Raw genomic sequence first — 57,671 nt, forward strand, 5'->3', positions numbered from 1 at the left:
TTGTAAGAACCAAATCTAGGAATATAGTATTAACATTGTGAAAACCAAACCTATATACTTATAACACAAAATGTTCGCTATGAGGATTATTGTTTTCAAAGCTTCAAATAACGTTTATTAACTTGTAAAGTAAATATTTTTTGGTGCACGGGTAGGGCCTGGGGGGCTCGCCCTCCCCCGAATCCGAAATGGGCGTAATGCGGGGGCCAGTAACCCATTATGTGGGTGTGTGGTGTGTGTATAAACCACCCACACTGCTATGAGCTCCGCCCCGTGGGGTCGATGGGGATGGGGCTACCTCTGTAGGGAGGTAGCTACCATCCTTGCAGGGGGATGGTCAGGTCCGGAAGGAAGCAGCCTAACCCCTGACATCGACGTTCACGGGTCTACGGAGTGAGGTTTGGTGTGGGTGGTTTGTACACACACCACACACCCACATAATGGGGGCCGTGCACCGCTTATTTTTGTGTGATGTTTAATGAAGCTGGAGGTATTGGATTATAGAGATGGTGTTTTACGAGTCAGGATTGATGGTCTTGATGATTTATGGATTTTGAGTATGCTTGTGTCTAAGGGGGATGTTATTAAGGCTCGTACTACAAGAGATGTTAGTATTGGTGATGAGAAAAGAAGAATTCCCATGACTTTAGCTATTAGAGTTGAAAAAACAGAGTTTCAGCCTTTTACAAATAGGTTGAGGATTCATGGAATAGTTGTTGAGGGTCCTGATAGATTTGGTGTTAAGGGGTCTCATCACACAATATCTGTTGGTGTTGGTGATGAGATTGTTATTCAGAAGGTTTCTTGGGATCCTAAACTAGTTGAGGAGATTTTGAAAATTGTTAGACCGTTGAATATTTTGCTTGTTGCTGTTGATTTTGATGAATACGCGATTGCCCTTCTTCAGTTACAAGGTATGAAGATTATTGATTCTGAGAATGTGTCTCTACCTCTAAGTGATGAATCTTTTGAAGTTGCTGAGAAGGAGCTTGTTTCTGAGCTTACTAGGAAAATAGTTGATTCTGCTCATAGATATGGTGTGGAAGCTGTTGTTATAGCGTCTCCAGGTAGTTTAAAGAATAAGATTAGGGATGCTGTGGTTTTGCTTGACAGCAAAATAAGGATATTTCTGGATACTGTTGCCAATGGTGGTTATGCTGGTTTACAAGAGCTTCTCAATAGAGATGTGTTAAGCTCGATAATAAGAGATACTGCTATAGCAAAGGCGTCTGAGGTTATCGATGAGTTTGACAGGCTTTTAGTGAAGGACATAAACATGGTTGCTTATGGCATGGACAGTGTCTCGCTTGCAGCTGAATTAGGAGCTGTGAAGAAGCTGGCCATAGTCGACGAGATGTTGAGCAGCTTTGATGAAACTAGATACAAGGTTGAGAAAATGTTGAGAGATGTTGTGAATAAGGGTGGAGACATGGTTATAGTTCCCAGCAACACACCTGTGGGTCAAAGAATAAAGATGCTAGGTGGAGTTATAGCAATTCTTAGATACCCATTAGAACTAGATTTTCTAGGTAATCAGTGAATAATTCCATTACAAAATTGCTTCAACAATTAATGAATTTCAATATTTTAAACAAAATCCTTATCTTAAAACACTCAAGATTTGAAGCATTGTATAAAAACAAAATTCTCAACTTCCACGAAGATTCATATACAATTCATAGCATTATTTTTTGCATCAGCTTCGTAAAGCATTTCCAACGGTATACAAATTCTCCGCAGCTACTCTCATGCACCTTATCATTGAAAAGTCTTAACCAAGGCAATTCATGATTCAAAACGTATCTATAAAAACATATGCTCTAAATAATGATCTTTAGGTATACAATCAACTAGAAACAACTATTAAATTGATACATTAATACATTAACAAGTACATCAACACTGCGATACCCTATGTTGCTAGATTTGTAAGTGTAGCTCAGGGAGAAGATGTATTTAGGTTCTGAAGCATTATATCTATGTATAGAATGACTTGTTTTTCAACACATGTTACTGGGTTTCATTAAGTTCTTAGACTTGTTAAGAGTTTTTGAACTGATGTTGCTGGCTTATGTGGTTTTAACAGGGGGTCGTAAGCTATATGCTATTTAATGGTGTAGTTAAGTGGTGCTTAACTTTCGTGCAGTAAAATTAAGCAGTTTTATGAGTGCTCAAGAAGTCTGATGAAACTCCATAGGGTTTGTTTTACCCAATTGAGTCTATATATGCTTGTTTCCCCCTTCTATATGGATAGAACGTGTCTATAAGGATAATTCAATTCCTTTTAAGCAATAGCTGTAGAAGCACTTGTTGCAGTTCTTAATTTTGTTGTGCTAGATAATGTGGGATTTGGCTCAAGTGGCTAAAGTTCCAAATTTAATCATTTTATAAGCTGTGCTATTTATGCTGTTAAAAAGCATGTTGTTTATACTGCAATGCATTAGTTGATTGACTTACTTGTGTACTGGCTTATCAATTGTTTAAGAGATTTATAGCGTGAAGTGCTTTGCAAATTTCCTATGAAGTCTCAAAATACTTTATCTGCAAGTATATTTGTTTTTCAATTGTATTCGGTATTCTAATCACTTGTGCCATTTAATAAAAGCTCTGAATCTTTTGCTACAAGCTCTAAGGCTACTTGCTATTTTGTTGCAATTGAATGTGTTTTTGTTTAATTAATTGAATGGTTGTGTAAAATCCAACTACTTGTTGAGTCAGTAGTGCATCAATTAGTATACTGATAATGCATCTTCAAAGTGTTTTTAGCGTTACCTCAATTCATTTTCGTTAAAGAGAATTTCCTAGCTAATCTCATATATTTTCAACAGAACTTGATATGAGTTCTCCAGGTTTTCAAAGCTTTAATATCCTCATAAATGTGTAACTTCTTGAGTTTGTGAGGATGTGTGTTGATATGAGTAGGGAAAAGCTTTTGTTGAAAATCTCTGGAAAGATTGTCAATCCTGATAATCCAGAGATTATTGCTAGATATGCTGATACTATTAAGAAACTTGTTGATGAGGGAAAAAGAATTGCTGTTGTTGTTGGTGGGGGTCGGTATTCTAGAGCTTATATAAAATGTGCAAAGGCTTTGGGTTTGAATAATGCGCAAGCTGATATGATAGGCATTGAGATTGCGCGTGTCAATGCGCTTTTGCTTGCTTATGCTCTTGGGGATTATGCCTATACTCCTATACCCAGAAGTGTAGAGGATGTGCAGAGAGCTTGGAGCAGTAACAAAGTGGTTGTTGTTGGTGGTCTTCAACCCGGTCAGTCAACAGCGGCAGTAGCAGCTGTTGTTGCTGAAACTCTTGGAATTGGTAAAATGCTTTATGCTACTGATGTTGATGGTGTTTATGATAAGGATCCGAAGAGGTTTTCCAATGCTAAGAAACTTAGTGTTGTTTCAATAGATGAGCTTGTAAATTTTATGAGCCAGAGATACGAGGCTGGTGGCTATGAGCTTTTGGATCCCATAGCTATTCAAATAATTAGGAGAAGCTGTATAGAGGTTATAGTTTTCAACGGATTTGAGACTAGCAATGTTGAAAAAGTGTTGAGGGGGGAAAGCATAGGCACAAAAATAGTTCCATGTAAGTAAATTCGTAGTATACTTATTAGCCTTGTTAACCAAAAACAGTTTGGATGATGTTAATCCCGACCGCTTCCGATTGATGAGGTTGCGGTGGCTATCTGACAAATGTGTTGGTGAGTTTTTTGAAACTGCTTGTAACATCTGATACTGGTTTTGAAAATGTTTTAGCTGAGGAGCTAAGGGAATTAGCTAATGCTTCCATAGCTCATATGTCAAGTGGTAGAGTGTTTTTGGATGTTGATGAATATGGTCTTGTAAATGTTTTTCGTTCTCGTATTGCTAATAACATTTACTATGTGATTCTTGTCAGAGAAGATGTTTATACACTAGATGATATATACAGAGTTGTTAAGGATGTAGACTTCACATCTTTTATAGAGCCTAGCCAATCATTTGCTGTTAGATCTGAGAGAATAGGTGAACACAGTTTTACTAGTATTGATATTGGAAGAGTTGCTGGACAGGCTGTTATAGATAGTTATATGCAAGCCAAATTCACTAGACTCAAGGTAAATTTGGATGAACCTGATGTTGAGATTTATGTTGAGTTGAACAAAACAAGGCTTGTGGTAGCAGTTTCACTCACAAGAGAATCGCTTCACATGAGAAGATATAGGGTATTTAACCATCCAGCAGCATTGAAAAGCACAATAGCATCTGCAATGCTTAGAATAGCTGGTTGGAAACCTGGAAATGGTTTGTATGATCCAATGTGTGGTGGAGGCACAATAGTTATTGAAGCAGCTTTATGGACAAAGGGAGTAGAAATTCCGTGTATAGCAAAAAGAAGCTTAGATCTTGGAATGATAGGTAAGCTAGCTCCACAAGCTATTAGTAAGTTGGAGAAGCTTTGTAGCAGAATTCCTGTTGAGTGGGAGAGGGTACATATAGGTGTTGACATAAATCCTAGATTTGTTGAAGGTGCTGTAATAAATGCTAAGAATGCTGGTGTAGATGATTCAACGCTGTTCATAGTTGGGGATTTAGTGGATGTCACACCGAAGATTAAGAGCATGGAGCATGAATTTGGAAAAGAAATAGATGTAGCTGTCTTTAATCCGCCATATGGCTATAGAATGAAGCCTGGGGGTGTAGCCAAGCTCTATAGAAGAACCCTTGAAGTTCTCAAGGAAAGCGGCTTCAAAGAGATTGTTTTTATAACATCAGCAATTAGGGTAACTGAAAATGTTTTAGCTGAGATTAAAAATATTAGTGTTGAAAGGCTTAAGGTAATACATGGCACATTACCATCAATTGTTTACAAAGTTAAATTTTAATGAAAATCTTCTTTATCAGATCGTCGCGGGGTCTTCATTTAATCAAGTAAAACTGTTTGGAGCGGCATCATCATCTTTTTATATGCTGCTAAGAGTATAGGGCTTTGACAGGGTAATAAGCCTATTGTTTTTGCTTTATATAGTTCCACAAGTATAATCTCTTTGGCTCTATCTCAATTCCAAGCTCATCAAGCTTCAAGTAGAGGTTTAGCAATGCCTCTTCATCGCTTTTTGCTTGCTTTGGTGGGTACTTGAAGTAGAATGCTGATGCCCATTCAGGACTTCCTCTAACACTTTTGTCTTTCAATGCTTTGGCGAGCCTAATAACATCTACAAGTACTGCAGATGCCATTGCCTTGTCATCAACCACTAGCTTAAGATCTATCGTTACTGGAATACCCATAAACCCAAGAACCTTCATGTATATGTAGGAAACCTTGGTGTTGCCAAGAAATGGTATGTAGCCACTTGGACCTGCGAATAGGTTGCCAACAATTTTTTCTGGATCTGGCTGTGTAGATGCAACAGCCATTGTCTTGCTTATTTTCTTGCTGTGCAACCTGCTGTGATCAAGCATGTTCTTAAAGTCGCTGTTACCACCAACGTTTAGCTGGTAGGACTCAACTATTTCCCCACCTCTCATAGCAGCTAAGCTTGCAAGTGTTCTATGGACTATTGTTGAGCCTAGCTGACCCTTTATATCATCGCCTAGAATAAGGGTATTGTTTTCTTCAAACATTTTGCTGTAAACAGTGTCGCTTGCTATGAACTCTGGTATACAGTTAATGAATGCTGTACCAGCTCTTGCAGCTGCTTCTGCATAGAATCTAGAAGCTTTTGCACTACCAACAGGTAGCAGGTTTACAAGCACATCAACATTTAGTTCTTCAAGCTCTTTCACAATTTCTTGAAGTGTTGGCTCTGGGTAGCTAGCAGGCTCAAAATCTTCTTGCATATGATTAGCTACACCATCTAATACCTTGCCCATTCTAACAACAACACCTGTTCTTGGGATATTGATATACCTTGGGACTTGATTTGGCTTGGCAAATATAGCTTCTGAAAGATCTTTACCAACTTTATTTCTTGAAACATCAACTGCGTAAACAAATCTTATATCATCAACTCTATAACCTCCAATAACATGATGTATTAAACCATCTGTTTTCTCATATCTTTTATAATATTCAACTGCTTGAACAAGCATAGCCGCAATATTGCCAACACCAACAATTCCAACTCTAACCATATTTCTCACTCCAAATATTTCTGGCGAAATATATACACAGAGATATATAAGTCTTTTTGAGCATAGCAAATAAAATGAGAAGGGTTTTAGAATCATGTCATCAAAAGCTTTGAATAGATTGAAAAGAAAGCTAACAGTGGAAACTCTTTGGATATATGTAGCAAAAACCTTGCTTAATAAAGAGCCTTTGAGAGGCTACGATATTGTGAAGGCTTTGAGAAACGACATGGGCATAAAAGCATCGACAATAACCGTGTACAGTGTCATCTATAGAATGGTTAGAGAAGGGCTTTTAGAAACAATTAAAAGTGATGGTGAATCGCTATACAGATTATCTCAAAAGGGTAGAGAAGAGTTTGAGAAGGCTCTAGAGTTTCTAGAGAACATTTTAAACATTTTGAAAAGTCCTTGATTAGATGCAGAAGCTACAACATTTTTCTTAGTCTCGACATAAGCCCTGAGGTTTTTATAGGAACAACTATGCAGCCTTCAAATAATATGTGCTGAATTGATAATGTGATTAAAACTCTCTTTAAGCATCTATAATCCCCTACAACCCTTATTATAGCCCTACTGGAATCTGTTGAAATAGATGCTACTGTTATGCCACAATCAATTTTATCTAGCTCTCCAAGAAGTTTTGTAAACATATTTTCAAGGCTTTTTACAAAACTTTTCAAATCTGTTTTGTCTTTGCATATGAACTTAACGAGGATATACCTCTTCACTTTTCTACTTTTTTTCCTAACAAGCATAGCTATGGATAGCTCGTCTAAAAGCATTGAAATATATTTCCACATTCTATGTGTATATGCAAACACTATTACCAGCGATGCCAGCGCTATGGCTATGGCAACAATGCTTATAAAATCCAAAGTACTAATCACCATGAAGCATTTTCAATAACTCAACAGGATATACCTCTAAAATCATGCGCCTTTCTCTTTTGCTGAAACCAAGAGAAAAAAACACTATATCAATGTGGCTTGTGAAAAGTGTTTTGGGGTAATAGTCAACAGCACCTGAAGCAACGATGCCAATATCATATTTGAGGGCATGCTCAATAACATCTCCAAGACCTCTAAACACCTTCTCCACATAGACATAACCTTTTTTACTATCGGTAAGGAATTTGATGAATTGTCCCAAGGCAATTTCCAAAAACTTTCGTTCATGTGATTGCCTCATAAAGTTAACCTGTGCCTCATCTACATATCTCAGTGTGTTGGGAGATACTAGAACAACAACGGGTTTGCGAAGCTTTGCTAGTATTCTAGCTGATTGTGTATCGAGAGGAATGTAAGATGTTAGGGTCTTTCTCTTAGTGCTAGACTCATGTGGAATAGATTTTCTCTCCACAGATTTTAAATTCCTTGGCACAAAAACAACATTCTCATTTACAGAAGCTATAACATCCATGCATTTGTCGAGAAAACTGCTTTCCAGTCCAATTAAGCCTGCATCGCTATCAGAATAAACATAGTTTTTAACATCATTGCAAGAACTAAACAATACAAACATGTTTGCCTTACTTCTTGAACCCAAAGAATATCTCCTCAAGAACTCTTCTAATACCATCTACAGATCTAAGCATGGAGAATGACAACACAATTCTTATTACATCATCACCTTCAGAAACAAATGGCTTTCCCAAATAAGCACTTTGCTTATCAACTCTAATAAACACCTTGTTGGTTTTAGCATCATATCTAATCTCAAGAGAATTTATCACATATCTCTTGTCATTTTCGCTAAGAAGTTTTGCAACATGGTCTAAAACCTTTAAAGCTTCCTCATCTTTGAATCTGGCCTCGAATCTTGTTATAACATTTCCGTAGAAACCTTTCATAGACTCTACAACTAGTTGTGTTGAAGAGGCTATTTCCTGTGGAACAAGATTTAGCAAAGCTTGCTTAACCTTTTCACAATCCTCAGTAGCGTGGCATGTTGTAGACATTGCTACTTCTGATAAAGTGGTTTTTCTTTTATCGGTTTCCTGCATACTTCTCACTATACTGCTGCAACAATTTTTATCACATCATCATCTTTAAGCTCATATTCTTTACCTACTCTCTGCTTAGTCTTAGCGTTAATTGCATATAGAAACCTTTTGCCAAGATCTGTGTGAACCAGGTATGCAAGATCTATTGCTCTAGACCCTTTCGTTACAAGATATGCATCTGGAAGAATATTTCCTTTGCTATCAGTATACCTATTCTCATCTTCAACAGGATACACAACAATCTTGTTTAGAGCATTGAAAACAACACTATTTAAAGCTTTTTGTACTCCAGTACCTCCAAACTCCTTCATTATCTCCTTCAGAAGTTCTAAACCCTTTAGCTGTTGCTGCGTAAACACACTTCTATCCTTTATTCTAAACTCTGTATCTCCAGGAAGATACTCTACAAAGCCTTTTTCAACAAATCTTCTAAGCATTAACTCGCCAAGTGCTGTAACTGGTACTATTATTCTATTCGGCAATCTCTTGACAAGTTTTTTGAAAAGATCTTTTGCCTCAGGTATATCAATTTTGTTTGCGGCAATGACTATTGGTTTTGAAACTTCTCTAAGCGTTTTGATGAATAGTCTAAGCTCTTCTTCTCTCCATGACGATGGTTTAGAGTTTTCAAGTTTTGTAATGGCAAGAGCTTTAGCCACATGGCTCTTAGTTATTGAGAGTCCAGATAATCTCTGTGCCAGTGCCTCTATAACCTGGCTCTGGTTCATGGTATCTAATCCTCTTGCAAATCGTGGCCAATCTTTTGAGATTATTCCATACATCCACTCATCATATTCATTCTCAATCTCCACAACATCTTCGATTGGATCTCTATAGCCAGGTTTCACAGGTCTGCCATCCTCATCTGTAGAGCCAGAAACATCAATAACATGTATCAAGGCATCTGCTTGCCTAATTGAATCGAGAAACTTGTTGCCCAGGCCTCTACCCTTATGAGCATCTTTAACAAGACCAGGTAGATCAACAAGCACTATCGGAATAAATCTTTCGCCATTAATGCAAAGAGAGGAGACGGGGGTACAACCTGGAAGCCCAAGTTCTTTATGAACACAGGTTTTTCTAACATATGCAATAGCCTCATCAGGTTCCAAAGTTACAAAAGGTCTGTTCTCAATTTTTACAGGTACAAGTGTTGCTGCTGAAAAGAATGTTGATTTACCAACATTGGTCTTGCCCAATAGCCCTACATAAATTTTTGGTGCAGGCATGAGATTCACTTCAAATTACTAATTTTCATTATTGCTTAAAACTTGTTATCGATAACCAGTGTAAAAGCTGTAAAGAAAAAGGTGGTGCTAGTGGCAAATTCAATGTATCACTACATGGCTTTGATGTGGAAGAGGCCATATGAAGGTGAACATGGTTTATTAATGAAGGAGAGACTAGTTGAGTGGAGAAGACAACCATCTATTGTAAGAGTTGAGAAGCCAACGAGAATAGATAGAGCGAGAAGACTTGGTTATAAAGCTAAGCCAGGTTTTGTTGTTGTTAGGGTAAGGGTTAGGAAGGGAGGGCTTAGAAAACCTAGGCCAAGATCTGGTAGAAGACCAAAGAGAATGGGTGTGTATGGGCATTCACCTAGGAAAAGTTTAAGGCTAATAGCAGAAGAGAGGGCTGCTAGAAAGTATAGAAACCTCGAAGTTCTTTCAAGTTATTACGTTGGTGAAGATGGGCTGTATAAATACTATGAGGTTATACTTGTTGATCCACACCACCCAGCAATACTAAGTGATCCTGACATAAATTGGATAGCAAGTCCAAGTCAGCGTGGTAGAGTGTTTAGAGGTAAAACATCTGCTGGTAGAAGGATTAGGGGATTACTTGCTGTTAGAGGTTTGAGAGGAACGCATAAGCATAAGTGGAAGAAGAAGCAAAAGGAGAGAAAGCTTAGGAAGAGGCATGAGGCAAGTCGTGGTGCTAGACTAATAGCACCTAAGGAGATATATGAGGAGCTTGGAATAGAAAAGTAGAGTTAAATACTTAACGGATCCACATAAACATACAGTGGTTTTTCCAAAGGGTAAAGCCTCAAAACACCAGTGCCCTGACCAGAAAACTTCATGGCGTTTTCCACACCTTTTCTACTTAAATTGAGGTACTTAGCAAGTTTAAGCCAATAGCTTTGCGATGCAGATGAAAGTGCCATGAACATTCCACAGTTTTCTACAATAGAATTAGCGTAGGGATTTAAATCATCTATGCTTTGAGTAGCCATTGCAATAGCAATTCCAAAACCTCTACCATATCTTACAAGAACATTGATAAACTCATCAATAGCATAGTGAGTTAAATGCCATAGCTCATCCAATACCACAATTCTATTGATACCGCCTCCGAAAGATGCGGCTGATCTGCGTAATAACTGTTTCATTATATAGAGTATTATTGTTGCTGAAGCCTTCTTATCCAGGAGAAAGATTTTGTGAAGATCTATGATGATGTCCTTGTTCAACATCATTTCTAGAACATCGGCTGTGGTACTATATACTTTAAAAACATTGAGAACAGCATCCAGAGACTCATAATCTTCAAGTAGCCAGTAACTAGGTATAGCCTCTCCCAAAATGGTTTCATCACATTGTCTACAAAGCCTTGTTACAACATCAAGCAGCTGCTCTCTTACATATGCAGGCATCTTAAAAATAGTGTTGATAGTGTTAACAAATAGCTGTGCATCATATTTAGCACCTACCTCATCGCCACAAGTGCATAGAGGTATGTAATTAGCTGTAACATCCCAAACATTAAATGTTCTTCCTAGAAAGAGCTTCATATAGCTTTCATACTCATTTTTTATATCAAAAACTGTTATTGGAGCACCAAATTTTGTGCTAAGTCTCGAAACAATTACTGAAACCGAGACACTTTTTCCAGAGCCTGATGGACCCACAATAAGTATGTGACTTGATGGTGATTTGGTAACACTCCAATGTATTTTTCTCCCAAAGATAAGGTCAATACCTATGTAAACACCATTACTAGTATCTTCAATGTCGAGAGTTTTTGAAGGTGGTAAAAGTAGTGGCATAGCATAGGCAAAAGAATCTAGTAATATCACCCTAGATTTTTCCCCAACGAAAATTGATTATCTGAAGAGCTTTTCCAACATCTCTAACTCTCTTTAATGAAATTCCCAGGACCTGCTTAGCTATTTGAGGTATGTTAATAAGCATATCTTCATATGTTCTAGCATCATCACATATAATGGCTGTTAATATTGATGTTTCTACTGGCATTACCCCACTAAGTACTCTTTTCCTAATCTCTATAAGTCTCTCAACAAGACTCCTAAGTCTAGTATTCGTTCTATCGCTTTCAAGCTCAACAAGCTTCATTTGAAGTTTGCTATTTATTTTTGAAAGATAGCTATCAGGGCTCAACACACCTGTACTGGATACTGTCATTAGAATGCATCCAGGTGGCGCCAACGTGTTGATATACCTCTTTAAATGAGTAAGAAAATCCACATATTCCATTTCCTCAATTCTAACAAAAGAATCTTCAATAGTGTACAAGGCAACAAGTTTTGCATTAGAGTTGTTGTGACATCTATATACACTTTTTCTAATCTCTTCACAAACATAACCACTTTTATGCTCAATAATAGGAAAAAGCCTTATAGTTTTACGAACTAGCTTGCTAACGTGTTTTAATAAGCTTTTGTACCAGTAAAAGCTATCTAAGATCTTTTTACCCATCTTCTTAGCCCAGTTATAGCAGAGATTTTTAAAGCGATTCCATGAATGAAAGCAATAGCCTTACTCAAATCAAAAGGAAACATAACAAGTTTAGCGCCGCAAGGCTCAAGGATTGCAAGATCTTTATGGCCACGGACAATATCATCACCATTAATAGGCTCCTCAACAACTTTTTCAGAATGTGGCATAACTATAAAGGATTGTGTAGGAAGAAGAACGGTTAAAGCAATGTTGTCACATTCATTAGCTATAACCACTTCTAGTAAGAACCCATTTCTGTATATTACCCTTGAAGACTTAACAACACCACAGCTCGTTGGCAATAGCACCTTGTGCGAAAGCCCATGGGAGAAAGTGGCACTGCTTTTTTCATGTAGTTCAATGTTAAGAGAGGTGTTGTGTTGAATGGGTATTTCAATAAGGCATTCATCATTTAAGGGTTTCACAGTTAGAAGTAGCTTTACATATTCACAATCACCTAGTTTTAAACAGCCATTGTCAATGGTATATAGCTTGTTGCTACACAAAATCTTTAGTTTAACATCAGCATGTTTCAGGCTATTAACATTGTCTATGCATATAGTGTCATTTTCAAAGTTTATTGATGGAGCAATATTAACAAAATGAATTCTATTCATAAACACTAGTTGATGAAGTGCTACAAAACCCTTTTCTTTATTTTCATCAATAAGACATGTCATTATCGCATCTAAGCTACTTATTCTCTGCATATCTTCAATACACTTTCTAATGCTATGGCGCAATTTTTCGTTGCATACTATGGGAAAGCCATTTAAAATTAAAACATCTTCGATAATTTTCGGTTTTTGAAAATAAAATTCAAATTTCTCATAATTTATCTTTAAACATTTCTCAATGGAGTCTATAACTCCATGCACAGTTACATTAAGAGTTAACTTCTTTCTTGAATCAGTAAATATAGATGCTTTTGTGGAGATGGTGCTCAGACGTTTGAACCTTATATGAACATTTTCTGATGGGAAAATCTTTATTGGATATCCAGGTGTAAAAGATTTTAATAATATTGCAAGGCCTTGGTCACTTCGCAATTTTAGAAAAGCAGGTTTATAGCTAAATAGATATTTCACATCTATCCTAAGCAATCTTCCCAATAAATCTATACATAATATGTTTTTGCTATCTGCATTAATGCAGTGAACCAGTGTTGTTGGTGCCTCATATAACTTTTCTATATTAATTTTTTTACTAACAGTTTCTATGGTATAAATAGCAACTCTATTATTACTCAATAAAAATAGCTTAGAATCAGAAACAATAGCATCTTTTGCAGATGTTTTCATAGAAATTAAAAAATCATTTTTTAGATCCATCAATTCTATCTTTTCATTGTTTTTCAATATAACATAACCACTTGCTATATCCATGTAAATACTTGTTTCACTGTCAATTTTTCTCAAAATTTTAAATGAATTTCTCTTTGTATTGTATAACACTAAGTTATTGTCTATTGTACCAAGAACAACATTATCATCTATAAATGTTGCATTCCTTAACGGATGGGGAAGCTCATATATATAGGCGCCATTTTTAGAAAAGTTAATTAGCATTGTTCTATTTAAAGAATTTATGGTTATAGTATTTAAGCCCATGTAAACATCTGTTATGGTAAAATCATCTCCTTTATAATCATGAGCATATCCATAGAGGTTATCACTAATAATTAGTAAAACATTATCTGAGGTTATACACTGTAGAATTTTATACCCATTCATTTCTTTATATATAACACGTTTACACTTCATAATCTCCTCAGGTTGTGTAGGATTCTTTACAATGGCAAGACTTCCCTGATTTTTTACGACATAGCTATAAATCCCTTGGGGCAAGATATAATCTGGTTTTTCAATAATGTATTCATCTACAGTTCCATTTACATGAAATTGAAGAATCCTAGCCTCTCTCTGATTTTGTGAAACCAGAATACAGCTGTTGTCGGTATAAGTTAAAATCTCTTCATAGTTTTGCAAATTAAAATGGAAGCTCTTTTCATTTTTTTCAAGTGCAATACTGTAAACCCTGAGTTTTTCACTATGTTTTTGTATGAATGGCGCATTTGAGAATAGAAGAATATTTGAATACAACATTATATGAGGATGAGAAATTAGAGCAGGATCTAATATTCTAAGTAAATTCCATTGATGTGAATATAAAACAAGTTTGCTATTTCTTGTTAAAACTGATTCGCCAAGTTCTATAGCGATGCTATGCTTCATATCCTCCCTTATTTAGCAAAGCCTTATATAATGTACATAGCTATTAGCCTAGCTTCTTATAATACCTTTTCATATGATAATGAGGAAACGGTGAATTATTTTTGACTCCTCGTGAAAAGTTGTTGATGATACTAAATGCATTGAAGGATAGAATAGCATCTCCAAGTGATGTAATCTCTATAACAGGGTTGCCAAGATACGAAGTTTTAGCATCTTTCCATATTTTAGAAGCGTTGAATATAGTTGAAGTAGTTTACATTCGAGGTAATTACAAAATCTATAGGCTTTCTGATGCAGGTAGAAAGCTCTTAGAGATTTTGCTAAATAATAAAGACATTGTATTTACTGTCGAGTCTAGTGAAAAAGTTCAAGATGCAAATTCAGTAAATCACGTAACAACTAATAGTGTAGTTGAAGCTTCTACAGTTGCAACTTAAAACAAAACAATTTATTAACCTTCTTAACTTGGATCATTAATAAAATGAGGATGTAATGACTTCTACACCAATTGATATTGCAGTGCATATACTTAGAAGTCTCGAAGTATATGAGCTATCCATAACCCCTTTATTGTATAAAAGAATAGTTCATAAAAAGAAGTCGAGTAGGGAAATAACTAGTCAGGAGATTTTAAATGAAATCGTGAATGGCATTATAATTGATAAAGTAAAGCTGTGTAGAGATAATGTTATGGGTAAGTTAATAGGTTTTTACAAAGGATTGTGGCTTGCAAAAGCATCAAGGAAGGGAACAATTTTTAACTATAGTGCAAAAGATTCTAGAGAATATTGCCAAGATGATTTCACAAAACATTTCATTGCTAAGTTTGTTAACCATTATCCAAGGAAGCCCATAATAATGTTTGATGCACTTCTATGGGAACTTCATCATGATAAAGAAAAGAAGAAGGCATTGACTCAATTACTGCTGTCTATAAATACCATTAGACAGTATTTAACAGATTTAAATATTGCAGTGCTCTCACCATCTCATGAAGTTATAGCATTATTCAAATCGTTTAGAAATGCTATTGCTTTGTACAACCAATTACCACATGATCTCATAAGAAATCACAAGGTTGTGATTCTAGATCCATATGCTCATGAGAAGCTTACAGAAAGTGATATAATGAGTGGAGAAGTATTCATCATAGGATTACTTGTTGATGACATGTTTCCAAGACCCTTTGCTACATATGCTATGAATATTCTAAGAGGATTAGATGTAGAGAGAAAATCTATTCTTTACAAAGATAGTGTTATTGGTGTGCCTAAAGAGATAAACAAAATTGTTGAAATAGTTCTAAGTGTTAGATTCAATGGCAAGTCACTTAATGATGCAATTAGAGATGCTATGGGGATTGACAACAAAATCTATAGGATAGTCTACGAGGCTTTAAAGATTTGTAAAACACGTGAAGAGCTAAACAAGATTGTGAAAAAGCTTATGGAGGAACTTCATCTAGATGAAAAATACTATAAGAAGGTCTTAGCTAGAATCAGGAACAGCTCTTGTAGGGGGGCGTGAATAAAATGTTATTTTACCATTCAAATAATCTCTTATGACAGTCTTTGCAGCTTCATCTATGTTTGGCTCTTGACTTTTTCTGAAAAACCAGCCTCTTTTAACAGCTATATGCTCTAATAGCTGTAGAGGATCCGAGGACACTACCCCATATGCCATTTCGATGGAACTTGGATTGTTTTGTAGAATCTTTGCTATAATTTCTCTTGCAATACTTACTGGATTAGGTATGTTGTCTGTAGGTAAGCTTCTTATTAGCATCTCTAACTCCTTTACATCAGGTGGTATAAACCCCGGAGTATCAATTACGTATATACCTGGCAAGATCTTGTATATTGTTATACTTTTTGTATATCCCCAGGATCCTGGATAACGACTTGTAGGTGCTGAATTCTTTCCTTTTAAAGCATTTACAAGTGATGATTTACCTACCTTAGGAAGACCAAAAACAGAAACATTCAGAGGCTTTTTAGATTCAGCATAGCTTAGAAGCAACTGCTTTAACTTTTTTACTCCAAAGCCCTTTAATGATGAGGTGCATAGAGCCCTAATATTATTCTCCATAAAATATCTCATCCATTCTATGCAAACATATTTTGGTACAAGATCACATTTATTTAGCACAAGGATATATTCCTTTTCACCTCCCTTAGCAAGGTACTCAATAACATTACTTTTAATTTCCAGAGGATTTCTAGCTTCAACAACCTCTAAAACAACATCAGACCTAGTTACAATACTCCTAATTTCAGAGTACTTAAGAAGGCGCATCACAACCTAAACCTATTTTCACAAAACCTTTATTTTTGAGAAAAATAAAAAAGTTTTAATAGAGAAAAAGATGATGAACATTTAGCGGGGTTGATAGGTGATAGGGGTCTTGAGTGCTGATGACAAAGCATCAAGGTATTTAGATTCTCTTTGGATTTGTTTGTTACTTTGCCAATTCCATAAAATATAGTGTTTGGATTTAGATTGCGATTCAATTGTGTGTATAGGGATTATCTTATCCTTGGATTGTGAAATTTTCTTAATTAAAAATTCTCATATTTCTACATTCATTTTTGTATTTATATTCATTGTTTGTGAAGCAGCTAAGGAGGTGTAAGTAATAGTAGCTAGCATTGTATTAATTGTTAAGCATATATCCTAGTTAAACTAAGAATTCAGTGAGAAACAAGTTTCTCTGGTGATATGCCAATGTATTTCTGTCCAAGGTGTGGAAGCATCATGGTTGTAAAAAGTGTAGATGGAGTTTCAACACTAGTTTGTGTTAAATGTGGCTATAGAAAAACGCTTAGCAAAGATTCTTCTGTTATGTTGAGAAAATCTACTGTGTTCACTCAATACATTGAGAAGAAAGAAGAGGTGGTGCTCGGCATTCCACCTGGAGCTATATTTGAAGAAACCATTGTTTGTCCTCAGTGTGGTAAAAAAGGTGTTTACTATTGGAGAAAACATGCTTCTTCAGCTGAGAGCTCTGACTCTATAGTCAAAACATTTAAGTGTTCTAATTGTGGATATACCTGGATTGAAATGGAATAGACTTAAGAAATTTTAGATTGTATAGCTTCAACTACTTTCAAATTCTCAACAGCATCATACAAACTTGGTGCATAGGTAGCAGGCCTTGTTTTAACAACTTCTATAAACCATTCCAACTCCTTTTTCAATGGCTCATAATACTCTACTTGAATAACATTCTCTTGTGCTTGAACCTTAGCATTTGACGTATCATAGTATAGTATTTTACCTTTGCTTGTGTCAGCTCTTACAAATAGTTTTGGTGTAATCACATCAATTTCACGGATTTTATAAGGTGAAAAACCATCTACATGTAGAATACAGTAAATGTTATTTGTTGTTCTTAGAACTGCTAATACTATTTCGTCATATGGTAGTTTAATTTTCTTTGAATCGATAACCTCAGCTATTTCATTACTTGTTATATATCTACACAAATCTATGTCATGTACTGCTAAATCTAATAGTACAGGGTAAGAAAGCATGTGTTCAGGTCTTTTAGAAAGTCTTTTGAAAATAATATAGGTTATGGCTTCATTTAATAGAATTTCTCTAAGTTTATTAACTGTAGGATCAAACCGCATTATCATTCCAGGTGCTGCTACAAGCTTGTTTGAATGCACTATTTCTAAAAGTTTCATAGCATCATAAACAGATGTTGCAACAGGCTTTTCTATTAATGCATGCTTACCTTCAATTAAAACACCTTCTGCAACTTTAAATAACTCGCTAATAGATGTTGAAATGATTACTGCATCAACATGTTTAAGCATTTCACGATAATCTGTTTTTGCTATTGGCACTTTAAACTCATTTTTAATGGCTAAAACAAGATCCTCTTTGACATCGCATATCGCCTCCAGCTTCACCTTACCCTCATATTCCAATTGTTTTAAAACTCTTACATGATTTTTGCCCCATCGACCTACGCCTATTACACCGATTCTTAACATGATGTTTCACCATACAATGATTTATAATGCAAAATTAATAGCAGCATTAAAAGTATTTGTGCAAGTATGACAAGACCTACAAGACAAATCTTTTTAACATCAATTAACGTTGTAATATAGTTTATTGTTTCTAAAAAATCGCTTGGTGCAACTATTCTAATTGGCAATAAAGAATATTGCTGAAATATGCTAAGCGCATAGATAATGTAATAGTTTATTGATTGCATAAATAGTGTACGAGCATCCCAATAACCAAGATCTTCAGCCATAAATGTTGGTTCTGCGCTTACAGCAGGAGCTAGATAGAGCATTATTCCAGTCATCGGTACCGAAACTAGCAAAACTAGTAGAGTTGTTAGCAAGTAAAACTTTCTTAAAATTTGACAATCAAGTGCTATTATTGATGTTGGTACAATCCAAACTAAGTAATTTGTATTACCAATTTTGCCAAATACTATTGTTAGCAAAAGCAATATTGATGTTGATAAAGCCAAGAATCTTAACGAAACATAGGGTTTTTGCCTCATGATAATGATGAATCCAAGAACTGTGAAAGAAAGTGCAATAACAAAAGGTATTGTCCAGAGGTTATCTATAATGTTGTTATATTTAGTTATATTGGATTCTAGAACAAATGTTGCTATAGCCCAAGGAGAAGCATCTTGAGGAGGTCTTGTAGCATGAAAACTTATCACATTCTCTACAAAGTTTTTGCCAGATGCAACAATGAATGGCGTTGTAATGGCTAATCCAATAACAAGTGCTATGGCAATATACTCAATAACCTTTCTAAACCCACCTCTTCTATATAGAAAAATCATATGAAGTATTGCAATAACAGCAACTATGGGCTTTATCAATGTGGCTATGGCTAGGGATGCTGCAGCTTTAAAATGTTTTCCACTCCAAATATAAAGAGTTGAAAGCAGTACAAACAACGCAACTAAGACATCAAATTGAAGTGCAAATAGTATCTGAAGGAATGGAAGACTTAATAACCAAAGCAAAGCTATTTCAAATCCTCTACTCTTTCTAATAACTTTAAAAATTATGTAAGCAGGAACTACAACTAATATCAGTTTGAGTATTGCGTATCTCAATTGATATGGCATTATCATGGCAAGAGCATAAATAGAAACAAACATTATTACTGCTATAGGGGGATAAGGAACTTTGCATGTTGGTACTCTACATAATCTATATAATGAGAATAAGTATAGAGGTCCATTCTTCTCTAAAATTCTGTACCAAGAAATCCACCACATTATGTCATAGTAATTCCAACCAATAACTAGAGAAGTTGACAATAGCAGTAATATTAATATCAATATATATTTTCTTCGTCGATCATATAAACTTGGAAAAACTTTCCTACAGTCTTCTACATTCTCTGAAAACTCCTTACACGTACTCCACATAGGTACTAGCCTAATATCTAGTAAAAATTATGTATATTTTTAAATAGTTTTCATCATTATGTTACGAACATTTAAGCATTTCTAAGGCTGCTTCTGTAAATGTCTTCCCTTTTTCATTCTCAATTTTTTTAATTTTTTGATAAAGCTCTATATGTGGCTTATCTTTTTGTCTTACAAAATATGTTATGTGATTTACTAGTTGTTTTGCATCTGTAAAGATCTTTCCACAGGCTTCGCAACGCCAACAAGGTTCTTTTACACTCTTCCTTTCTTTAGAAGATGAAGAGGCGGTTAATGTAGCACCTATTTGAGTAATCTTTCCAAGTATTTCATACCAAAGGTCATAAGGGTTTTCATCACATATTCTAGCAATAGACTTAACAACTTCTATAGTAAATGGTGCCCCAGAGTTTTTCGCAATTTCAATGAGTTTTTCACTACAATCTTTCAATTTATTCGCCAGAGAAAAACTATTTTTTATAGCATTTAATAAGCTTGCTACACAAAATGTTGTTATGTGATGAATGTGGTGGCCTTGCTGAATATGTGATGATGCTTAGAAGGGCTGATTGAAGAAGGGTCATAACGATGAATAAGACTTATAAAGTCTAGACAGTAAATGATGTTTTTGAGCCGCCGTAGCTCAGCCTGGTAGAGCGCCGGACTCATATGCTATTTAGGTTGGGAGATCCGGTGGTCGCGGGTTCAAGTCCCGCCGGCGGCATTATTCATCTCTATTATTGGGTTTCAAATTAATAAATATGTTATTCTGGAGAGAGTATTTTTGGTGTTGTACTTGCCGTCTTTAGGTTTTGAACTAGATGATATAATGATATGTATCTATGCATTGAATGATAAAGACATGGACTGTGTTTCAGAATCATTACAGGCTATTTATGAAATATCATCATTTTTAGGAGTTAAAATAAGGTACTCTACATTCTCATCACTAGTAAACTATGTGAGAAGCTGGGCTATGTTAACAGACTTTGAAAAAGAGCAATTGGCTGAGTTAATAAGGCTTCTAATAGAGGAATACAGAAGATATGAATATGAAGAGGTTAAGAAAATAGCGCAAAAAATATTTAAAATTGCTATAGGAGCTCAAATAGAATTTAAATCAGCAAAAGACGCCATAGAACTAGCACTAAATGTTACCTACGCACTTCTAGTAAGCACAGTGGCAGTTGAGTCTTCAGAAAAGGATAGTGGCTTGGTAATGGAGCTGATAAAGCCTCAAGAAGCTAATATAATAGCTTAGAATAAGCTTATTTCCTCATATATGAAGAGAAAATAAAGGCTTGTAATGCATAACCCATTCAAATCATAGTTTTAGGTATATATCGAAAAACTTAAAATTACAACAGCTTAGAATAAACACTGTAGCTTAAAACCTCTAAAAACTAAGAGCTGAAAAACTTGGGGCCGTAGTTTAGCTTGGTAGAATGCGGGGCTTGGGCCCCCGTGGTCCGGGGTTCAAATCCCCGCGGCCCCACCAAGAAATAAACCAATTTTACACATAAGCTTTGGTCTGTATCAATATTACTTTCAGGCGATTTCCAGCTTAGTTATGGTAATTACAGTAAAGTAAATAGATATGATATTTGGAAAACATTATCTTAAGATTTAATCCCAATAACATTCTTGTTCATCTATAGTTATTATTGCTCTGTTTTAGCCAAGTATTTTTAGTAGGTGAGTCTCTTGGAAAATGCCAAATATGTTTATGTTACTACACCCATATACTACCCTAATGATAAGCCTCATTTAGGACATGCCTATACAACTGTTCTTGCAGATATTGTTAGCAGATGGTATAGGTTAATAGGTTATGAAGTGTTCTTTCTAACAGGAACTGACGAACATGGTGCTAAGTTGCAGAAAGAAGCTGAGAAAAGAGGAAGGGATCCTAAGAGTTTTGTTGATGAAATGTCAAGTATTTTCAAAGATTATTGGAGAAAACTGGATATAAGTTTCAACAGATTTATTAGAACAACTGATGAAGATCATGAAGCTCTTGTAAGAAATGTTCTGAATTTGCTTAATGAGCGTGGCTACATTTATCGTGGAATGTACAAGGGATGGTATTGTACAGCATGTGAAAGGTATTACAGCGATAGAGAATATGTTGTTGAGAATAACACACCTTTATGTCCTATTCACAGAAGACCATTGGAACTCGTTGAAGAAGAAACATATTTTTTAAAGCTTTCACAATTCAAAGACGCTGTGTTAAAGATTTTGAAAGAAGCAGATGTTGTGTATCCAAAGCAATATGCAGATGAGGTCATATCCAAAATTGAGTTGGAGGGGTTGCAAGATCTGTCTATCGCTAGACCAAAAGAGAGGGTTAGTTGGGGCATAGAACTGCCATTTGATTCTAGATTCACAGTTTATGTATGGATAGATGCGTTACTCAACTACTTAACTGGAGCAGGTCTTGATAAGAATGAAAAACAGTTCAAAAATCTTTGGAGCAACTCTATACAGTTCATAGGTAAGGACATTCTATGGTTTCACACAGCAATATGGTTCTCACTACTCCTAATGCTAGGTTTGCCACCACCAAAAAAGCTTGTTGTGCATGGCTATTTAACTGTTAAAGGAATTAAAATGGGTAAATCAACAGGAAATGTAACTTCAATTGATGATATGATTGCTAGATATGGAAGTTCTGATGCGGTAAGGTTCATAATAGCTAGAATAGCCAACTTTGAGAAAGATTCTGAGGTTTCGTGGGATATATACGACTCTATATATATGGGGGATCTCGTTAACAACTATGGTAATCTGGTTAGAAGAGTAACAAGTTTGGCTATAAAGATATTTGGTGGTGTTGTAAAAAAAGAAGTGGATTATGAGCATGCAAAGAAAGTTGAAAGCTTAACTCAAAAAGCAATAGAGCATTATAACAATATTAGAATAGCTGAAGCAGTGAAGACAACACTTGATATAGCACATGAAACAAATGCATATCTAAACAAGCAAGAGCCTTGGAACAAGGAAAACCCAGTTGAAACAATATACTCAGCACTAGAATCCATAAGATTAGCATCTCTACTTTTACACCCAATAATGCCAAACATAACAAGTCAAATCATAAATGTGTTAGGAATAAGCACAGAAAAATCGTTAAAACAATTCATGTTTGGTTATATAAATGAGTATAGGGTAAAGGAAGCCCCAATACCATTCAAAAAATTGTCAATGAAATAAAGCCGAGCAAGATACAAAACACTTAAAGCAACACAAAAACACATTACTATTTATTAAAGAGCCGCCGTAGCTCAGCCTGGTAGAGCGCCGGCCTCGTAAGCCGGTGGTCGCGGGTTCAAATCCCGCCGGCGGCTCTACAAAAACTTTGAATTATATTCACCATAATAGTTCTACAATGGTATTACACAACCTTCTCATCAACAACATTCTCAATTCAAATGCTTAGTACATTCCACCAAAATTTTTCTTCTTTCATTGTTTTGATCATGTTACAATACAGTTTATAAAGTCAATATAGTTATTGGAGTGAAAGATGTACAAGGCAAAAAGACCTCGTTGTATAGAAAAGATTAGAAAAGGTTTAAGTGAAGCTGTCGTAATTATGATAGTGATACTAATAGCTGTTGTAGTGGGTTTTGCAATTAAGTCTTGGTATGATGCACAAGTGAGAAAGTTACCAGCTACAGATATGGCTGTTGCTGAGTGGAGTGCCACATTTAGCCAAGGCAAATATATAGTTGCAGTCAATGTTAGAAATAATTTGGATAGAAATTTGCAAGTTATAGGTTACAGAGTAACACTTGCAAATGGCTCAACAGTAAATAACGTAAACATAATACCTGCACTTCCACAAACACTTAATTTGAAAAGTAGTCAAAGCTTTGTAATAACTATACCTGTAAAATCCTCATCAGATTCACCAATATCTGTAGAAGTACAGGTACAAGACACATCAACAGAAACAACAGCATGGATCAAGGCAGTTGGCGGAATACAAATGTAATGGGATTTTAATGCTATTTACTACGAATGAATTTAAAACAAACTTTTATTTTTAATTCTTATCAATTAATAAATTTGGATACTAATTCAAATAATGCAAAATTCTATTCCTTATGCTTATTACCAAGTAATGGCGGTTTAGATAATGAAGTTAAGCATTAAGAATCTCGTAAAGCATTTAATCATTTTTTCACGATTACCTAGAAGAAATACGAAGTATGAACTTGGAAGGGACTCTACTAGGTATATACCTATTGTTGGTAATGTTTTGTTTAGTTATGTTGTTGGTGCTTACAAGATTGATATTACTAATGATAATGGTGAAACGATATATGTAGCAACTCCTCTAATAGACAAACATATTTTTGATTCTATAGAGAGTAGGCTAGATGATATTATTGCGCTTATGAGGAAAGGTAATGATATAGGTGATGTACTTGTTGAAGTAATTGGTATTGATAGAGGTAACGTGGCAGAAGCTATTTATGCCTTAAGATCTGTTACTGGTTATGGAAAGTTACAGATCTTTCTTGATGATCCATACATAACAGATATTTCTATTGTTGGCCCTGGTCATGTGTGGGTTAAGCATTCATGGGTTGAGCAAAAAATTCCAGAGGTGGACTTTATAAGAACTAATATAGTTTTGGAATCATTTGACGAGGTTGTAAAGCTTCAGCAACTCATAGCAACTAAATGTGGTACGTATATATCAACATCGAATCCAATAGTTGATACAGCTTTACCACCTAAAGACGGTGGTCATAGAGTTCACATGGTTGCATATACAATTTCAACATCTAGAAGACCTGAAATAGTGATTAGAAAGAAGATGCCTAATCCACCAAGTATTTATCACATGGTAAACCAGGGTGTTTTGCCTAAAGCTGTTGCAGATTTATTCAAGGTTTTAATACGTGCAAGGGGTTCAATGATAATAGCTGGACCGCCTGGTTCAGGCAAGACAACATTACTTAGAAGCCTGCTCTACTCCTTTGTTCCTCCTGGATGGAAGGTAGCAATAATAGAAGATACTGGTGAAATAGATCCTCCACCAGGCTCGTCATGGGTTAGATATACAACATTTGAACTTGGAGTTGTAAAGATAGATCTTTTTGACTTGGCCAAAGCTGCTTTAAGATCATCGGCAACAAAAATTATTGTTGTTGGTGAAACAAGAGGAGAAGAGGCAAAGGTTTTGGTAAATGCTCTACTTGCTGGACTTGGAGGATATTCAACATTTCATGGATCTAGCCCAGAAGAGGTTATTACAAGGTTTACAGGTCCACCAATTAACTTGTCACCTGTGCAAGTAGCAATGTTTAATTTTATAGCTATTATGGGCTATGGTGAAAAACCTAAGAGGCAGCTAAAAAGGCTTGTGGAACTTATTTATAATGCTGAAAAAGGTTATATGGATTTTAATATTGTGTGGGATAGGGAAAAGGATGGACTAAATATATCATTTGAAGAGCTTGTTAAGAGGATTAGGAGATGGAGTGAGCTAAGAATTAAGACAGAGATACCAATAGAACAAATATTAAATACTGGTGATGTACTATCATGAACTTTGTCAATGTTGTGATAAGTAGGTATAGGAGGTTAGTGGCTTTAGCAACAGGTAATTTAGGTAGATACAAAAAAGCCTTTGAGGAGATTAGAACAGCTTTGCTATTAACACCTGTGGCTTTTGTAGTTCCACTGCTCCTAGCTTTTCTTGGGGGTTTGCAGGATACATTAATGCTTGTCTTTTTGGGTACAGGTCTTGGCATATCTATATGGATAAAGGTTATAGATACCCTAACCTCAATTTCCAGTTATAGAAAGAAGCTTGATGAAGAACTTCCATTCTTTGTTTTAGAGGCCACAGCAGTTAGCAAAACAGGTTTGGAACCTGTGGAGTTGCTGAAATTTATAACAAATAGTAAAGTTCTATATGCTTTTAGTGAGCTTGGAAAAAGATTTTTAGGATTATTTGAAATTTATGGAGTTTTTGAATCCTTATCATTTCTAAGCAGATTAGCAGGTGATAGAACAAGGCTTTTTCTATCAGAATACTTAGCATCGCTTTCCTCTGGAACAGCTCTTCAGTATTTAAGAGATAGAGCAATGGATTTTGTTAAAGGTATTGCAGTTAATGTTGAAAGAGCGCTCAACAGCAAAATAACCATATCTATATTAATTGCAATTCTATTTTCTATAGCTCCTGTTATACTTATTTCTATGTCAACAATGTTTATGGTAAACATTGAGCAGGGAACTGTAAGCGAGAATTCAACAATTATAAATATAGTATCTGCTTTGATAGTTCTTGTATCAGCTCTTACATGTTTTATTTTACCCGACTATCCCTATGTATCGAAAGTTATAATAGATAAGAAAATGTTCATGGCTTATAGAGCACTATTTACATTTGGTACAATAGTCTTGGCCTTTCCACCACTAATGCTTGTACTTGATTTAGCTGATTTAAATACATTTAAAACCTATGCCTTTTACAGCTCTATTGCAGCTATAGCTATTGGTGTTTACCCATTTATAAAAACTCTTACTTCTTTAACCATTAGAATAGACGATGTTGTAGAGTCTATGGCTAATCACATAAGAGTTTATAGAACAATGTACTTATTTAAATCTAATAAACTTGAGAATCTTGCAAAAAAGAGTACAAGACTATGGCTTATAGATTATTTAAATGAGTCCATAGAGTTTTTCAAAACATTTGGAGATACTGATCCATATATATTCGATATATTCACAATGTTCGTATTTGAAATTCAAAGAATGCTAAGAAAAACAATGTTTTATATCTTATTGGTAATCGCAGCTATAGTTCTAGCACCATATTTATCAACAGCAACAATAAGTCTTGGTGCAGGTTTAGGAATGACCAAATCAATTATATCAATGGCGTATATAGCTACCACTTCATTTGGTTTTGTAGCAAGCAAAATAGCAATGGGAAAAAACATATCAACATTACTACCAGGGTTTGCAGCACTGCTTTTCACATTAACACTATAAAATTAGTTAATGCATTATTCATAGACATTTGTTGATGGTAATTGAATAAGCTTAAGATTTTCTGTACTTCAGATGCAAGATAAGATTCTTGAAATCAAAAACAAGCAACTCATTTTATAGAGCCTAGTCATAAGGTGGAGATAACAAAATGTTTGCAATACCTTATAGCATCTCTAGGTAGGTGATGTTGAATTGGATTTTGCTCTTCCATATAGCATAAGGTTGTTTAAGGATCTTGGTTATGTTGTTAAAGGTGTTTCAAATTTTGATAAGGAATCCATTCTAATTGATGTTGTTGCTCAACCCAAGATAACACTTACATCAATTGGTGTAGGAAAGATTGTTGAAAGTATCAATTCTTGTGCTGAACCTGTAGTTGTGGGGAGTAAAGTTGTTTGTGAAGCAAATGGTTTTTCTCATACTGAATTTGGTATAGCTGTTAAAAGGTCGAAAAAAGGAGCAATTGTTAAATCTAAAAATTTTATAAAATCATGTGAAAAGGTTGCAACAGCTAAAATTGATGGTGCATTTATTGTAGCATGTTATGAGGATAAAAGCACCTCTATTTATTTAGCAACTTACGATGAACTAAAACTATTCGATAGAATATATAAAAAAGCTAGGCCAGATAAATGTAGTATAGGCTATAAAGCAGCTGCTTGTACCTTTGAGGATGGTAGAAGTGTAATTGTTGCACCACCAAGATTGATAGAAGTTGGTATGCCAATAGATGTAATAGCATATCAGGAGCCATTTGTATATGGTTTTTCAAAGAATTGGATAGTGACTGTAGATGTATATTCGTTGGATATAAGACCCTGTATAAAAACAAAAAATGAAGTTAGATTTGTGGGATTTATACAAGATTTACCAGTGTTTGAATCAAATAATAATATATACACATTAGAGGGGGGATCATTAGTAAAGAAAGCTATTATAGCAGGTTATGTATCAGCTTATGGAAATATAGTTGTGGATGATAGTGATGTAGTTCTTAAGATTATGAATGAATATGGTGAAATACTCTATAAAATACCAAAGGATAGTAACAGCAAATGCATAGCTATGAAAGATGGTGTTGCATGTTTTAGAAAAACATGGATAGGTCTATTAGATTTTAATAGAAAAAGTAGAATACACATTGAGTTAAATTCTAACGGTATTCACAAAATAAGTGTGAATACTGAAATTTACATAGTAATAAGGTACAGGAATAGGGAATTCTATGTGGAACCATTTAAAAAAATTGAAATATGTGATGAAAATGAAAATGTTTTAAAAGATCAATTATCCACACTTGAAATAGAACATCTTCTAGGAACTAATAACATTCTTGTTGAATCTAAGTTAAAAACTCACTAGAATGAGCTAGTAACTTGTTTATTTTTCACTTAGCATCTTTGCATAATTAATATAGATATGTAAGGTTGTAGTAAAAAGGAATGATTTAAAAAACATAGCTGCATTATTGCACAGGTAGCTTTGGTAAATTAACACCTTTTTGCCCTTGGTATCTGCCTGCATATGGCTTCTGAATAGGTGTTGTAACTTTTGAAAATACTACATGAAGGAACCTGGTATTCTTTTTAATTTTAATTGGAAATGTTGATGTATGTATCTCTATTGTTATCTGGCCCTCAAATCCTCCATCAATTATTGTGGGTGGTATTGATAAACCCATTCTAGCAAATGTTGATCTAAGTTCCACAAATGCCATGAGCTCTGGAGGAACTTTTACATATTCAACAGTTGTAGCCAGGTATATTTTTCTCGGCTCAAAAATAAATTCATCAGCTTTAAAGCATCTATAAAATTTAGTTATATTAACATAAGGATCATAAGGATCTAAAACATCATTAATTTCACTTAGTACACATATTTCGTCTCCAATTCTTAAATCTAAACCATTTTCCCTAACAATATCATCTGAAAAAGGTATTATCTTTAATCTCTCACTCTTTATGTAATTAATTAAATCAAAGTCAGAAAGTATCATAATCTATACACCTTCAATAATTCCAACTATCTTTAGTATTTGCATTTTTTACTTAGTTCACTAGCAAGATCACGTTCTTTTATATCACCATAGGGTTTTTCTTCATAAAATATTCTTCCTTCATATATAAAGATCTTTGTTTTATTATCATACCAGCAATCAGGTTCCAAACCAGCTTTTAAACATCCTTCGGCAAGAAATGTTTCAACATCCCAGCAATAATCTATTGGCACCTGTGGTAGCAGTGTTCCTGTGTTCCAACCTCTTGAAATTATTATACCATGCTTTCCAATGATTATATCCTTCATCGGATTCTTTGTAAGCATTGGAGGTGAAAGAATAGAAACTTCTATAACTATATTCTCAAGCTCCTCCTCTTTTAATGGAGGAAAACGTGGATCCTCAGTTGCTGCTGCAATAGCAGATTCTATAACTATTCTTGCTAATGATGAAATGGGTTGTAAAAATCCTATGCATCCTCTAAGCTCCTTCTCACTTGTTCCTACAATTCTTTCTATAGTTACGAAAGCCATTCCACGTCTCATGAACTTTTTATCAATTAGCTTATCAGGTTCCATTTTGATGCCTTTTTTTATATATTCTTCTATTGCTTTTCTGGCTAGTCTAACTAAATATACTCCATCCTCAATTGATAATTCACTAGGTAAAATTACATCACTTTGGCTCATTATTATTACCCGTATTAACTACATTAACTTTTTTCATAGCAATAGTTATGTTTTCCAGTACATTAACTTTTCTAATCTTAGCTTTTTCCAGTACTTCAGTAATTGTTTTCCAATGATTTCCTTGCCAATAAACCTTCTTACAAGAGGGACAAAGCCAAAATTCCTTATATTTTAACACAATATTTTTAGAGACTCTATGCGCAACATCAATTATGGAGGTTGTATAGCGAAGTGGTGTATTACAGTTTGGACATCTAGTATCGTTTTTATTGAATTCTAATTGAATGTTAAATCTTGCAGAAAGCTCTGCCAAAACCACACTTATGTCGGGATCTTCAACAAAAAATGTTCTTACATGTAACTTTTTAGCTCTATTGAAAAGACCTTGATCTCTAGTTATCAAAATTCTATCCTCGTTTTTAGCTATCTTCAAAAGCTTCCAATCATCTATTTTTCGATAGTATAATGTATCATAACCTAAAAGTCTTAGCCAACGAGCTACGTGACCAAGCATCGAATCTACTACAAATCTTGGATTGCTCGGCATTAATTACCTCCTTTTTAAAGTTGAATGAGTTAATCTTTACTATCATTAAAAACTATTTTGTGGAACTATTATAGTTTCTGTACTCAAACAATGTCTTACCCTTCTTAATTTTTTTTATGCAATACTTTGTCTATGGTACTCCAAGACCTTCTAACTATTGGTGGTATCTCTCCATGTGTTACATAATACTTTTTTAACCAGTCAATCGTTTTTCTATCACTTGGATAACCACTTCCCACATCTCCATAGACTTTGCTTAACTGTTTTATATGTTCATCACGCAAAACTTTTGCAACTATACTTGCAGCCTCTACAACAGCATATTTAGAATCTGCCTTGAATTCTACAATGACTTTTGCTCTAATATTCAATGAACTTATCTTTTCCTCAATTCTCTTAGGATTGGTGAAGGCATCAATGTAAATTTCCTCTATATCAATGATTCTACATGCTTTTTTAACAATATTTAGAATTGTGCTCATTTCTAAGCTATTAATATTGTATTCATCTATTTGACTAGGCTGTATCCTACTAGTAATTACAAGTGATGATAGAGAAAGTATTATGGGAAATAGCTTTTCTCTTTTTTGTTTTGCTAGTTTTTTACTATCGTTTACACCGAGGCTATTTAGTATAGGCAGAAACTTTTCTTCTATTGCAACCAAGGCTATAAACATGTCACCTACGAGTGGACCTCTTCCAGCCTCATCAATTCCAGCTATAATTTTTGTCTTCATCTATTTTGCCTCTTTACTAAACATTTCTAATATTTTCAAGGAAACTTCTGACGGTATTTCAAACATTTTTATTTTTTCCTTAGCATGCATTTTGTATAGTTCTAGCTGCTCCGTTGAAATATTTAGCAGTTGATTAAATATATTAAGAGCTTTCTGCAAATCTGATATATGATAAAGTGGAAAGCCCCAGTTCGATACGCATTCATTCACATATAGCTTTGTTGGAAATAAACATATGCCTGGAGTTCCAAGCAATGCTGATTCTCTTGCCATTGTTCCTCCACCTGTGACTACTAACCTGGCATAGTAACTAAGTTTTGAAGCATCCACATCTACCATATTGCTTGGTATGATAAATTCTCTATATTCTTTAAATTTATGCTGCAAATAGTCATTATGATACCTAGGTAAGTAAACTACTTTGTATCCTTTACTAATGGCAGATTTAATAATCTTCTCAAATACTTCAATAACATCTTCTTTTTGTGTATTATAATACGATGCTTTTATCTCTGGAGGCCTAATCACTATGTATTCATAAGGTTTCAAGTTCCATCTGTCTATATAGCTTGGATCTGGAGAAAATTTCCTAATCCACTCTAGCTCATCTACACCATTGAATTGAACAATAATTGTTTCTTCTCTAACTATGTATCTTTCTATTTCCTCTTTTGGAATACAGGAAGAAAATATCACCGCCCTAGCCAAAGGCAGCGAAAGTTTTGATGGAGCCTTGCTATGTGGACTATCAGTAAAAGCTATGTAGGGTTTTCCCAATCCAAAAGCTATCCTAGATGCTACAGGATTGGGAAATGCCATTAGAAAATCAAACTCAGGTAAAACTTCAAGTAAGGCCAGAGTTCTCTTTGCTTCTTCAGCAATCTTATCTTTGAGACTTTCAGCATATATACCAATAACATTATACTCTAAACCGATGCTCTTTAAAACAGAGACTGTGTAATCATAATTTCTAGCTGTAATAAAAACCTTGAACCCTCTTTCCCTTAGAACAAGTGACATATAGCCAAACAACTTTGCTTGCTTTGGCGTTAGAACATCCATCCATATCGTTATCAATTTCCTTTACCAACATTAAATTAAATACGTTTCTAAATAAGTTTATAATGAAATGCATATTTCAGAACTAATTTAGTAGTTAATTGAGTTAGGGTGAAAATATTATGACAAAAACAATTGAAAGAAAGCTGTTTGGAACTGATGGTGTTAGATGGATTGTAGATAAGGAGGATATATCGTTTCCACTAAGACTATCAATGGCTATTGGTAGTTACTTCCCCCCTGGTTCTAGAGCTCTAGTAGGTAAAGATGCAAGAATAGGCAACAACTTAATTTACCATCTTGTTATTGCTGGTCTAGTTTCGACAGGTACTAAAGTTTATGATGCTGGCTTTACACCAACACCAGCTCTGCAATACTGTGTTAAAGAATGTGGTTTTGACTATGGTGTTGTTGTTACTGCAAGTCATAATCCTCCAGAATGGGTTGGTATAAAAGTTGTTTTAAGCGATGGTATAGAGGCTCCACCTGAAATTGACATGGAGATAGAGTCAATATTATTTGAATCTAAATTTAGAAAAGCTTCATGGCACGATCTAAGATCTGTAGAGAGATTTGATGTGGCAATAGATTATTATATAACTGGTATCAAGAAGCATTTCGATGCTGAAAAGTTTAGAAAGAAAGAGATGAAGGTTGTGGTAGATTGCGCTAATAGTGTTTCAGTATTTACAACACCAAGGCTATTAAAAGAACTTGGGTTAAAGGTTTTAACAATTAATGCTGATGTTGGTCTACCTTACAGATTTTATGAACCAACACCAGAAACACTATCGGATTTAATGAAAATTGTTAAAGCCGTTAATGCTGATTTTGGTGTAGCGCATGATGGTGATGGTGATAGAGCCATTTTTATTGATAATGAGGGTAGATTTGTTGATGGAACTATATCAGCAATAATAATGAGTAACTATGTTGCGAAAAAACATGCAAATCTTCCCAAAAGAATTGTTACAGCAATTTCTACAAGCCACATTTTAACTGATAAATACTTCATTAAAAATGGTATAGATGTTGTTTGGACAAGGGTAGGTTTCTTAAATATAGCTAGAAAAATTGTTGAACTTGGTGGAGCAATTTCAGGTTTTGAAGATAATGGAGGATTTGCCTATGTACCATTTCAGTTAGTACGTGATGGAACAGCTGCAGCAGCCTTAATGGCCAACATACTTATCGAAAATGGTGAGAAACTTTCAAATATTGTTGATGCAATTCAAAAACCATTTATATTAAGAACAAAGATTCCAATTTCAAATAGAGAAGAAGGGTTGGCTATCGTAGAGTCTCTAAAGGATTACTACAAATCATATAAAATAATTGATATAGATGGAATAAAGGTTATTATGAATAATGCATCATTTCTTGTAAGACCAAGTGGAACAGAACCTTTGCTAAGAATAGCTGTAGAATCATGGGATGAAGAAACGTCAAAAGATATTCTCTCTGAGCTGCTAAGCAAAATTGAAGAAGTTAAGAAGAGGCTAGAAAAATGAAGTATAGACTCCTCAACTACTTGGCATGCCCTTATTGCAAAGATAAAGGTTTTCCACTAAAATTAGTTGTGATAGAAATAGCAAAGTATGAAAGTAGAAAAATACCTCAAAATGTTCAAATACCTCTTTGCGATCTGTACTGCTCATATAAGAATGGATTTGTAAAGGAGTTAACTGAAAAGGGCATTGAAATACCATGTAATGAATGTATAAAGATTGAGGTGAAAACAGGAGTACTTTACTGCAATAATTGTAGTAGATGGTATCCCATAATAGATGAGATTCCTCGTTTACTTCCAGATAGCTATAGGAAGAAGAGTGAAGATTTGGAATTTCTTAGCATGTACAAAGATAAGGTGCCAGAGGAAATTAAAATGAATGGAAAACCATATAACTTATTAAGTAAATAACGCTGTATAAGTTACACAAATTTGGCGTGAATCAAAATAATATGTTGAGGTGTAGTGTAAAATGTCATCAATGTATGATAGTCTGACTCAATGGATTGAAATGCAGAAAAAGGTTAAACAGTGGTTTAGTAATGTAAATGATAATGCAAAGAAAGGTGATAGGCTAGAATTGATATTGTATACTAGAATGGCATTTCAGCACATGATTAGAACACTTAGAGCTTTTGATAACTGGCTTCAAGATCCTTTTATTATTAGTAATATGCCTAAAGAAGAACTCGAATTTGTGTGGACTACCATCTACAATATACTACAACAACTAATAGATCTTGATATTAAACACACGTCTGAGTTTAGAGATTATATAGCTAAGTTAGAAAAGGAAGGTAAGCTAAGCCCTTTATTATTAGAACTATTTGGCGAAGGTATTGGTCAGAGAAGAAGAGGGGAACGTGAAAGAGTCTCATTATCAATATAATAAAGTTTTTATGTCTAAACACCTAATACTGTAAATTGCAACAAATTTTGCTAATTTTTAAATTGTCTTAATTATGATTTTAACATTTTGGAGAATAAGAGAAGTATGAAAATTTTTGCTAAAACATAGATTATAATAAATAGTTTGAATTTAAATGAAACCTAGTAGAAATCTTTATCGCTATTAAATGATAAACGTCTTATTTTTATCTCTTTCTAATTTGTTGCATAATTTGTGTTGCTGTTGCAACTTCTTCATCTATTGCAACCACCTTTGTCTTTAATTCTTCCACTGTACCTAAGATCTCAGATAATTTCTTGTCAACAGTTTGTATTGTTTCTAAAAACTCTTTACCTTTGCTTGTTAATTGAAGCTTCTTAGTTTTTGGATCTGTTTCAATTAAACCTACATATAGTAATGCTTTGATATCTTCAAGTAGTTCTCTAACAATTATTCTATTACCTAGCTTTACTATTGTATATCCTAAGTTCACTCCTTTTTCATCGTTAAGTATTGTTATTAGATGAGTTAATCCTTTTTCACTAACGCTATTAAGTGTTTTTATCATGTATAGTAATGTTAATTTTCGTCTATCGTTTCTTATTGCATCAATTGTAACAACTTGAGTTGAAAATACCTTGAGTTCTTTTGTTTTTTGCTGTTGTGTTTGTTGTTTCTCAGGCATTTTTAATCACCAGTAGTCTACTTCACCTTACTAACATCAATAGTATACTTAATAAGCTCAGTAGCTTCATCACCATATACATTAGTAAAAATAGTTTCATCAATAATAGTATGATCTAGTCTTTTCCATTTTTTAGTAAGATCTTCAATAATTGTTTTCAATGAGTTAATGGTATTGTAAATAAGTATCACTTTGTTTATAGCATCTTTATAGTTGCTTATTTGCTGAATTAAAAATATTGTTAATAGTATTAATATTGCTGTGCTAAACAATAATTGAATGACGATTGTAGGAGTAAAAATTGTGTGAAGAGCTAAGCCAATAATTGAAGTTATTATAGAAGGAATGAATGTTAAAGGCACTAAAATTATTGTTGTTAATAATTTCAGATGTAATGATAAAAACGAAGCTAATACAGTAAATAGAACAATGAATGTCAATGTTACAAAGCTAAGATTATTTACAATTTGAAGTAAATATAGTATGCTAAAAGATGCTATGCTTGTAATCATTGAGATTAGTATTGTAATTGCTAGAAATAACAAAGACCTTTGTGTAGTCAATTTGAATTCTACACCTAGTTCTTTTACATAGTTAGAAATACCTCTTACTACATTTGATATAGAGTTTATGATGTCTTTAGTTTCACTTTTTTCAATAGAATTTCTCAAATTAAAAATCTCTATATGGAGCTTATTTAGTATTTTCACTGCTTTTTTGGATACTAAAAACTGTTGGCTTTTTTCTAACTCCTTCACAGAGTCTTTTAATTCATTGACGTTAACACCTAAAGTTGATATAGAATCAGCCAAAATGTTCAATACTTTGGATAAATCCTTTTCTAGTACCATTGTTTTCAACTCAAAATTACTAAAATTATTTGCCAGATTCTCTCAAAAACATTTTTCCACTCAACAAATGTTTTAACTATGTTTTCTCTCCATATATATTCATATAACTGAGAAATTAGGTAAATGTAAACATATGGTGTTAGTTGAACAGCATAGAAACTGTACTGAGTTCGTGAACCAGCAAGCCAAAGTATTATATAGGCAAGAATAAAACCAGATAACAAGATCCAAGGCCTTTTGCTTATAGAATTAAACTTTCTGTAGGCTATTGTAAGTATGGCTAGGATAAAGCTTAGCAAATAAGCAGGAACAAAACCTTGAGCATAGATTGTTACACCATTCGAGTATATATATAAGGGAAATGAGTTTAAACCAAAGAACCAGTCCCAAGGTGCTGATGCCACAGGACATTCACTTCCAACACATTTAATTCTGAGATGCCATGAAATAGCACCTAAAATGCTTTGATTAAGCCATGTATCAATACCTAGTCTAAATATTATTGGTATTGATACTAGCAGCTGAAAGAATATAAATGATAGCAATGCTAGTGTTAGAAGCTCAACAGATTTTGAGAATACCTCAACAAATTTCTTTCTACCTTCTCTAATAATGTTGCTTATGTATAAAAGTAATATTGGCAAGAAAGCTAAGAGAGCTGTAAATTTAAACGTTGAAGCAAATCCAAGAACAAGTATAGAGGCTTTGTATTTTCCATAAATAGCTAAAAGAATAGCTAGGGCGGTGAAAGCAGCTACATATATATCTAATAGAGCAATAGATGCAAGATTTCTCGTCAAAGGGTCTACAGCTATTGCAGAAGCCATAATTAAGCTAAGCTCATTTGATCCCGTAATTTTCTTAGCTATGAGGAAAGAAATTATTACTGTTAAAGAGCCCATTATAATTGATGGAATACGCCAATAGAACGGTCTATCACCAAGCAGAATCATGGACAAGGCTATTATGTATTTAGCCATTGGCGGATGCTCTAAATTCATATATGTGTTTATTCCCTCAGTATCGCCAAGAATCCAGCCATAGACAACATCACTTGCATTAGTCATTTTTGCAAACAAATCTAATGCACTTAAATTATTTGAATGTACATAAATTGCATTGATTTTATTAAATGATGTTGAAAGCACTGTTACACCATATTGTGAAGCTATTAATGACGCCTTAAAGGCATCATTCTTTGTAGAGTACACCAATGTTGCATTACAACAATGTATTTGTTTTGGCTGTAACCCAAATAATTTTCTTAAAATATTTCTGGCAGCATCAACATACCACACCTCATCTGATACATACCCCTTCGCTCCTATGTAAAATTTCTTCATCTCCTCATTTTCAAGATCTAATGCTTGTACAGCAACTAGATATACATGAGTTGCAATAATGATGATTAAAAGAACTATTGTAAAATAGTTATAATCTCTCTTCAATACAGATACCCATTATAACTACAAAGATACGTCTTTTTAAGGTTGAAATAAAAGTTTAAAATCTTTTATGTTGTGTCTATATTCAAATTACTAAGAGTTAGGGAATTTTCAAAAATTAGTTAGGAGTCTTCTTAAGAGCAGTTATGAAGTTTATGAACGTCTAAGGTGTTTTGCGCTGAATGTAGAGAAAAGAGTATGGAATCAATTATAAACAGATATGATGAAACAAAGGAGATTAAAATTCTAGTTGTGCTAATCTTTTTACTGCCTTAAGCAACTGGGTTTCGTATGGCAATCCAACAAATACTACCCTCCCGTTTACAACAATTGTAGGAACTGTTGTTACAGCATATTTGTCGGCTAAATCGGGATTTTCGTATGCTTCAACAACAATTGATCTTACTTTTCCTCCTCCATAGATTTTGCTGGCATATGCAAACATGTTTGAAAGTAGTACTGCATAGGGACAATAAGGACATGGTGGTGTGACAATAGTTTCAATAACTGCTCTGCCTTCCAAATTTGATAGTTCTTTAATTGTTGATTCTGAAAGTCCATGATCACCTGTGCTTATTCTGATTATTGTTTCAACAAATGCCTTAACTTCTTCACCTGCGGGCATACCAAGATATGTTATAGCGCCATCGAGAAGCATTATTGAAGGAATTCTATCAATGTTATGTCTCTTAAACATATCTCCATTGGTTTCTAAATCATATTTTTCAATTACTATAGCTTTTTCAGATCCCATAGGCGGGCTTGCTTCCACTAATACATTTAACAACTTTTCTGTTTCTGAGCATGAGAAACATTCTCTTTTATTTCCTGATGTAAAGAATTTTACACGAACCTGTGCTCTCATGTCTTTTAATGTTTCCTTCAACACCTCTACATCGCTATCTGTTACATCAAATTTAAACATCTCTTCTATATATGGCGGTAACACATATTCTGATGGCATTTTTACTACCTTCGTATTTCTTATCAAAACTTTTTATTATTCAGCATCATTTAAAAAGATTTCTCATGTGAAAATCGTGCTATGTGTAATAGTCTCTATTTATGTATCTCTGAACTATTAGCTTCATTTTCTCAATGTCATTGCGTATTTTCTCAACTTTTAATTCTTCTATTCTCTTTTCATTTGATTCTAACACAAACTCTAATAGTTTAGATGGGAATGCCTTATGTAATATTCTTGTGTTTGGTATGAGGCAATGCCCCCCTATGTAGTCTGGGTAGTATAGAGGTCTGTCATGCAAAACTTCATGAACCTCAGCAATAAACTCCATAATAGTCTCCATATCAGCATTAAATCTCGTTGCAATTCTATGTATCTCCTGCCAAGAAGCTATCATTATAGCTCTATATGTAGTTTCCCACAACTTTGCCAACTCTAATGTTTCTGGATCTCCTACATACTCCCTTACTTTGAAACCTGCTAAAATGAGATGTAAAACAAATACTGAAAGCTCATTACCTGGAATACTTGCAATCCATTTAGTCCAAAAATATAGATGCTTAACAATATTTGGATGCTTACCTCTAACTGGTGAGAATGCTGTTGGAATAGATACTTGCTTATAAACTTCTCTCGTTGTTCCTGGAGCAACAGTAGAGTGAATTATTATGTATCTTGGTTTAAACATATTAGCATACTGCTTAACTATGTCAACAAATTTTGATGTATATGGTATAGCTATGTGCATGAAATCAATGCTTTGCGGTATTTCCTCTAGCTTATTAACAGTTTTAGCAGTGTCAATGTCAAATCCATAAACCTCAAACTTACCGCTTTGACTAAGCACTTTATAAATAGCATTTCCAACTTCGCCAAGACCAATAACTACTGTTTTATCCACTTATTATCACCATGAAAAAGACAATACATATCCTCAGTTTAAAAATCAATATAATTTTGTCATCAGTGCCGGAATCAATTCATCATTTTGCTCAGTCTAGGACGCCAACATCATATTAATAAGGATGTGAATTCGCTATGTAAAAATACAAGATATGTTCAAAAATAATATTCAGAGTAGCTCAGCCACATCACATTATCAGCGCCTTTACCTTCATCACAGTTTTAGCTAGGTCTATGTTCTTATAGCTTCAAAGCTACTTCTATCTGCATAGTTAACTGTATAGTATTTAGGCTTTAAATTCGCAACTATATATTCAAATGCTTTCCAAGGATCACTCTTCTCTCCACATGTATAAACATCTACTGTTGCATATCTATATTCAATCCATGTGTGAACTGCTATATGGCTTTCAAGAACAAGTGCTATTACAGATACCCCACCTTTTTTTCCACCAAAACTCCAACTTTTAACTTCATATAACGTCATATTAGCCAATTTAGATGCTTCTATAACCATTTGCTTTAGTTTTTCTTCGTCTTTAGCAATTTCTATATCGACTTCATATAGATTTCCATACACATGTTTGCCTATGATTCTATCCATAACATTTGTATTACTACTTTGATCCATTTTTGTTTGTCGCCTAGTGACAGGCTAACGTGTAGTAACTGGTTTATAAGCTCTATGCTAAATATTAAAACAAACTTTTTAGCTATGCATTCATTTGGTTAACACTTTACATTTCTTTAATATTACTAGGATGTTTTCTTGCTTGGGCATAGCGTTGAAAATGGACAATATGAGCACTCCCAACTATATCGAGGAGCAGGGCTCTTAGCTATAATGCTTCTAATTAGATCTGATACTTCACCATCAGAAACCGGTTCCTCAACTACGTATTCAGCTACTCTATTTTGTGTTATATAAAGTAGAATAGCTTTTTTCAATCCAGTTAACCATAGATAAAGCCTTGTTTGTAGAATGTGATGTTGGTGTGGAATATTTAAATCTGATTTACTCGATTTAATTTCTATTAACCAGTCGCCAATTATTGCATCTACACGTCCCTTTACAATATATGTAGTTCCATCAACAACTATCTCCTTTTCATACTCTTTCTCTAACTCAACATTGTTACTACCTAGAAGATTGCTTAACAATTTTCCAACACCTAGATGAATCAATTCACCAAAGATTGTAACAGGATCAAATGCATTAGCAATTACTATTTCCTTGTACTTCTTTTGATAATGATACTTTAGTGGACAATAGATTAAATCTGTAACATAAATTTCATTCTCAAGTTTTTCTTCTAATCTTTTTCTCGATTCCTCTACACGCCAATTATAAATCAAGTTGATGATATCAAAACTCAAAGTTTTAGACATGTGTTCCTCTCCCTAGTATTTTCAGCCTGTTTAACAAATGTATACTTATCAGTAACACGGGTTTTCATCAAAATTGTCAGGTACAGCCGTGATCATCATCTATAGCTGGATTATCTTTTAACTCTCTTATATATTCTGATTAAAACTTTAGCAGCTAGTGTAAGTTTGTATTTACCACTTTTGGTTCTTCTAATAAAACCCTCTCTCCGCAGCTTCCTTAATATTGATCGAACTCTTTCTTTTTCAATGCCCCAGACTTTTGCTAAGTCATCAGCTGAGTACAGCTCCACCTCATTTTCTTCTAATGGCTGAACATATTTCATAAACTCTAAAAATCTTTGTATTAAATCTTGTTGTTGTGTTTTACTATCTGCCATATATATACACTACTTTAGGAATTTATCTTCCCATTTCCTTGCGAGTTCAACACTTTGTGAAACATCTATGAATAATTTACTTGCCTCCTCAACATCTTCTTTTCTTATTTCATCTCTTCCTTTTTTCTCAGCAATAATTCTTGCTGGCTGCATTAATTGAATTGCATATCTCAGACTTCTTTCACTTGCAATTTTAACTAAAAGTTCTAAAGCATCTTTAGAAAGCTTTACCTCTTCCTCATCGGCTCTAATCAGTATTATTTCCCTCATTTCATCTGTTGTATACGGTCTTACAGTTATAATTAGAAGCCTATCGAGAAGATCTAGTGGTACACCATGAGGACCTTCAAGCTCTGTGCCACGTATCTTCGTTATACCCCTGTTTGTAGCCATTATAAGTATTGGTGAGAACTCACTCTCCATTACTCTACTTAAGAAGCTAAACGCCTCTATATCAAGCATATGAACATCATCTATAAACAGAACTCCTGGAACAAGAGTAACCTTCCCTTCACTTAATGCCTTCTTAACTGATTCGTCAACAGCTCTTCTAATCTCTGGATCTATTTCTTTTTCTTCCGTACCTACACCAATTAATGATATTACCGCCCTTTTCTGAGCTGCATATGCTTCATCTAAATCGTGAAGCGTAACTGTTCTTACAATCTCTTTCTCCTTGAATATTTTACCTTTTGGCATTTCCTCTAAAACCCTCGTTGTTTCAACATCATAGTATTTTGCTTTTTCAACACCCTTCACTCTTCCAAGTTTGAAAACCTCACCAGAATCAGCATCTATGCTTATCAAATCACCTCTTCTCACACCTAATTGAGCAAGCTGTGTCGCAATAGCTTGATCAACTTCAAGTGTTTTCTCTTCATCTTTTGTAGCAAGAGTTATTCTTGCACCTCTAGGCACCTTTACATACGGATTGAATGGGTGTGAAGCCAATGCAAATTTTATTTCTTTTACAACACCTTCATAAACTCTTCTAAATTCTCTTATCCTAATTCCAATAGCTCTTCTAACAGCTCTCATCAAAATTTCTGTCTTCTTAATCTCACTAGAGTAAAGCTCTGCTCCATTTATCATTACAAATGGAGTGTCTTCACCAAGTTCTCTTGCTATTGCTATTGCTAATGCTGTTTTTCCAGAACCTGGTGGACCAACAAATAATATTCCTCTTCCAGCAAGCTTACCTTCTTTAATCATTTTAACAACAACGCCAGCAGCTTTTCTAGCCTCTAGTTGTCCAACAAGACCATCAGCTATGAATAAAGGCTCTCCTTTTTCGTCTAAACCTAAGCCTCTTATATGACTGTGAGCACTTATTCTTTTTAGCATCTCTCTTTTGGATTCCTCCTTAACTTCTCTGATCATACTCAAGAAAGTTCACCTATATTCTTTGTTTAATAATTACACGCTTATAACCTTTTATTTCTAACCCCCTCTATCTTAAAAGACTAGATTTCTCGAATTTCTCAAAGTAGATTATTTATTTCAACATTCTCTACGTATGTATATCTAACCATTGTGATTGTTAAAGATTCAGTAATTCCCTTTAATTTTTAGCTTTGCTTTCTTATTCAAAGTCAATTCCTGATAACATTTTCCTGAATCAAAAACTTCATTATTAAAAGAAAATTTTATCTATTCATTTTCATTTAAAACAACTCCCAGCATATAAATGAAGTCTAAATCTTTGGATATAGACATAACTTGACCACGACTTTAGTTAATGGTTCTAAAGCCACTCTAACAACGTTATGTTTATAATCGTATTCAACATCATCTAAATACACCTTAGTCACTCGGCTACTATAAACTCTAATAATAGTGTTGATAGCATTACTAGTTATGTTCAGAGAGAGCATCTCTATGCATTTATCATTAAAATTTTGTGGAATCACAATAGAATATGGATCAAGAACTTCCACAAGAGGTGAGTATTGCAGTTTGCTAAGTGATAGTTGTGAGTTGAATATGTGTTTCTCTACGAGAATTCTTCTAATGCTGTGAATTAATGGTTCTTTAGATATGTAAAAGCAATTTTCATAATATTCTAAAATCATGTGATGAAAACTTAAATATTTTATTCTAGCAGGTTCCATAAATGCTAAAGTCAAACTTGATTTAGCAAATGTTTCAAGGTTAACTGCTAAGACTGAGGGTATTTCATTTTTCTCTATTTTGCTAATGTTAAGCATTTCTAATGGACTATCCTTGATTATATGAACATTTTCAATACAATTTTTTGAATATATACTTACATAATTATTGGCTGTGCATGCTTTGCAAACATCATCTATGCATGAAACACTGCCTTTTCCAGGGGTTATAAACCAAAAGCCATTATATTTAAAATTATTCAAGAAGTATTTTGTTGTCCTTTCATTAGTAGAGAAACATATTGATAATCCTAAGCAAATTAAAGGTTTTTCACCTAATACGATTTTGCATGTATATGGAAAAGGGTTAATGATATCATTGCCTTGCTCAGTTGAAAACCCAGCATTCTTCAAATAGTTTTGAAAAAGATATATCAAGCGGTCCGTACGCGATAATATCTTCATTAAGTCTGTAGGGGGCAAGTTTCTTCATCCCTTATCAGAGGCTACCAAATTCCTCACATTAATTTCTCGGTTACGGCCAAGATCATCATCTGCCACATGCACAGTCTCTATAACGAGATATGTCATGAAATCTTTTCCAATATTTAGCTTTAGCAACATAACTATATTCCTTACATATTTAAAAGTCTTCGTGAAATCATGTAAAGCCCATATATAATGAAAAGTCCCATGAATATTAATATTGATAGTGAAAGTCCATCGCCCAAGGCATTTCTTAGAATAGTTATTAAACTTAGGGTTAGCAATATGATTAAATCTATTAAGACAATGAATGCTGTTGAATATATCACTATCTTTGTAATTTCTTTAGCATTGCTACATTTTTGCAATGTTGCTTATCCCTCCTTTACAACCTTTTAGTTAGCTTGAAAAAATTTAAAATTACTTCATTAATATATTAGGCTTTTGTAAGATTACAGGTAATTTAAATATGACTAGCAACATCAATGAGTATTTTATCCAGCTTACATATAAGTGGAGTAAAATACTCTTCGAAGAAAATGCATATCAAGCAGATCCAGATGACTCTAGACCAAAGTTTTTCATAACAGCAGCTTATATGTATCCAAATGGCCCTATTCATATAGGACATGGAAGAACATATCTAATAGCTGATATAGTGGCTAGGTTCAAGCGTGTTCAAGGATATAATGTTTTATTTCCAATGGGGTTTCACTATACAGGAACACCTATAATAACTATGGCTGAAGCCATAGAGAATGGGGATAAGGATTTAATTTATTTGCTTAAAAATGTATATGGGGTTTCAGATGATGATATAAAGAAGATGGTAGATCCATTATATCTAGCTAGATATTTTCATGAAGTGTCAAAGGAAGTTATGAAGCTTTATGGTCTTTCAATTGATTGGAGAAGAGAATTTACAACAATTGATGATGACTATAAATCGTTTATACAATGGCAATTTATTGAACTGTATGAGAGAGGCTATATAGAAAGAGGTACACATCCAGTAGGTTGGTGCCCAAGGCATGAAATGCCTGTTGGTATGCATGATACAAAGGGTGATGTTGAGCCAGAAATAGGAGAATTTGTAGCAATTTTGTTTAGAGATGATAGTGGTGCGGCATATCCAACAGCAACATTAAGACCTGAAACAGTATTTGGAGTAACTAACCTGTGGGTTAACCCTGACAAACATTATTTAAGGATTAAGTTAAGTAATGGAGATATTTGGGTAGTGGGAGAGGAGGCTACATCAAGACTTAAATATCAATTAGATTTTGAGGTGTTAGATAAGGTCTTGGGCAGAAATCTTGTAGGGGTTTTTGTTAAGAATCCAGTTACTGGGGAGATAGTACCTATATTACCAGCGTCATTTGTTGACACATCATTTGCTACTGGTGTTGTTATGAGTGTTCCTGCTCATGCACCCTATGATGCTATTGCATTAGAGGATATCAAGAATAGTGAAAGTGTAAATGTAAGGAAACTTGTATTCAACATAACACCTAAAATTATTATAGAGATTAATGGAGAAAAAATTGCAACAGCATATCAAGCACTGAAACAATTCAAGATTTTGTCACAAACAGATAAAGATAAACTTGATGAAGCAACTAAATTTGTTTATTCTTTAGAATATCAGAAAGGATTTATGGTTAAGAAACTTAACGTATTAACTCAATTCAAGGAGTATGTGGAGAGAGAGGTAGAAGGTAAATCAGTTAAAAATGCTAGGGAAGCTGTGAAAAATCTTCTAATAAACAATGGCCTAGGGGTTATAATATATGAATTACTTAACAAACCAGTTTACTGTAGATGTGGTACAGAAATAGTTGTAAAAGTATTGAAAGATCAGTGGTTTATTGATTATGGCAATGAGTCCTGGAAAAACATTGCTAAGGAAGCTTTAAAAAACATAAAAGTTGTGCCTCAAGAAGCAAGAGCCCAGTTTGAAGCAACAATAGATTGGCTTAGAAAAAGGGCATGTGCACGAACAAGGGGTCTGGGAACACCTTTGCCATGGGATAAAAAATGGATTATAGAAAGTCTTAGCGACTCAACTATATACATGGCATTTTACACTGTTGTACACAAAATTAGAGAGCTTGTACAAAGTATTAGGGAATTACCTAAGGAGTTTTGGGATTACATATTTCTAGGTAAGGATGATGCAGAAAACATAGCTAGGTTGGTAAATGCTAGGGTAAGTGATGTAGAAAGCATAAGAAAAGAATTTTTGTATTGGTATCCGCTGGATGTAAGAGTTAGTGGCAAAGATCTCATTCCAAATCACCTAACATTCTTCATATTCAATCATGTAGCACTATTTCCAAAGGAGCTATGGCCTAAAAGCATAATAGCCAATGGATGGGTTCTGATAAAGCAGCAAAAAATGAGTAAATCAGCTAGAAACATCATACCATTGAAGAATTTAATTGACGAATATGGTGCAGATATTATTAGATTACTTCTTGCATTAAATGCTGAGGTCTATCAGGATGAGAATATAGATTTAGAAATGCTTAATAAACTTGGCAAAGCTGAGTATCCTCAACTATTGTTAGAGATACAAGACATTATATTACAAATTTACAATAACAGGAATGAATATAGAGAAAGTGAAGATATCTTTGATCAATGGTTCTTAAATATGTTTAGCTATATTGTTAATGAAATTGAGAAGCTTATGGAAGATTTTAGATTAAGAGAAGCAGGTATAAAGATCTTCTACGAGATAAAGGAGCTTATAAAGAACTATTTGAAGATAGTTGATAAGCCATCAAAAAGAATTCTTGATGTTATTAAGGTATGGACTGCACTAATAAGTGTTTACACTCCATATATAGCAGAAGAGATTTGGAGTAAAACATTTGCTGAAGGTAGAATAACAACAAAATCATTTAAATTGCCAAAAACCTATGACAAAAACTTGTTGATGGCATTTAAATATGCAGATATTGTTGTTGAGTCCATTAATAACATAGTAAGAGCTTTGAAGAAACCAAGCATAAGCATAGCAATAATATATGTATCTCCAAAGAATATCCAAAGAATTATGAAAAGCGTGATTAAGGCACTATCAAATGGTTTGAAAGTAAGTGAAGTTATAGATTATGTATCAAAGGAGTTAGGTTTAGACAAGAGAGAGTTTGGAAGATTAATCAAAACATTGTATGATGTTTCAGTAAACGTTCCAGAAGATCTTAGAGAACTTTATATGGAATGCGATATTGAAGAATCGGAAGCATTAAAACTTGCAAAAGAGTACATTGAAAGGAAACTTGGTATTTCACTTAAAATATTCAGTGCTGATGATGTAGAAGCACCAGATTATGGTGGAAAGAAAAAAGTAGCTTTACCTCTTAGACCAGGTATATATGTTGAATAAATAATATTTATTTCAGTAAAGCTTATTTTGTTGAGTAGTAATTGTAGAATCCTATGGTGAGAAATAATGAGCACAGAAACTATAGGTAAAGCAAAGACCAGAGTTGTTGAAGCACGAAGAATTATAGGAAAGAAACATGTAAAAGACAAAACATATAGCTATGACTACTACACATTGTCACTTAACTTATACGTACCAAGAAATATTGTGAATAAGTATGGTAAGGAGTTTGTGGTTGTAAAGGAGGAGGAAACAGGGATAATAACAATTATGCCTAAAAAAATTGCAGAGGAGAAGGGTATAAAAGTAGAGTAAAAGCAATAGAAAATGATTTCAATTCAAATCAAAATTCTTTATAAACTAGTGCTTTAAATAGAGCGATCGTACATGACAAAGTCTTATCCTCGGTTTTATATATTTAGTGAAGATGAAATAAAGAAAGGTTATGCAACAGACATTTACTTTATTAGAAGTAAGCAAATACTAGAGAAATATGGTCTTTGTAATAAAGTTGTTAGATATGAAATTCATGTGTATGGTCTTCCAAGTGGATATAAATGGGCTTTGTACACTGGTTTGGAGGAGGCTGTATCTCTATTGCAGGGAATTCCTGCAACATTCTATTCTGTTCCAGAGGGAACAATATTCACATCTCTACAACCGTTAGCAATTTTAGAAGGTAAAATCTGTGATATAATAACAATAGAAACAGCTTTGTTAGGTATACTAAGGTTTTATAGTAGTGTATCTACAAAAGCTGCTAGAATAAAGAAGAAAGCAGGTGATAAACAAGTAATATTCTTTGGTTTAAGAGTTCAGCATCCAGCAATAGCACCTGCATTGGATAGAGCAGCTTATATAGGTGGTTGTGATGCTGTTTCTGGTGCGTTTAGCAAGGATTTTCTGGGTATAGAACCAAAGGGTACAATACCACATGCACTAATATTGGTATTTGGGGATCCAGTTGAAGCATGGAAAGCATTCGATAATACAATGCCTGAAAACGTGCCTAGAATAGCTCTTGTTGATACATTTTATGATGAACGCTATGAAAGCTTACTTGCAGCAAAAACTCTTGGAAAAAGGCTTTGGGGTGTAAGACTTGATACACCAAGGAGTAGAAGAGGAGATATTCGACTAATTGCTCAAGAAGTTAAATGGACTCTTAAATTACATGGATTTGAGGAAGTAAAAATAGTTATAAGTGGTGGTCTTGATGAGAATGATATAGAAAGATTAAAGGATGTTGCAGATGTTTTTGGTGTAGGTACATCAATTGCCTTTCCACCGTCTATTGATCTAAGCATGGATATTGTTGAGATTTATGATGTGAAAGAGGGGAAGTGGATACCAATCACTAAAAGAGGTAAGCTTCCAGGTGCAAAACAGTTGTATAGATGCAAGCCTATCATTGAAGACTATATAGATATGCCAGGAAAAGTAATTAAATGTAAAGATGGTGAGGTAGCTAAGCCGATGTTAAATAAAATAATTGAAAATGGAAAGCTTTTATATAATCTTCCCAAACCCGATGAAATAAGACAGTATGTTCTAGAGCAACTTAAATATGTTGATATCTAACAAGTTTTTAATGTCTTTATACAATATAGAAAAATAGGTTAAATAATGAAAACAGTGATTATAAAAATTGATGAAAAAACATATGAAGAGTTATTGGCTAAGGCCAAGTCTGAGGGTTTTTTAACTATTTCAGAATATTTAAGAGCTTTGCTTATGAGAAGTGTGGGGAAGGAGACTCAGGTAAAAGAAACTGAAAAAACCACTTCATTAACATCCGAAAAACTTATTCAGCTTCTAGAGAGAAGAATACAGGATAAAATCAATCCATTCACTTCAAAAATAGATGAGCTGAGTAGAAAATATGGAGAATTCATTGAAAGATTAGAAGCTATAGAGGAAAAATTGAAGAGTTTAGAAGAGAAAGTAGCTATTTATCAACAAGGCATTGAGAAAACAGCTGCAAAGAAAGCTAAAGAAATATCAAAAAAATCAGCAATAGATATTCTTCGAGAACAAAAAGTAATATTTGAAAGGGATATAGCCACTAGGATAAGGGATAGAGACAGTTTCTTTTCTAAACTTGAAAGAGAGGGGGCTAAAGTTATTGAAGGAAAAGATGAAAGAATTGCTGTAGAGCCTACGTATTGGCAAGAATTTGTTAAAAAAATAGAGAACCTATCTACAAATAACGATGAAGAAATACAAAAAATTTTAGATGCTATTGAATTACGTCTTTTCAAAAAACTTAAAGAATCAGCACTACTTGTATACAATACTAGCTTGAGAAAATGGCAAATACTCATTTAAGTTGTTAAAATGATGAAGCCCGTTGCCTCAACTGATCTGATTTTAATTGAAGTGATGTTAGAATCCCCGTCTGAAATTACAGGATAATGAAGAGAAGTTGAGTATGTGTTGCATAATTTTTACTTGAATTGTTATATATTATCTATGTATAGCTTTGGCACAAATAGAAAACTCATCTGAGTATTTCAGTAATGCAGTAGAAGCTTCTCCGATTAGCTTCATTATTACAGATCTTTTAGCAATAATATCATCAATGTCGTTAATTGAGATGCTATCTCTAAACTCATTTAGTTTTATCTCAATAACTCTTTCATTAAACGATATCGAGTTCTCTAGATATGAAACGCTAAGAGCAGTGCCATTATATGAAATACCTATTTGAGGATCAATCCTTGTTAACGACACATAAGATCTGTCTTCTGAGTAAAACCATTTAAAACATGCTCTACCTGCCTTAAGCTCGCTAAGTACTTTATCTAATACCATGGCTTTATTCAAAAACGTCTTAATTGATGATATAAATGATACCATTTCAGATATGACCTGAATGTATCTTTTATCGATTTTGCTGCTTACAGCCCTTCTTAGCGTGTCCTCATATGATTTCTCTAGTGTTTGAACATATTCTAGCATATAAGATACTTTCATAGTCTACTATCCTCTAACACTTTAATTGTTGTAATAATTTCGTATTGGAAGGGTTTATTAACTTATGGCATATAATTTAATGTTTGTGTTTTTCGATATCAAGCAGTAGTAACATAGCCTATGCACTTCATCTAATTCAATAAGGCAATTATGGCACACCTTTCTTCCACATTTACAGCATCTTCCTACAGCTAGCGAATTTCTGCATATATCACACAAAGTCTCAAGACATACAAGGCAAAGCTCCTTTTTTCTATCATAATGATCTTCACAGACATATCTATTGCACATCTTACACAAGTATTTTGCAGGTTTTTCGTTACAAACCTCACATTTACTAGCATATAAGCTTAATTTTGTTTTTGTGAGCGAATATTTGTAGAGGGATGACCTAAGGAGCATCTCTGATGAATGATGTTGGGTGGAGCGACGGGGACCTCGCATTCATATCTTCTCCTCAGACTTGCAAAACAGCTTTATTGTTTAAAGCAATAATGCTTAGAATTCGCTGCACATCATCCTCTTTTGAATATAATATCTTTTCACACATACTCAGAATTTTATTTAGCTGAGTACTATTCTCATTCTCTACATATATTCTAATGCCTATGTCAAGATACTTGGTGAAGACATCTCTATATCTAAAAGCATTTTTTGTTGAAGATGCAATAAATATTAGTGTGAAGTATTTTCCCTTGTTTCTTCTTGTTTCTAAAACTGTAAAATCTAGTAGTTTTTCCAATTTGTCATTTTCTATTTTTTCAGATGCTATACAACACATCATTTTTCCCATACCCACCTACTCTCGTCCTTATAATCAAATACTTTAATTCCTAAAGACAATAGCTCTTGTCTTATTTTGTCACTTAATTCATACTCCTTTCTTTTTCTTAGTTCTGATCTAATTTTGATAATAATATCAACAAGTTTTTCAATAGTACTTAAATCAACTTCAATTCTCTCTTTTAGATATTTATCTAAAACCCCTAAAACAGTATTGAAACTCGATAGAATTGAATATGCTCTCAATGCAAGTTCATATCTTTCCTTTCTTTCAATATCTTTGAATATCGTAGAGACAAGATTATTTACAGCTTCTAAAGCTTTTGGAGTATTGAAATCATTTGACATAGCTTCATGAAACATTATTTCACTAGCCTCTAGCTTATTAAGAATTGAAATATCTTCATCAGTAAGATGATGAGATATACTAGGACTTTTTATTATTTTCTTTACAATTTCAGTTGCTGTCACAAGTCTTTGATATAAAGTCTTGTAATTTTCTAAAATACTTTCATTGAATTCTAATTGTTTTCTATAATGTGCTGAGAAAACCCATAGCCTAAGAACTTCAGGTGAGAATTTTTCTATAGCCTCTTTAGCTGTTATTATATTGCCTAAGCTTTTACTCATCTTTTCTCCTCTTATTGTTAAATAGCCTACGTGAATCCAGTATTTGACCCATGGCTTTAAGCCATACGCTGCTTCAGCCATGGCAATCTCATTTTCATGATGTGGAAATATGAGATCCTGACCACCTCCATGTATATCAAATTGTGTTCCCAGATAGCGACTACTCATAACAGCACATTCTGTATGCCATCCAGGTCTTCCACGTCCCCATGGCGATTCCCACCATGGTTCTCCAGGCTTTGCAGCCTTCCATAACGCAAAATCATATGGATTTCTTTTCTCTGCTAGAAACTCCTCCTCTTGACGCCACTCCTCACTTCGTGTTCTCTTTGAAAGCTTGCCATAATCTGAAACTGTTGAAACATCAAAGTATACAGAACCACTTGGCACTACATATGCATATCCTTTTTCAATAAGTTTCTCAATAAACTCTATTATCTCTTTAATATGCTCAGTAACTCTAGGATGAATATCAACATTTATATTAAGTTTTGTTAGCACCTCCATATAGTCCTTTGAATATCTATCAGCTATTTCTTTCCAAGATACACCCTCGTCATTAGCTCTCTTTATAATTTTATCATCTATATCCGTAATGTTTTGAACATGAATAACAGTATAACCTCTTAGCTTCAAATATCTCTTTACAAAATCAAAAGCCAAATAAGCTCTTACATGCCCCAGGTGTGTATAGTCATATACTGTCGGTCCACAGAAATAGGCTTTCACAATTGGGGGTGAAATAGGTTGGAAGGGCTCTAAAGACCTTGTTAATGTATTATATATACTTATTGACACAAAGGTTTTTCACCACTTCAAAATTTGTTATATCGAAATTTTTAAAGTTTACAACTGAAACTTTGTTTAAAGGTTAAGAAAAGATTTATAAGTTTTTGCTTTATAATTTCCACGTATAACAAGATTCTCTATGCAAAGAAATACAATATCTTTATTTTAAATAAGGTTGAAACCTAAGGTGAATTAAGTTTTTGATTATCTCAATTATTTAATGAGTAATAAACATACTGATTGGCTATGAATATATGGTTAAGATGGATAAGCCTTAGAATATGTAAAAACTGAGTTAATGAATTTGCATTGCTTTTGTTTGTGTTGTAAGTTTTATCAACAGCTTAAAAATTACATAGGTGTAGAAATGGTCTTGGTGTAAGTGACGTGGCTTATTATCAGGCTAAGAGGAGAGGGCTTTATGTAATTGATGAAAGATTTGTTGGAAGAAGTATAGAGGTTTATATGCTAGATGGTAGTAAACTCATGGGTCTTGTTGACGAAGTTGCTAATTATGAAATTGGTATGATGGTTGGAAATGAAGCTGTTATAGTATCGCGACAAGCTATAGCTTATGTTGTTACTGGTCAAAGTGATATACATGGCTATGGAGAGTGTTGTGATAAGGAATATGTTTTAGATGAAGATTTGATAGGATCAGATGCAATGGTAAAACTTTTGAATGGTCAAGACATAAGCGGAAGAATTGTTAAAATAACTAAAAATGAAATTGCTTTGCTTTATCAAAACAAGGCGTATGTTGTTCCTAGGGAGGTAGTATCTTATATTAAAATATTGAGGAAGATTTAAAAATGAGCTTTAATGTAATAATAACCTTGGATCCTAATAGAGAAAACATTAACTGGGCTTTTTCCCAAATAAATAGCTGTATTGGGACCTCATATATTATTGCAAAAGTTAGATCATCGCTTATCCTACTTAGTGTATCAGAACCATACAGATTTTGGTTTGAAGTAAAGAAATGTTTACAAGGTAAAGACACACCAATTCATAGAGTAATACCTGTAGATGAAGTTGTTGATCCGATAATAACTAAGGTTATTGAAAAAGCAAGAAACTATGCATTAGCAAGAATTCCTGTAAATGCATCATATAGAATAACATTACATGGAAAAATATATGCTATCGATGAGCGTGGAAAACTCGTTAAGATGCACACAATTGATGCAGTGAAAGCCATTGCTGAAGGGATAGATAGAAAAGTTGATTTAGAGAATCCGGAATGGGTTGTGTACATTAGGACAGTGCCTCTGAAAAGATGGCATATAGTAGCCACAATAAGTGTTGCTAAAGCAATTGTCTTTAAGAATATCAGAATAGGTGAACCTATAGATCCATTATAAAAATGTTTTAGAGAAACGAAATTAAGATCTTTTCTAAGTATTTTTCAATTATTCACTGCCTATTCAAATATTGTGAAGCGATACCCTCACACTTAAAGAAACTCATCTCACAAAACTTATAAACCTCAACTTATAAGCTTGATAACTCTAAATTCCTACTACTTTCGACAAGCAATGAGAACTTAGAGAAACTATAATGCACTAGCTTGTGAAAGCGTTTCCCCACTCACGGTACTTTTAATTGGTTTCAATCACTTTTAACTTCGTGAGTGGGGTTGGCCCTAGGCTTGGATTCACCAGCTTCACCCAAGCCTCATGGGACTCTGTCGAGCCCAACGCCACAAGGCTCCCATCTACAACTCTCACTCTCTCACCCCCTCTCACCGCATAGCGGATCACAGAGGATTTCTTATCAAATAAATAGAAGCAATCAAAAGCATTTAAATTTATCGCTAAATCGAAAACAGCCTAGAATGATCATGCACCTAGAGCAGAAGCATCTTTAAAGATCTTAATATGTATTTCATTTCCTAATCAGTTGCCAATCCCTTGTCATTTTAATTAGAATACCAAGTATTAAAAAGAATATACCAATAGCAACAACAATTCCAAAATATTCTGAAGCAGGTTTAAAAAGAAATCTAAAACCTTTGAAGTCATGATCTGTTATTTCATGGCTTTTCCAATAGGTATATGTAACAATAGCAAATAATATGTTGCGCATTACTTTACTCCTCCATACTTTTCTAGCACATTCTTAATCTTTGTCACATCTGGAACATAAAATCTGTATGCATATCGTGTAGACTTATCAAATATTTCAAAAAAGCCTCTTCGTGTATCTATAAATATTTTGTATCTACTAAGATCTATTGGAAAGGTTAAAGCAAATCCCCCAGCTTTTATTCCATCACTTCTAATCTCATAGCTGTTTATAGGCATAATCATTTTCTTTGGTGTTATAAAATATGTTACAATCCTAATTATACCAAATAATATTGAATAGAAGGCCACATATCCTATGAATCGTTGAGTAAAGCCATTACTAGCACTCATAATAGGAGATAAAATGTTGTTTATGAAGCCAGCAAGAAGAAACCATAATATTAATGGAATAAACGTCATGAGTATCATGGCCGTAAATTGTGGTTTTAATTCTTTCTCCAGTTCAACATCTTTTAACATTAAATTCATTACCTCTCGTGGACTTGCTTTTAAAATTAAAGTACCTTTTATTTCTATGCTCTTTCTTTTTGCTAATAATCTCGGTATAGCCATCATAACAAACATAAACACTATCACGTATACTATATTGGCTATATAGATATAGTTAGGCGGTATAAATGTAGAAATAAGTGAAAATACTATTATTGTGATAACCATTGGTGCTAATGTGTATAGGCTAGATTTTGATAATGGCATTTTACATCACAAAGTCTAGGTCAATTATTTGGAATTTATGTAAAAAATCTTTGTGTTTTTAAGTTCTTTTCAAGATTTTTTACTATGAATATTTTATCTCCATTCAATTTTATATTTATTTGCTCAGCAGCTTCTTTATATTTGCAAACAGGACATGAGTAGTTGTATGTAATTATTATTTCCTTACTTCTATGTTCACTCTCTATAGCTAATTGTATTGCTGTACCACATTTTGGGCATGGATTTGCATTTTTTCTTATGGTGCTCATGATGGCACCTCTTCACTAAGTCTCTATTTAATGGATGTGTCGCTTGTTTATTGTGTATTAGTTGTTGTTCAAACTCTAATAGGTAAGATTATACTGGGTTACTCATAAATTTTTTGCTAACTTGCTAGCAATATTCTACTAGTGAACTGAAATGCAGACATTGTTTAAATTAAAAATTGAAAAAATAATGAGTGAAGTCAGGAAAAGTTTTGATGTAGATTTAATTATTTTAAGAAGTAGTGATGTTCTTTCATATCTTTTTGCTGAGATTTATAATCCACCACCAAATGAAGTATCAGTTACATCTGTGGTAATAGATATGAGAACATCGTCTGTTACTGCATATGTTTCATTACTTGATTACTTTCGGGTTAGGGAGTATTATGGTGATATTCCAATGTTAAATATTGTACCCTTTTTCTCTTGGTCAACAACATTTTTAGACAACCTTAATGTGATTGGTTCTGATGAAATGAAGAAGAATATAGAAAATTTAATTGATAAAGCAAGAGCCATAGCCTCAGATTCTTTATCAGCTTGCGAATCGAGACTATGTGTAAATATTAAACCACTTATTAACAAAATTCGAAGAACAAAGTTGGATGAGGAGGTATCCATGATTAAAAACGCTATAAGAATATCTGAAAAAGCAATTGAAGAAGTTTCTACTTTAATAGCTTCTGGAATTAGCGAGAAAGATATTGCTGGAAAGTTAATAGAATTGGCATTAAGTTTTGGTGCTGATGGCATTGCTTTTACGCCTATAGTTGCAATAGGTAGGAATAGCGCAAAACCTCATCACATACCTCAAGCTGTTAAGTTTAGTGGTCGAGAGCCAATACTAATTGATTTTGGTGTAAGATTCAAGGGTTATGTATCTGATGTAACAAGGATATTAATAAGAAGCAATTTATCTGCTGAATACGAAGGTGTGCATGAATACATAAACTCGTTAAACGAAGTTATAGATACAGTAGTTAAGGAATTGAAATCTGATATAAAAGCAGGCTTTATTGATTCAATTGCAAGAGACTTGATGAAGAGAAAAAATATTGATACATACTTTATCCATGGTCTTGGACATGGTATAGGAGTTGATATACATGAACCACCAAGAATTTCATCAAGTTCCGCAGATATGTTGGTACTTGGTGATGTTGTTACTATTGAACCTGGTATTTATATCTATAATAGATTTGGTGTTAGGATAGAGGAGAATGTGTATATAGATTCTTCGGGAGGAAAGCTTTTAACAACTTTACCAAGAGTTATACAGCTGTAACATGGTGTTTTAATGTTATGAGTAGCTACAGAGTTAGGCTATTTGAACCTGTTATAGAAGATGATGATGTTGAGGCTGTTGTATCTGTATTAAAGTCTGGTTGGTTGGCGCATGGCCCTGTGGTGGAATCTTTTGAGAAAATGTTTGCTAACTATATAGGAGTTGAGCATGCTGCAGCTGTAAGTAATGGAACAGTAGCTTTAATGCTTTCATTAAAGGCTTTGGGTATTGGCAATGGTGATAAGGTTTTGGTTCCTGATTATACATTTATAGCAACAGCAACTAGTGCTCTAATGGTTGGTGCAATACCTGTATTCGTAGATGTTAATTATGAAACGTTTAACATTGATATAGATGATTTGCAAAAAAAGATTAGTGAAACAAGTGCTAAGGCAATAATAGCTGTTCATCTTTTTGGTCATCCAGCAGATATTAAGGCTATAAAGGATATTGCTTCTGATAAAGGAATTCTTCTAATAGAGGATGCTGCACAAGCTCATGGCGCTGAGGCTTGGGGAAAGAAAGTTGGTAGTTTTGGTGATGCTGCAATATTTAGTTTCTATGCTACAAAGAATATGACTACTGGTGAAGGTGGAATGATTTTATCAAATAATAAGCAATTCATTGAAAAAGTTAAACTTCTAAGAAATCATGGGCAAGTAGCTAGATATGTTCATGAGGAATTAGGAGGGAACTACAGAATAACATCAATTCAAGCAGCTCTTGGGTTAACACAGCTGAGGAAATTGGATAGATTAAATGAGATCAGAAGAAGAAATGCAATGATATTGACAAATGAGTTGACTAAGTTAAAAGGTTATGTAGAAACTCCTTACGAAGCCCAGTGGGCAAAGCATGTATATCATGTATATGCATTGAAGTTGTTACCTAGTGTTGATAGGGAATGTGTAATTAAATGTATGCAATCTGCAGGAATCGAAACAGCAATACACTACCCTTTACCTTTACATAAACAACCACTCTTTCAAAAACTAGAGTACAAGGAATGTTGCATCAACTCATCTGTTTTATCGCAAAGAGAACTAAGCATTCCAGTGCATCCTAAACTAAGTGAAAATGATGCAAAATTTGTTGCTGATGTATGTAAACATTGCATACAATCATGTATTAAGTTATGAATATGACATTGGTTTTAACAATCATTATATTCCAATACATAAAATGTTTTGAAAATTAAGAATAGTAGTTCACTAATTTTTGAAGAAATTTCTATAGTATAGCATGTGGCATATTTAAAGCATGTTTAAACAAGGCTACATTATTTCACTATCGCTTGGAACATATTTTATTGTTATTCCTTGGAATTGCTCCCCAAACCATCTCAATCTATCTTGAATAGCTTTTCTAATGGATTCGTTGATGGTAAATCTTTGACGTGCCCACATAATAGCATCTTCATGTATATTACCCTCTGATTTGCTAGCTGCAAGCCTAATTAATGCATCTATTTCTGCATGAGTAAACCATCTTGTTGCATCTGCAATTAAGTCAATAATGTGAGGCTTTAACTCTAGACCATATCTCTTAGCACTCTTCATAGCTATGTATTTTCTGAATTCTCTATCTG

General features: G+C 34.0%; 60 protein-coding genes, 3 tRNA genes and 1 other RNA gene (1 of these 64 running past the window's edge). 29 read left to right on the forward strand and 35 right to left on the reverse strand.

What is annotated here, in order from left to right:
• The first annotated feature begins 144 nt into the window (after window positions 1-144).
• The 4 genes from ffs to trm14 all read left to right on the forward strand — a co-directional run bounded on the left by ffs (window position 145) and on the right by trm14 (window position 4,872).
• An RNA gene (ffs, locus tag QPL79_RS07795) (signal recognition particle sRNA) lies at window positions 145-454 on the forward strand.
• 24 nt (window positions 455-478) lie between these two features.
• Entirely contained in the window at window positions 479-1,540 is a 1,062-nt protein-coding gene (locus QPL79_RS07800; protein WP_285274252.1) for an mRNA surveillance protein pelota, read from the forward strand.
• A gap of 1,374 nt (window positions 1,541-2,914) precedes the next feature.
• Entirely contained in the window at window positions 2,915-3,601 is a 687-nt protein-coding gene (gene pyrH, locus QPL79_RS07805) for a UMP kinase (RefSeq protein ID WP_285274253.1), read from the forward strand.
• Window positions 3,602-3,717: 116 nt separating this feature from the next.
• The gene (trm14, locus tag QPL79_RS07810) at window positions 3,718-4,872 is read left to right on the forward strand and encodes a tRNA (guanine(6)-N2)-methyltransferase (RefSeq protein WP_285274254.1); all 1,155 of its coding nucleotides are present in this window, start codon (window positions 3,718-3,720) and stop codon (window positions 4,870-4,872) included.
• Between the two features lie 121 nt (window positions 4,873-4,993).
• On the opposite strand, the gene QPL79_RS07815 is transcribed toward trm14, so the two are convergent.
• Window positions 4,994-6,121: an inositol-3-phosphate synthase gene (locus QPL79_RS07815; protein ID WP_285274255.1), complete on the reverse strand. Its 1,128-nt coding sequence runs from the start codon at window positions 6,119-6,121 to the stop codon at window positions 4,994-4,996.
• 94 nt (window positions 6,122-6,215) lie between these two features.
• Between QPL79_RS07815 and QPL79_RS07820 the strand changes: the two genes are divergently transcribed.
• Window positions 6,216-6,533, forward strand: coding sequence for a PadR family transcriptional regulator (locus QPL79_RS07820; protein ID WP_285274256.1), 318 nt, complete (start codon window positions 6,216-6,218; stop codon window positions 6,531-6,533).
• A gap of 13 nt (window positions 6,534-6,546) precedes the next feature.
• Here QPL79_RS07820 and QPL79_RS07825 read toward each other — a convergent pair whose 3' ends face one another.
• From QPL79_RS07825 to QPL79_RS07840, 4 genes are read right to left on the reverse strand one after another with little or no spacing between them, the layout of a single operon-like run.
• Window positions 6,547-6,996 carry an Rpp14/Pop5 family protein gene (locus QPL79_RS07825; RefSeq protein ID WP_285274257.1) on the reverse strand — a complete coding sequence of 150 codons (450 nt, stop codon included), beginning with the start codon at window positions 6,994-6,996 and terminating at the stop codon, window positions 6,547-6,549.
• Window positions 6,997-7,000: 4 nt separating this feature from the next.
• Entirely contained in the window at window positions 7,001-7,666 is a 666-nt protein-coding gene (locus tag QPL79_RS07830) for a hypothetical protein (protein ID WP_285274258.1), read from the reverse strand.
• Entirely contained in the window at window positions 7,650-8,123 is a 474-nt protein-coding gene (locus QPL79_RS07835; RefSeq protein ID WP_285274259.1) for an RNA-binding domain-containing protein, read from the reverse strand. Before QPL79_RS07835 ends, QPL79_RS07830 begins: the two co-directional genes overlap by 17 nt.
• An 8-nt stretch (window positions 8,124-8,131) precedes the next feature.
• Window positions 8,132-9,352: a redox-regulated ATPase YchF gene (locus QPL79_RS07840; RefSeq protein WP_285274260.1), complete on the reverse strand. Its 1,221-nt coding sequence runs from the start codon at window positions 9,350-9,352 to the stop codon at window positions 8,132-8,134.
• A gap of 90 nt (window positions 9,353-9,442) precedes the next feature.
• Between QPL79_RS07840 and QPL79_RS07845 the strand changes: the two genes are divergently transcribed.
• Window positions 9,443-10,114, forward strand: coding sequence for a 50S ribosomal protein L15e (locus QPL79_RS07845; RefSeq protein ID WP_285274261.1), 672 nt, complete (start codon window positions 9,443-9,445; stop codon window positions 10,112-10,114).
• A gap of 2 nt (window positions 10,115-10,116) precedes the next feature.
• Here the strand turns inward: QPL79_RS07845 and QPL79_RS07850 are convergent, their stop codons facing one another.
• From QPL79_RS07850 to QPL79_RS07860, 3 genes are read right to left on the reverse strand one after another with little or no spacing between them, the layout of a single operon-like run.
• Complete coding sequence (locus QPL79_RS07850) at window positions 10,117-11,202, reverse strand: helicase HerA domain-containing protein (protein ID WP_285274262.1); 1,086 nt, start codon at window positions 11,200-11,202, stop codon at window positions 10,117-10,119.
• 1 nt (window position 11,203) lies between these two features.
• Entirely contained in the window at window positions 11,204-11,842 is a 639-nt protein-coding gene (locus tag QPL79_RS07855; RefSeq protein WP_285274263.1) for a hypothetical protein, read from the reverse strand.
• Window positions 11,824-14,097, reverse strand: a complete 2,274-nt coding sequence (locus tag QPL79_RS07860) for a hypothetical protein (protein WP_285274264.1) — start codon at window positions 14,095-14,097, stop codon at window positions 11,824-11,826. Before QPL79_RS07860 ends, QPL79_RS07855 begins: the two co-directional genes overlap by 19 nt.
• A gap of 101 nt (window positions 14,098-14,198) precedes the next feature.
• On the opposite strand from QPL79_RS07860, the gene QPL79_RS07865 reads away from it, so the two are divergent.
• Both QPL79_RS07865 and QPL79_RS07870 read left to right on the forward strand, forming a co-directional pair.
• The gene (locus tag QPL79_RS07865) at window positions 14,199-14,534 is read left to right on the forward strand and encodes a helix-turn-helix domain-containing protein (RefSeq protein WP_285274265.1); all 336 of its coding nucleotides are present in this window, start codon (window positions 14,199-14,201) and stop codon (window positions 14,532-14,534) included.
• Window positions 14,535-14,589: 55 nt separating this feature from the next.
• Window positions 14,590-15,624 (forward strand): RNA methyltransferase, encoded by a 1,035-nt coding sequence (locus QPL79_RS07870; protein ID WP_285274266.1) that lies wholly within the window; start codon window positions 14,590-14,592, stop codon window positions 15,622-15,624.
• Here QPL79_RS07870 and QPL79_RS07875 read toward each other — a convergent pair.
• Window positions 15,586-16,392, reverse strand: coding sequence for a GTPase (locus tag QPL79_RS07875; RefSeq protein WP_285274267.1), 807 nt, complete (start codon window positions 16,390-16,392; stop codon window positions 15,586-15,588). The genes QPL79_RS07870 and QPL79_RS07875 overlap by 39 nt on opposite strands.
• Window positions 16,393-16,851: 459 nt before the next feature.
• Here QPL79_RS07875 and QPL79_RS07880 point away from each other — a divergent pair, with 459 nt between their 5' ends.
• Window positions 16,852-17,166, forward strand: coding sequence for a hypothetical protein (locus QPL79_RS07880; protein ID WP_285274268.1), 315 nt, complete (start codon window positions 16,852-16,854; stop codon window positions 17,164-17,166).
• Window positions 17,167-17,168: 2 nt separating this feature from the next.
• Here the strand turns inward: QPL79_RS07880 and QPL79_RS07885 are convergent, their stop codons facing one another.
• The 3 genes from QPL79_RS07885 to QPL79_RS07895 all read right to left on the reverse strand — a co-directional run bounded on the left by QPL79_RS07885 (window position 17,169) and on the right by QPL79_RS07895 (window position 19,967).
• The gene (locus tag QPL79_RS07885) at window positions 17,169-18,098 is read right to left on the reverse strand and encodes a Gfo/Idh/MocA family protein (protein WP_285274269.1); all 930 of its coding nucleotides are present in this window, start codon (window positions 18,096-18,098) and stop codon (window positions 17,169-17,171) included.
• Window positions 18,092-19,516, reverse strand: a complete 1,425-nt coding sequence (locus QPL79_RS07890) for a glycosyltransferase 87 family protein (protein ID WP_285274270.1) — start codon at window positions 19,514-19,516, stop codon at window positions 18,092-18,094. Before QPL79_RS07890 ends, QPL79_RS07885 begins: the two co-directional genes overlap by 7 nt.
• 61 nt (window positions 19,517-19,577) lie before the next feature.
• Window positions 19,578-19,967 (reverse strand): hypothetical protein, encoded by a 390-nt coding sequence (locus tag QPL79_RS07895; protein WP_285274271.1) that lies wholly within the window; start codon window positions 19,965-19,967, stop codon window positions 19,578-19,580.
• 181 nt (window positions 19,968-20,148) lie between these two features.
• Between QPL79_RS07895 and QPL79_RS07900 the strand changes: the two genes are divergently transcribed.
• The 9 genes from QPL79_RS07900 to QPL79_RS07940 all read left to right on the forward strand — a co-directional run bounded on the left by QPL79_RS07900 (window position 20,149) and on the right by QPL79_RS07940 (window position 27,901).
• Window positions 20,149-20,240, forward strand: a tRNA-Met gene (locus QPL79_RS07900).
• 72 nt (window positions 20,241-20,312) lie between these two features.
• Window positions 20,313-20,777 carry a hypothetical protein gene (locus QPL79_RS07905; protein ID WP_285274272.1) on the forward strand — a complete coding sequence of 155 codons (465 nt, stop codon included), beginning with the start codon at window positions 20,313-20,315 and terminating at the stop codon, window positions 20,775-20,777.
• 160 nt (window positions 20,778-20,937) lie between these two features.
• Window positions 20,938-21,014, forward strand: a tRNA-Pro gene (locus QPL79_RS07910).
• A gap of 206 nt (window positions 21,015-21,220) precedes the next feature.
• Entirely contained in the window at window positions 21,221-22,732 is a 1,512-nt protein-coding gene (gene metG / locus QPL79_RS07915; RefSeq protein ID WP_285274273.1) for a methionine--tRNA ligase, read from the forward strand.
• 60 nt (window positions 22,733-22,792) lie between these two features.
• Window positions 22,793-22,866 (forward strand) — tRNA-Thr (locus QPL79_RS07920).
• 179 nt (window positions 22,867-23,045) lie between these two features.
• Window positions 23,046-23,516, forward strand: coding sequence for a hypothetical protein (locus tag QPL79_RS07925; protein WP_285274274.1), 471 nt, complete (start codon window positions 23,046-23,048; stop codon window positions 23,514-23,516).
• Between the two features lie 144 nt (window positions 23,517-23,660).
• Entirely contained in the window at window positions 23,661-25,082 is a 1,422-nt protein-coding gene (locus QPL79_RS07930) for a type II/IV secretion system ATPase subunit (protein WP_285274275.1), read from the forward strand.
• Window positions 25,079-26,539, forward strand: coding sequence for a hypothetical protein (locus tag QPL79_RS07935; protein ID WP_285274276.1), 1,461 nt, complete (start codon window positions 25,079-25,081; stop codon window positions 26,537-26,539). Before QPL79_RS07930 ends, QPL79_RS07935 begins: the two co-directional genes overlap by 4 nt.
• 192 nt (window positions 26,540-26,731) lie before the next feature.
• The gene (locus QPL79_RS07940; RefSeq protein WP_285274277.1) at window positions 26,732-27,901 is read left to right on the forward strand and encodes a hypothetical protein; all 1,170 of its coding nucleotides are present in this window, start codon (window positions 26,732-26,734) and stop codon (window positions 27,899-27,901) included.
• Between the two features lie 103 nt (window positions 27,902-28,004).
• Here the strand turns inward: QPL79_RS07940 and dcd are convergent, their stop codons facing one another.
• From dcd to QPL79_RS07965, 5 genes are all read right to left on the reverse strand, one after another.
• Entirely contained in the window at window positions 28,005-28,535 is a 531-nt protein-coding gene (dcd, locus tag QPL79_RS07945) for a dCTP deaminase (protein ID WP_285274278.1), read from the reverse strand.
• A 32-nt stretch (window positions 28,536-28,567) separates the two neighbouring features.
• Window positions 28,568-29,224, reverse strand: coding sequence for a TIGR00296 family protein (locus QPL79_RS07950; protein WP_285274279.1), 657 nt, complete (start codon window positions 29,222-29,224; stop codon window positions 28,568-28,570).
• Complete coding sequence (locus QPL79_RS07955; protein ID WP_285274280.1) at window positions 29,211-29,771, reverse strand: Mut7-C RNAse domain-containing protein; 561 nt, start codon at window positions 29,769-29,771, stop codon at window positions 29,211-29,213. The genes QPL79_RS07950 and QPL79_RS07955 overlap by 14 nt, the downstream gene beginning before the upstream one ends.
• Before the next feature lie 104 nt (window positions 29,772-29,875).
• Window positions 29,876-30,508, reverse strand: coding sequence for a ribonuclease HII (rnhB, locus tag QPL79_RS07960; RefSeq protein ID WP_285274281.1), 633 nt, complete (start codon window positions 30,506-30,508; stop codon window positions 29,876-29,878).
• A complete protein-coding gene (locus QPL79_RS07965) occupies window positions 30,509-31,585 on the reverse strand; it encodes a DUF354 domain-containing protein (RefSeq protein ID WP_285274282.1) in 1,077 nt (358 codons plus the stop codon).
• A 104-nt stretch (window positions 31,586-31,689) separates the two neighbouring features.
• Between QPL79_RS07965 and QPL79_RS07970 the strand changes: the two genes are divergently transcribed.
• The 3 genes from QPL79_RS07970 to QPL79_RS07980 all read left to right on the forward strand — a co-directional run bounded on the left by QPL79_RS07970 (window position 31,690) and on the right by QPL79_RS07980 (window position 33,966).
• Entirely contained in the window at window positions 31,690-33,078 is a 1,389-nt protein-coding gene (locus QPL79_RS07970; protein ID WP_285274283.1) for a phosphoglucosamine mutase, read from the forward strand.
• Window positions 33,075-33,488 (forward strand): Trm112 family protein, encoded by a 414-nt coding sequence (locus tag QPL79_RS07975; RefSeq protein WP_285274284.1) that lies wholly within the window; start codon window positions 33,075-33,077, stop codon window positions 33,486-33,488. Before QPL79_RS07970 ends, QPL79_RS07975 begins: the two co-directional genes overlap by 4 nt.
• A 61-nt stretch (window positions 33,489-33,549) precedes the next feature.
• The gene (locus tag QPL79_RS07980; protein WP_285274285.1) at window positions 33,550-33,966 is read left to right on the forward strand and encodes a DUF2153 family protein; all 417 of its coding nucleotides are present in this window, start codon (window positions 33,550-33,552) and stop codon (window positions 33,964-33,966) included.
• A gap of 205 nt (window positions 33,967-34,171) precedes the next feature.
• Here the strand turns inward: QPL79_RS07980 and QPL79_RS07985 are convergent, their stop codons facing one another.
• The 11 genes from QPL79_RS07985 to QPL79_RS08035 all read right to left on the reverse strand — a co-directional run bounded on the left by QPL79_RS07985 (window position 34,172) and on the right by QPL79_RS08035 (window position 43,542).
• Entirely contained in the window at window positions 34,172-34,651 is a 480-nt protein-coding gene (locus QPL79_RS07985) for a hypothetical protein (RefSeq protein WP_285274286.1), read from the reverse strand.
• Window positions 34,652-34,668: 17 nt separating this feature from the next.
• Entirely contained in the window at window positions 34,669-35,502 is an 834-nt protein-coding gene (locus QPL79_RS07990) for a hypothetical protein (RefSeq protein WP_285274287.1), read from the reverse strand.
• Window positions 35,503-35,507: 5 nt separating this feature from the next.
• Window positions 35,508-36,950 carry a glycosyltransferase family 39 protein gene (locus QPL79_RS07995; protein ID WP_285274288.1) on the reverse strand — a complete coding sequence of 481 codons (1,443 nt, stop codon included), beginning with the start codon at window positions 36,948-36,950 and terminating at the stop codon, window positions 35,508-35,510.
• Between the two features lie 235 nt (window positions 36,951-37,185).
• On the reverse strand, window positions 37,186-37,911 hold the full coding sequence (gene pdo, locus QPL79_RS08000) for a protein disulfide oxidoreductase (protein ID WP_285274289.1): 726 nt from the start codon (window positions 37,909-37,911) through the stop codon (window positions 37,186-37,188).
• A gap of 79 nt (window positions 37,912-37,990) precedes the next feature.
• Window positions 37,991-38,812, reverse strand: coding sequence for a Rossmann-fold NAD(P)-binding domain-containing protein (locus tag QPL79_RS08005; RefSeq protein WP_285274290.1), 822 nt, complete (start codon window positions 38,810-38,812; stop codon window positions 37,991-37,993).
• Window positions 38,813-39,046: 234 nt separating this feature from the next.
• A complete protein-coding gene (speD, locus tag QPL79_RS08010) occupies window positions 39,047-39,445 on the reverse strand; it encodes an adenosylmethionine decarboxylase (protein ID WP_285274291.1) in 399 nt (132 codons plus the stop codon).
• A 125-nt stretch (window positions 39,446-39,570) separates the two neighbouring features.
• Window positions 39,571-40,203: a CRISPR-associated protein Cas4 gene (cas4, locus tag QPL79_RS08015; protein WP_285274292.1), complete on the reverse strand. Its 633-nt coding sequence runs from the start codon at window positions 40,201-40,203 to the stop codon at window positions 39,571-39,573.
• A gap of 110 nt (window positions 40,204-40,313) precedes the next feature.
• Window positions 40,314-40,580, reverse strand: a complete 267-nt coding sequence (locus tag QPL79_RS08020) for a helix-turn-helix domain-containing protein (protein WP_285274293.1) — start codon at window positions 40,578-40,580, stop codon at window positions 40,314-40,316.
• 9 nt (window positions 40,581-40,589) lie between these two features.
• The gene (locus QPL79_RS08025; RefSeq protein ID WP_438839357.1) at window positions 40,590-41,960 is read right to left on the reverse strand and encodes a RuvB-like helicase; all 1,371 of its coding nucleotides are present in this window, start codon (window positions 41,958-41,960) and stop codon (window positions 40,590-40,592) included.
• A 314-nt stretch (window positions 41,961-42,274) separates the two neighbouring features.
• On the reverse strand, window positions 42,275-43,171 hold the full coding sequence (locus QPL79_RS08030) for a hypothetical protein (RefSeq protein WP_285274295.1): 897 nt from the start codon (window positions 43,169-43,171) through the stop codon (window positions 42,275-42,277).
• A 152-nt stretch (window positions 43,172-43,323) separates the two neighbouring features.
• Entirely contained in the window at window positions 43,324-43,542 is a 219-nt protein-coding gene (locus QPL79_RS08035; RefSeq protein WP_285274296.1) for a hypothetical protein, read from the reverse strand.
• A gap of 101 nt (window positions 43,543-43,643) precedes the next feature.
• Between QPL79_RS08035 and leuS the strand changes: the two genes are divergently transcribed.
• The 4 genes from leuS (at window position 43,644) to QPL79_RS08055 (ending at window position 48,896) form a co-directional block, all read left to right on the forward strand.
• A complete protein-coding gene (gene leuS / locus QPL79_RS08040) occupies window positions 43,644-46,568 on the forward strand; it encodes a leucine--tRNA ligase (protein WP_285274297.1) in 2,925 nt (974 codons plus the stop codon).
• Window positions 46,569-46,634: 66 nt separating this feature from the next.
• A complete protein-coding gene (locus tag QPL79_RS08045; RefSeq protein WP_285274298.1) occupies window positions 46,635-46,883 on the forward strand; it encodes a hypothetical protein in 249 nt (82 codons plus the stop codon).
• Between the two features lie 72 nt (window positions 46,884-46,955).
• Entirely contained in the window at window positions 46,956-48,149 is a 1,194-nt protein-coding gene (locus QPL79_RS08050; RefSeq protein ID WP_285274299.1) for a nicotinate phosphoribosyltransferase, read from the forward strand.
• Between the two features lie 45 nt (window positions 48,150-48,194).
• Entirely contained in the window at window positions 48,195-48,896 is a 702-nt protein-coding gene (locus tag QPL79_RS08055) for a hypothetical protein (RefSeq protein WP_285274300.1), read from the forward strand.
• A gap of 138 nt (window positions 48,897-49,034) precedes the next feature.
• On the opposite strand, the gene QPL79_RS08060 is transcribed toward QPL79_RS08055, so the two are convergent.
• From QPL79_RS08060 to cysS, 3 genes are all read right to left on the reverse strand, one after another.
• Complete coding sequence (locus tag QPL79_RS08060; RefSeq protein ID WP_285274301.1) at window positions 49,035-49,544, reverse strand: hypothetical protein; 510 nt, start codon at window positions 49,542-49,544, stop codon at window positions 49,035-49,037.
• A 457-nt stretch (window positions 49,545-50,001) separates the two neighbouring features.
• Window positions 50,002-50,328, reverse strand: a complete 327-nt coding sequence (locus tag QPL79_RS08065) for a hypothetical protein (protein ID WP_285274302.1) — start codon at window positions 50,326-50,328, stop codon at window positions 50,002-50,004.
• Window positions 50,325-51,755, reverse strand: a complete 1,431-nt coding sequence (gene cysS / locus QPL79_RS08070) for a cysteine--tRNA ligase (RefSeq protein WP_285274303.1) — start codon at window positions 51,753-51,755, stop codon at window positions 50,325-50,327. Before cysS ends, QPL79_RS08065 begins: the two co-directional genes overlap by 4 nt.
• Window positions 51,756-52,133: 378 nt before the next feature.
• Here cysS and QPL79_RS08075 point away from each other — a divergent pair, with 378 nt between their 5' ends.
• A complete protein-coding gene (locus tag QPL79_RS08075) occupies window positions 52,134-52,556 on the forward strand; it encodes a hypothetical protein (RefSeq protein ID WP_285274304.1) in 423 nt (140 codons plus the stop codon).
• Between the two features lie 2 nt (window positions 52,557-52,558).
• Window positions 52,559-53,110, forward strand: a complete 552-nt coding sequence (locus QPL79_RS08080; protein ID WP_285274305.1) for a THUMP domain-containing protein — start codon at window positions 52,559-52,561, stop codon at window positions 53,108-53,110.
• 523 nt (window positions 53,111-53,633) lie between these two features.
• Here QPL79_RS08080 and QPL79_RS08085 read toward each other — a convergent pair.
• The 3 genes from QPL79_RS08085 to QPL79_RS08095 are packed head-to-tail and all read right to left on the reverse strand — an operon-like array spanning window position 53,634 to window position 54,801.
• Entirely contained in the window at window positions 53,634-53,834 is a 201-nt protein-coding gene (locus tag QPL79_RS08085) for a hypothetical protein (protein WP_285274306.1), read from the reverse strand.
• The gene (locus QPL79_RS08090) at window positions 53,834-54,532 is read right to left on the reverse strand and encodes a DUF2208 family protein (RefSeq protein ID WP_285274307.1); all 699 of its coding nucleotides are present in this window, start codon (window positions 54,530-54,532) and stop codon (window positions 53,834-53,836) included. The genes QPL79_RS08085 and QPL79_RS08090 overlap by 1 nt, the downstream gene beginning before the upstream one ends.
• Window positions 54,533-54,567: 35 nt before the next feature.
• Window positions 54,568-54,801 (reverse strand): hypothetical protein, encoded by a 234-nt coding sequence (locus QPL79_RS08095; RefSeq protein ID WP_285274308.1) that lies wholly within the window; start codon window positions 54,799-54,801, stop codon window positions 54,568-54,570.
• Window positions 54,802-54,952: 151 nt separating this feature from the next.
• Between QPL79_RS08095 and QPL79_RS08100 the strand changes: the two genes are divergently transcribed.
• Window positions 54,953-56,083: a M24 family metallopeptidase gene (locus QPL79_RS08100; protein ID WP_285274309.1), complete on the forward strand. Its 1,131-nt coding sequence runs from the start codon at window positions 54,953-54,955 to the stop codon at window positions 56,081-56,083.
• Between the two features lie 17 nt (window positions 56,084-56,100).
• Window positions 56,101-57,222, forward strand: coding sequence for a DegT/DnrJ/EryC1/StrS family aminotransferase (locus QPL79_RS08105; RefSeq protein ID WP_285274310.1), 1,122 nt, complete (start codon window positions 56,101-56,103; stop codon window positions 57,220-57,222).
• A gap of 135 nt (window positions 57,223-57,357) precedes the next feature.
• On the opposite strand, the gene QPL79_RS08110 is transcribed toward QPL79_RS08105, so the two are convergent.
• Window positions 57,358-57,671: the 3' end of an ATP-binding protein gene (locus QPL79_RS08110; RefSeq protein ID WP_285274311.1), read on the reverse strand. It continues 1,129 nt past the right edge of the window; 314 of the gene's 1,443 nt are visible here — the last part of the coding sequence; its start codon lies beyond the right edge, outside the window — the gene reads right to left on this strand; the stop codon is at window positions 57,358-57,360.

Source organism: Ignisphaera cupida, assembly GCF_030186535.1.
GTDB lineage: Archaea > Thermoproteota > Thermoprotei_A > Sulfolobales > Ignisphaeraceae > Ignisphaera > Ignisphaera cupida.

Bases quoted from the DNA above. Each gene is read 5' to 3' on its own strand.
- speD (WP_285274291.1), bottom strand. From the start codon at position 39,445: ATGGATCAAAGTAGTAATACAAATGTTATGGATAGAATCATAGGCAAA.
- QPL79_RS08085 (WP_285274306.1), bottom strand. From the start codon at position 53,834: ATGCGCAACATATTATTTGCTATTGTTACATATACCTATTGGAAAAGC.
- QPL79_RS08095 (WP_285274308.1), bottom strand. From the start codon at position 54,801: ATGAGCACCATAAGAAAAAATGCAAATCCATGCCCAAAATGTGGTACA.
- QPL79_RS07925 (WP_285274274.1), top strand. From the start codon at position 23,046: ATGTACAAGGCAAAAAGACCTCGTTGTATAGAAAAGATTAGAAAAGGT.
- cas4 (WP_285274292.1), bottom strand. From the start codon at position 40,203: ATGTCTAAAACTTTGAGTTTTGATATCATCAACTTGATTTATAATTGG.
- QPL79_RS08080 (WP_285274305.1), top strand. From the start codon at position 52,559: ATGAGCTTTAATGTAATAATAACCTTGGATCCTAATAGAGAAAACATT.
- QPL79_RS08090 (WP_285274307.1), bottom strand. From the start codon at position 54,532: ATGCCATTATCAAAATCTAGCCTATACACATTAGCACCAATGGTTATC.
- QPL79_RS07935 (WP_285274276.1), top strand. From the start codon at position 25,079: ATGAACTTTGTCAATGTTGTGATAAGTAGGTATAGGAGGTTAGTGGCT.
- QPL79_RS08050 (WP_285274299.1), top strand. From the start codon at position 46,956: ATGACAAAGTCTTATCCTCGGTTTTATATATTTAGTGAAGATGAAATA.
- QPL79_RS07835 (WP_285274259.1), bottom strand. From the start codon at position 8,123: ATGCAGGAAACCGATAAAAGAAAAACCACTTTATCAGAAGTAGCAATG.
- pyrH (WP_285274253.1), top strand. From the start codon at position 2,915: ATGAGTAGGGAAAAGCTTTTGTTGAAAATCTCTGGAAAGATTGTCAAT.
- QPL79_RS07975 (WP_285274284.1), top strand. From the start codon at position 33,075: ATGAAGTATAGACTCCTCAACTACTTGGCATGCCCTTATTGCAAAGAT.
- QPL79_RS08025 (WP_438839357.1), bottom strand. From the start codon at position 41,960: ATGATCAGAGAAGTTAAGGAGGAATCCAAAAGAGAGATGCTAAAAAGA.
- QPL79_RS07855 (WP_285274263.1), bottom strand. From the start codon at position 11,842: ATGGGTAAAAAGATCTTAGATAGCTTTTACTGGTACAAAAGCTTATTA.
- QPL79_RS07875 (WP_285274267.1), bottom strand. From the start codon at position 16,392: ATGCGCCTTCTTAAGTACTCTGAAATTAGGAGTATTGTAACTAGGTCT.
- QPL79_RS07980 (WP_285274285.1), top strand. From the start codon at position 33,550: ATGTCATCAATGTATGATAGTCTGACTCAATGGATTGAAATGCAGAAA.
- QPL79_RS07800 (WP_285274252.1), top strand. From the start codon at position 479: ATGAAGCTGGAGGTATTGGATTATAGAGATGGTGTTTTACGAGTCAGG.
- leuS (WP_285274297.1), top strand. From the start codon at position 43,644: ATGACTAGCAACATCAATGAGTATTTTATCCAGCTTACATATAAGTGG.
- QPL79_RS07970 (WP_285274283.1), top strand. From the start codon at position 31,690: ATGACAAAAACAATTGAAAGAAAGCTGTTTGGAACTGATGGTGTTAGA.
- QPL79_RS07820 (WP_285274256.1), top strand. From the start codon at position 6,216: ATGTCATCAAAAGCTTTGAATAGATTGAAAAGAAAGCTAACAGTGGAA.
- dcd (WP_285274278.1), bottom strand. From the start codon at position 28,535: ATGATACTTTCTGACTTTGATTTAATTAATTACATAAAGAGTGAGAGA.
- QPL79_RS07815 (WP_285274255.1), bottom strand. From the start codon at position 6,121: ATGGTTAGAGTTGGAATTGTTGGTGTTGGCAATATTGCGGCTATGCTT.
- QPL79_RS08100 (WP_285274309.1), top strand. From the start codon at position 54,953: ATGCAGACATTGTTTAAATTAAAAATTGAAAAAATAATGAGTGAAGTC.
- QPL79_RS08060 (WP_285274301.1), bottom strand. From the start codon at position 49,544: ATGAAAGTATCTTATATGCTAGAATATGTTCAAACACTAGAGAAATCA.
- rnhB (WP_285274281.1), bottom strand. From the start codon at position 30,508: ATGAAGACAAAAATTATAGCTGGAATTGATGAGGCTGGAAGAGGTCCA.
- QPL79_RS07955 (WP_285274280.1), bottom strand. From the start codon at position 29,771: ATGCCGAGCAATCCAAGATTTGTAGTAGATTCGATGCTTGGTCACGTA.
- QPL79_RS07950 (WP_285274279.1), bottom strand. From the start codon at position 29,224: ATGAGCCAAAGTGATGTAATTTTACCTAGTGAATTATCAATTGAGGAT.
- QPL79_RS07890 (WP_285274270.1), bottom strand. From the start codon at position 19,516: ATGTGGAGTACGTGTAAGGAGTTTTCAGAGAATGTAGAAGACTGTAGG.
- QPL79_RS07990 (WP_285274287.1), bottom strand. From the start codon at position 35,502: ATGGTACTAGAAAAGGATTTATCCAAAGTATTGAACATTTTGGCTGAT.
- QPL79_RS08045 (WP_285274298.1), top strand. From the start codon at position 46,635: ATGAGCACAGAAACTATAGGTAAAGCAAAGACCAGAGTTGTTGAAGCA.
- QPL79_RS07870 (WP_285274266.1), top strand. From the start codon at position 14,590: ATGACTTCTACACCAATTGATATTGCAGTGCATATACTTAGAAGTCTC.
- QPL79_RS07985 (WP_285274286.1), bottom strand. From the start codon at position 34,651: ATGCCTGAGAAACAACAAACACAACAGCAAAAAACAAAAGAACTCAAG.
- QPL79_RS07840 (WP_285274260.1), bottom strand. From the start codon at position 9,352: ATGCCTGCACCAAAAATTTATGTAGGGCTATTGGGCAAGACCAATGTT.
- QPL79_RS07860 (WP_285274264.1), bottom strand. From the start codon at position 14,097: ATGAAGCATAGCATCGCTATAGAACTTGGCGAATCAGTTTTAACAAGA.
- QPL79_RS07930 (WP_285274275.1), top strand. From the start codon at position 23,661: ATGAAGTTAAGCATTAAGAATCTCGTAAAGCATTTAATCATTTTTTCA.
- QPL79_RS07880 (WP_285274268.1), top strand. From the start codon at position 16,852: ATGGTTGTAAAAAGTGTAGATGGAGTTTCAACACTAGTTTGTGTTAAA.
- QPL79_RS08055 (WP_285274300.1), top strand. From the start codon at position 48,195: ATGAAAACAGTGATTATAAAAATTGATGAAAAAACATATGAAGAGTTA.
- QPL79_RS08105 (WP_285274310.1), top strand. From the start codon at position 56,101: ATGAGTAGCTACAGAGTTAGGCTATTTGAACCTGTTATAGAAGATGAT.
- QPL79_RS08065 (WP_285274302.1), bottom strand. From the start codon at position 50,328: ATGATGTGTTGTATAGCATCTGAAAAAATAGAAAATGACAAATTGGAA.
- QPL79_RS08020 (WP_285274293.1), bottom strand. From the start codon at position 40,580: ATGGCAGATAGTAAAACACAACAACAAGATTTAATACAAAGATTTTTA.
- pdo (WP_285274289.1), bottom strand. From the start codon at position 37,911: ATGCCATCAGAATATGTGTTACCGCCATATATAGAAGAGATGTTTAAA.
- QPL79_RS07885 (WP_285274269.1), bottom strand. From the start codon at position 18,098: ATGTTAAGAATCGGTGTAATAGGCGTAGGTCGATGGGGCAAAAATCAT.